This window comes from Pseudomonas sp., from assembly GCF_030698175.1.
GTDB lineage: Bacteria > Pseudomonadota > Gammaproteobacteria > Pseudomonadales > Pseudomonadaceae > Aquipseudomonas.
Map to the genome: position 1 here is coordinate 1 of NZ_JAUYNT010000003.1, position 57,193 is coordinate 57,193.

Consider the following 57,193-nt stretch of genomic DNA (forward strand, 5'->3'; position numbering starts at 1 on the left):
AGCCCACCCTTGTATGTTGAGGTCATCGTTAAACAGTAGGCTCAAACACGCTGTTGACGATAATCAGTAAGGTTCCGGGGAGGCCGTCCCACCCTAGAGACGCATTGCGATCTCGTTTGTAGAGAGGCCCCCCGCCTCATTGCTGACCACGTGGAGTATCCGGAAGCCAGCTCAAAGAGATGGACTTCGCATCACAAGGTTGTGGCAGCAAAAAGTGCGAGGTCGGGGAACCGGTAACCATTGTTGCTTAATTTACCAAGCAGGTGAACCGCATGAGCATGTACGTTGGGCTGGATATCGGCGCCAAAACGGTCGCAATGGCTTGGCGCCAAGGCGGCCGCACCCTTGGCCAGGAAGAGATCAAGCAAACCCCAGAGGGCCACCGTAAGGCCGTCAAACAGATCCGCGGCCTCAAGCCGGCGCTGGTGGTATTGGAGGCCACCGGCATTTATTACCTAGACTTGGCCATGGCTCTGAGCAAGGCCGGTGTTCCGGTAGCGGTGATCAACGGCAAGAGTTTCCACCACTTCGCCAAGCTCAAGCTGACCCAGAGCAAAACTGACGCTTTGGATGCAGCCCTGCTGGCCGAGTACGCCGAACGCATGCAGCCCACTCGCTGGATCGCCCCCGACGAACGTTTACTTGGCTTGCGTGATGTAGGTCGGCAGATCAATCGGTTGACCGCCTCGCGCACCCAGGCGAAGAACCGTCTGCATGCCCTGAGCGCCAAGCGCTGCACCTTGCCATTGCTGATCGAGGATGAGCAGGACGGCATCGAGCGCTTGAATCAGCGCATCGAGCGGCTGAGCGCAGCAGCCAAGCAACTGATCAAGGAGCAGCCGGAATTTCAGGCGCAATTTCAGAACATCCAAGCGGCCAAAGGCATCGGTGCGGCCAGTGCAATCGCCTTGATGGCCGAGCTGTGCATCTTGCCCAAGCAACTTAAATCACCGCAGGTGAGCCGCTACGCCGGGCTGGACGTGCGCCTGTGTCAGTCAGGTACCAGCGTGAACAAGCCGGCGCGCCTGAGCAAGGCCGGCAATGCGTATCTGCGCGCAGCGCTGTATATGCCCGCGCTATCGGCCGTGCGACACGACCCCAACGTAAAGGCGTTCTACGAAGCCCTGCAACGCCGTGGCAAGAAGAAAATCCAAGCCTTGTGCGCAGTGATGCGCAAGTATCTGACCGGCGTTTGGGCCTGCATCCAGCAGGGCGAGCGCTTTGATTCCAGCAAACTGTTCAGCAGCATTCACCAAGTGAAAGCTTGACCTCCAACAGAGTATCTACGAATTACCGCGCACCTGGCATCGCCTAACCGACCCGCACGCTTCAACACATAACGGGCACAAAGCCTTTTATTGCCTGCCGATCAGCGTCGCCCCCAGCGCTTGCACCACCTGGCGCAACACAAGCGTCGGTTGCGTTGCGCGCACCTGCAAGCCATCGGTTTCGCGTCTATGGGGATAATGTTTGCGCAAGGCATCGAAGGCCGCGCGGCGCTCGGCAGGCGCGCCAACCAGGCTGCGGCGAAAATCGGCGTCATCCCGGCGCGGGTCGTACACCGCTCGACACAGGGTGGCCAGCGCCCAAGCGGGGCTGCACTGCCCATCCAGCTCCAGCGTACTCAGCCAAGGCTTGGGCAGTAAATCCGCCAGTTCAATAGTCACGGCTTGCTTGCGCCAGGCGCAGTAGGCTTGATAGATCTGCGCCGTGCCACGTAATTTGCCGTCCAGGCTGTAACCGGCGATATGCGGGGTCGCGATCTGGCACAGACCGGCCAACGGCACGTCAACCAACGGCTCACCTTCCCAAACATCCAGCACCACCTGCAGATCCGGGCGCTGCAACAGCACTTGGTAGAGCGCGGCGTTGTCCAGCACCGCGCCGCGGCTGGCATTGATCAGCCAGGCGCCTGGGCGCAAGCGCTGCAATTGCTCGGCGGCCAACAGATGCCGGGTGGCCAGGGGGCCGTCGTTGCTCAGTGGGGTATGCAGGCTCAGCACATCGCACTGGCTAAGCAGCGCATCGAGACTGTGATAGTCGCCGCCTTCTCGGTCCGCGCGCGGCGGATCACAGACCAGCACGCGCCAACCCAGCTCACGCATGACCTTGACCAAGCGCCCGCCGACTTCGCCCGCGCCAACCACGCCATAGGTACGCTGGCTTAAATCGGCACCCTCACGCTCGGCCAAGGCCAGTAAGCTGCCGAGGATGTAGTCGACCACGCCGCGAGCATTGCAGCCCGGCGCACTGGCCCAGTGGATGCCGGCCTGGGCGAAGTAATCGAGATCGAGATGATCGGTGCCGATGGTGCAAGTGCCGACAAAGCGCACCGCACTGCCGGCCAGCAAGGGCAGATCAACCTTAGTCACCGAACGCACCAGCAGCACGTCAGCGCCCTGTACATCGGCGGCGCTAATGGCGCGGCCCGGCAAGCGGGTGATGCTGGCATCCTGGGCAAAAAACTCATCGAGCAGCGGGATATTTTCGTCGGCGACAATACGCATAATGGCCTCGGCTAAGCAGGCGAGCATTCTATGGCAGAGCGGCCTTGTTCGTCCTGCCTGGCTGCACCTTAGCGCGTCGCATTAGTAACCCAAGCGGTCAGTTTTTTGATTCCCCGGTGCGGCCCCGACGCGTAGACTGCTCGGTTTGCTGAACAGCCCGGATTGACTGATGCTCGCCCCCACTCGCGCCGCTCGCCTGCGCACCGAACTACGCAGCCTACTGACCCTTGCCGCCCCGATCATGATCGCCCAGCTGGCGAACACGGCGATGGGCTTTGTCGATACCGTGATGGCCGGCCGCGTCAGCCCCCGCGACTTGGCCGCTGTGGCCCTGGGCAACTCGTTATGGGTGCCAGTGTATTTGCTGATGAGCGGTATTTTGCTGGCCACCACGCCCAAGGTCGCCCAGCGCTTTGGCGGTGGTTTGCATAACGAAATTGGCCCACTGGTGCGGCAAGCCTTATGGCTGGCATTGCTGGTGGGCTGTGGCGCCGGCATGCTGCTATGGCACGCGCAGGTTGTGTTGCACATCATGGATGTCGAGCCACAACTGATCGAGCCGTCAATGGGTTATCTGCGCGCGGTGGCGTGCGGCTTCCCGGCGGTGGCGCTCTACCACGTGCTGCGCTGTTACAGCGACGGCCTGGGCCACACGCGACCGAGCATGATGCTGGGGATTTTTGGTCTGTTGCTGAACATTCCACTCAACTACATCTTCATTTACGGCAAGTTCGGCGTGCCGGCCATGGGCGGCGTCGGCTGCGGCTGGGCCACCGGTATCGTCATGTGGGGCATGCTGCTGGGCATGCTCTGGTGGGTTAGCTGGGCGCCCTACTACCAAGCCAGCCAATTATTCAAACGCTTCGAGTGGCCAAACTGGGCGATTCTCAAGCGCTTGCTATCGGTCGGCGTGCCGATTGGCGTGTCGATTTTCGCCGAGGCTAGCATCTTCTCGGTGATCGCCCTGCTCATCGGCGCCATGGGCGCCACAGTGGTGGCCGGCCATCAAATTGCGCTGAACTTCAGCTCGATGGTGTTCATGATCCCCTACGCCCTCGGCATGGCCGTAACGGTCCGGGTTGGTCAGGCGCTCGGCCGTGGCGACCCACGTCAAGCGCGCTATGCGGCCGGTGTCGGGATGCTGGTGGCGCTGGCCTATGCCTGCATCTCGGCCAGTTCCATGCTGCTTAGCCGCGAGTACATTGCCCGGATGTACACCAACGACCTGGCGGTGATTGCGGTGGCCAGTAGCCTGATCATCTTCTCCGCCTTGTTTCAGTTTTCCGATGCCATTCAGGTGACTGCCGCCGGCGCGCTGCGCGGCTATCAAGACACCCGCGTGACCATGCTACTGACCCTGTTCGCTTATTGGGGCATCGGGCTGCCGGTGGGTTACAGCTTGGGGTTAAGCGACTTCTGGGGCCCGGCCTCAGGGCCGCGCGGCTTGTGGCAAGGGCTAATAGTGGGTCTCACCTGTGCGGCGCTGATGCTCGGCTACCGGCTGATGCGCAGCGCCAAACGGCGGATTCGCCAGGAAGCTTAGGCTGCCTTAGACGCCTCCACCCGACGCGCACCACTCCCAACTTTCCACTCCCAACTTTCCACTCCCAACTCCCAACTTAACTAATCAGTCGAGTTTCTTCTTGATCCAGTACAGGTAGCTGCCAGCCTCTACCTGCTGTTCAAGTAACTCGTGACCGAGAAACATGCAGAACTTGGGAATATCGCGGCGCGTCGAAGGATCGGTGGCTATCACTTTCAGCACGCCACCGGCGGCCAGATCACGGACTTTGTTGTGCAGCATCATCACCGGCTCAGGACAATTGAGACCGCTGGCATCGAGAATCGCATCGGCGTGCAAGGGCATAACAGGCTCCAAAAACAGGCGCTTATTGTCGCCCAAAGCGCCGCTGCGGTCACCCACCAGCAGCGCCCAAGGCAAACTCGGGCACTGGCGAATAGCGAGTCAAAGGCGTCGCTGTTAATTCCCGCGCTTATCCAGCCGGCGCAGGTGACAGGTGACCTCTTCACGGTCGTGATAGAGCTGCTTGCAGGCGATCGAGACCCGGATGCCACGGGCGACAAAACCCTCTTCGATGCGCGCCAACAAGCGTTTCACTTCGGCGTAGCGCTGCTTCATCGGCAACTTCAGATTGACCACCGCCTCGCGGCACAAACCCTCGCCCAACCAGGTTTCCAGCAGGGCGGCGTTGCGCGCCGGTTTCTCGACGATGTCGCAGACCATCCAATCCACCGGCTTGCGCGGTTTGAAGGTAAAACCGTCGGCCTGCAGATGCTCAACCAAGCCAGATTCCATCAGGCTTTCCGCCATCGGGCCGTTATCGATGGCGGTCACCAGCATATGCCGGTTCACCAGTTGCCAGGTCCAGCCACCGGGGGCGGCGCCCAGATCGACGGCGGTCATGGCCGGGGCCAAACGTTCATCCCACTGATCGCGGGGAATGAACTGATGCCAGGCCTCTTCCAACTTCAAGGTCGAGCGACTGGGCGCACTGCGGGGGAATTTCAACCGTGGAATACCCATCGGCCAGAAAGCCGAATTATCGGGTTCCGCCAGGCCGAGAAACACCTCGCGGCCACTCTTAAAGGTCAGCAGCAGACGCGGCTTGCTCGGGTCATCGACCAGACGCCCGGCTTTGCGTAAAGCCTTAAGCAACGGCGCTTCGAACTTCTTGCAGAAATTCGACAGCTCCTTGCCATCGTTGGTATCCAGCACTTCCAGCCAGAGACTGCCGCAGACCGGATAAGCGGCCAGGTGCTCGAGCAAGACGCTGATGCGGTCGGTCTCCGGCAATTGCACATAGTCGCCCCGCGCCCACTGCCTGGGGAAAATCAGCTGGCTAAACCGCACACCACGCATCAACGCCTGCGCGCCGCCCTCCTCAGTGCAAACGAATTCGGCACAGGCGCTGCTGGCCTTGCCCTTGGCATAACCGGCCACCTGCAAAGACGCTGCGTGTTCGGCAATTTCAGCGCACACCTCCCCCTCAAAACCGGGGCGGCAGTGCAACAACAACGTATTCATGGCGATCTCCTCAGGGCCGCCATGATAACGGAGTAAGCCCATCAAGGACGCACCAGCGAAACAACTCCTTAGGCTGGCAAAGCAATGGTCACGGTCAATTCGTCAATTTTACAGCGTCAAATAACAGACGACCGGCTATTGCTGCCCCGCCGCCATGCCCTATAAATACGCTTGCGAGCCCCGCACGCGCACTCACAACCGCCGCGCCGGACGTCTTACCCATTAAAACAACGCGAAATTCGACTTATTCCGTGACTTGCAGGCGCGCAGCAAGCATTAACCGCTGTCACGACCTGCAACTCACCGCCCGGAGTTATGGCCATGATCGATCTCACCACCTGGAATCTAACCATTGCCACTGGCGTTCCAGCCGTCACTATTGATACGCCCCTTCTGGCTGGGGGCTATCAAGACGACTACTTCAAGTCGGACAGCGGGCAGATTTTTTTCTGGGCGCCCGTTGATGGCACCACAACCAGCAACGCCATATACCCTCGCAGTGAGCTACGCGAAACCCACGCCAATGGTGACCTGCGTAATTGGACATACCCACAAGCGGACAACTACCTGAGTGCGACCCTGAAGGTCACGCAAGTACCGTCCACGGGCAAGGTGGTCATTGGCCAGATTCATAGCTACAAAAGCACTTGGCCACTGCTAAAGCTGCAATTTGAAATGCAAAGCAGCGGGCTGGCGAAGTTAACCGCGAAAATTCGCAATAAGCCCACCGACGAGCTATCGGTAAGTCAAACGCTGTTGACCAATGTGCCGATCAACCAGAGCTTCACCTATGTCGTGCACCTATCACCAACGGGGGCGATGAGCATTGCCTTCAACGGGGTAAAAATCTTCACCAGGCTTGACTCGGCCTGGGCGATTAAACCGCTGTATTTCAAAGCAGGTGCCTACACCCAAGACAATACGGGCTACGTCTCTGAGGCCGGGGCGGCAATTTTCAGCAAACTGAAGATTGAACATCGAGCGCTTGCACCAGTAAGCCCGCCATAACCTCCACCCTTTGCGGATGGAGGCATGGCCTGTTAAGACAGAGGCAAACCGGCAATCGCCCATAAACAGCTAGCTGGTGACGGCTCTTGGGGTGCGGCCATAGATATCGTCAAAACGTTCGATGTCGTCCTCCCCCAGGTAGCCACCCGACTGCACCTCGATGATCTCCAGCGGGATCTTGCCGGGGTTGGCCAGGCGATGCACAGAGGCGATCGGGATGTAGGTCGACTGATTTTCGGTGAGCAGGAACACCTTGTCGTCGCAGGTTACTTGCGCGGTACCAGACACCACAATCCAGTGCTCGGCACGGTGATGGTGCATTTGCAGCGACAGTTGCGCGCCGGGTTTTACCGTGATGCGCTTGACCTGATGACGAGTACCGCTGTCTACCGAGTCGTAGTTGCCCCAGGGACGGTAGACCTCGCAGTGGTTTTGCGTCTCCTGGCGGCCGACGGCATCCAGGTGGTTGACCATCTTCTTCACGTCTTGCACCGCATCCTTGTGCACGACCATCACCGCGTCTTTCGTCTCAACCACCACCAGGTCATTAACCCCGATCAGGGTCACCAGCTTGGAGGTCGCGTGCACGAAGTTGTTGTGGCTGGTTTGGGTGATCACATCGCCGACCAGGGCATTGCCATCACTGTTCTTTTCGCTCACATCCCACAATGAGGTCCAGCTGCCCACATCGTTCCAGCCGGCAGCCAAGGGCACCACGCAAGCGTGCGCGGTTTTTTCCATCACGGCGTAGTCGATTGAGTTATCCGGGCAGCACTCGAAAGTGTCGGCATCGATACTCAGGACGTGACCGTCCAGCTTGCTGCGCTTGAGTGTCAGCACACAGGTGTCGTAAATATCCGGCTCATGGGCGCGCAACTCATCCAGAAAACGGCTGGCGCGAAACAGGAACATACCGCTGTTCCAGTAGTAGCCGCCGCTGCGGACAAACTCGCTGGCGCGTTGCTGATCCGGCTTTTCGATGAACTGCTTGACCCGGTAAGCGCCCTCCACCAAATCGCCTTCAACATCGTCAGCGCGAGCGGCTTTAATGTAACCGAAGCCGGTTTCCGGGCGATCCGCCGGAATCCCGAACAACACCATTTCACCCTGTTCAGCGGCCACTCGGGCAATCTGCAGGGCGCTGCGCAAGGCCACCTCGTTGCTAATCACATGATCGGCGGGCAACACCAGCATCAGTTCATCCCGGCCTTGATCGAGCAGGCGCAACGCCGCCATGGCTACCGCCGGCGCGGTGTTACGACCGAAAGGCTCGAGCAGCAGACCCTGGGCCGTGATGCCGATGGCCTCAAGTTGCTCGTTGACGATGAAACGATGCTCTTGGTTGCTCACCACCAACGGCTTTTCCATGCCGTCGAAACTCAGGCGTTGCAGCGTCTGCTGGAATAGCGATTGATCGCCGGTCAAAGCAATAAATTGCTTGGGCGATTGCTTGCGGGACAAGGGCCAGAGGCGCGAACCAGTACCACCAGAAAGAATTACCGGAATCATCAGAGAAATCTCCATTAAAGTTCCATTTCAAATTGACCCTCGAACTCGCCAGGAACTCAGTCCTGAGCCGCGCCCTGGGTCAGATTCAAGGCTGTTGATTGCTAAATAACTGGGTTAAATCACCCCCCAGCCGGTACGTGCTCAAGGGCTCCAGGGAACGGCGCCAAGCAGTGGTTTTGACCGAACAGCGGTACAGCGCGCAGTAAGGCTCCAACCAGGAAAAACGACTATTGCTGTGCAAATCCTCAAGTGTTTGCCCATAGCCGGTCTTATTTTTAAAGCTTTGTGGATCTTCGATGCCGCGCTCCACGCGCTCAGCCAAACGTTGCAGGGCGCCGTGATTGTCATCGCGCAAATCCAGGCCATTGGCCTGGGCGAACGCAGCGATCATCAGCAAGGGCCCCAGGCTGTAATTGTGATAAGCCAGGGCGCGGGTCTGGCGCGCCAACTCCAGCGGCAGATATCCCTCGGTATCCACTTCCTGCATGCCATGCCGGTACTGGGCAACCGACCAATCGAACAGATCCTGACGATTGAGCGCTACGGCGCTGCTCATCACCGCCCACGCCGCCCAATACTGGTGATTGTTGCGTTTATTCAGCGGTTGCCCATCCCAATCGAGCACCACCTGATCGGCCAACTTACCCAGCCATTGCTCAATCTTGCGCACCTGTTCGCCATGCCCGGCGAGGGGCTGCGAGCGGGAAAACTTCAAGCGCAAATAGGCTGACGAGACGGTCGCTAACGCCCACTTACGCGCCGATTTACCGGTATGGGTGTACTCCTGGCTTAACAGCGCATCGGCCTCAGCCCAGGTCGACAACCAGGCCAGCGCACACTCGGCATAGGCAGGATTGCCCTTTTTCAGGTACCGGCTTACCAGCTTGCTAAGGCCACTTTCCAGCGTGCGCACTTGCGCCGTCAGCTCCAGGTACTGGCCATAAGCGTCCGTGCTGAGCTTGTCGCGAGCCGCATCGGAGCCGGCATATTTGCTCGGGAACATCAGCGCGCCGGTATAGGGCGCAGGCGCATCCGGGCAATCCTGAGCCTTGCCTTTGGCGGGTGGCGCGGCCAGGTAGAAACCCGCCGGCGCGACCAACCCGGAGGCGCCCTGCGCGAACGCCACACTGCCCGCCCCCAAGAGGCTCAGGAGCCAAGCGGCGCAGCAAACAATCCCAGTAGCCTTCATCACGCGCCTCAGTCAGCCGCTAGCGGGCGCTTGACCCAGACGGGCGAGAACTTGCCGGCCGAACCTGTGACGTACAGGCAGACCACCTCACCGCGCTCCAGCGCCAGCGGCTCCAGATCGCTGACTTTCTGCTCGCCGGCAAACAGCGCCAAACGCACCTTGACCGGATTGATTTCCCGCTCATCACGGGCCTGGGCGGCAACCGGCTTGATCACCTCGGTTTTGCCATCGGCGGTTTTCAGGGTCAGCGCCGTGTCAGACAGATTTTGTAGACGCAACAGGGATTTTTGTTTGTTCTTGAATGCCGGCTCAGCGACCAGGCTCAAGGCTCCCGCCGGCAAGCGCACCAGGGTGTAATACTGGTCCGCATCCAGCTTGACCGGCAGGCTCTGCCCGCCGCCGCTGGCGCTGTAGCTGCCGGCTGGCAGGAACTTGAAATCGCTGCTGCCCTTGGCGGCAATGTCTTTAAAACTCAGGCTGCCCAGGCTCAGATCAAGGTTTTCGCTGCCGGCGTTGTAACTGCGCACAAAGGCTGAGCCTTTCGGCGCCGTTGGGCCGTAGAGCGCCGCCTCATCGGCGAGCGCAGCGGCGCTGACCAGGCTCAATAACAACCCGCACAGGGCGCTGACGCGTTTAGCAAACTGACTGATTAACATGGTGCTCTCCTTAATTTTCGGGCGCTTTATGGCGCGTTAACAGGGTTGACTGCAGTGAGGGCCAGACGCTCGCTCAGCCCTTCCCCGGCTTTGAGCTGGGCGAGCCAGGCCGGGTCGAATTCGGACAAGTCACTGGGCATATTCAGGTAGCGCTCTGGCACCTCCCAGATCAGCAAGCGCAGTCCGGCCACTTCATCCGCCGGGCGCTGCAGAAAGCGCAGCATGGGCACCAATGGGCCATGGCCGTCTTCGGCGTAGCTAATCAAGTCAGTGCCCAAGGCCTGCTTCAGTGCCCCGGCGAAATTCCACTTGGGATTGGCGCTGTAACTGGTGCCGACCAGGGCAATGGGGGTCTCTTGGCTGGCGAACAGATCGCCTTGCGATGCTTCATCGGCCGCAGTGCTGCGCAATTGCACAGGCTCGGCGGGAGGTTGCAGCTGGGTGAAGTACGGCTCCAGCGGCAAAAAGCTGAGCAAGTCGCCCTTATGGGTCTGACTGCTGCCGGTGGCGGTGACAAAGTTCGCGCCGCCGTGCTGCCAGTGCCCGGTCTGGCGCAGGTAGGCCGCCAAACTGTCGGCTACCACCTGGGCGCCAAAGGGACTCCAGTGGGTATCGGTGCGCATAAATACTTGTTGCTCGGCCTTGGCCTGTTGCAGCGCGCTGAGCAGTTCTGGCCCGGCAATCTTGGCCTGTTGCATCCTGGCCAGCGCCTCTGGATAGAGCCGCAGTTGCTCGACGACTGGCAGGTTTTGCCCCAGGTGTTCGGGGTACAAGCGGGCCTTGGCCGGCAGTAGCGCCAGTACCAAGGTCACGCCGCGGCGCTTGAATTCCGCTTGCACCGCACTGACCAAGGCCCAGTTATCCTGAAACTGCTCAGGCTTGCTGGCCGGTTTGAACTCCTCATCGGTGAACAGCCAGTTGTTGCGCCCCACCACTACCCCCGGGCGACCCTCACCAAACAGACTGTAATCAATGGCGGCCCAGAGGTTGGTACCGAACTCCTTGAACGGGAAATTTTTGTCGTAGTGCTTCTCAAAAGCCTGGGCCAGCTTGCCATTCAATACCGGCGTTTGCGTCGCAGTCGAAAAGCTCCTGACATCCGGCAACGAACACACCGCCACCACCACTACCAGTCCCATAAACATCAGGCTGTAGATAAAATCGGAAATCCGCTTCATGCCCACGCCCCTCAAAATTGAAAGTAAAGGAAGGGTGAAAAACTCTGCGCCGAGAGTTTCAAGATCGACGCACAGAACAACAGCAGCAACATCACGCGAATGGCCAACAGGCGGTAGCCCGCACTGCTGCTGACGGCCGTGACAGCCCCGCTAACCGCCACTTGTGGCAACTCGGCCGACGCCTTGGGTGCTTGCTGTGTTGGCGGTTGGTTGTAGAGCTGGCGCAAGCCAAACCACGCCATCACCAGGTAAGCCAGCAGCAACGTGGCGATCTGTAGACTGGTCAGCTGGGCGCTGTTGAGTTCCGACAAATGCCAGTCGGCAAAACTGAACATGGCAACGTACAGGCGCCAAGCCACATCGAGGTTTTCCGCTCGGAAAATCACCCAACCGAGCACCACCAATAAAAAGGTCAAGGCCCAGCGCAATGGATGCAGACGGCGCGGCGCGGCATCCACATTCAGAGCGCGCTCAATCGCCAGCCAGATACCGTGCCAAGCGCCCCAAATCACATAGGTGATGTTGGCCCCATGCCAGAGGCCGCCGAGCAACATAGTCAGAAACAGATTGCGATAGGTCTGGAAAGTGCTGCCGCGATTACCGCCCAGGCTGATGTACAGATAATCACGCAACCAGGTGGACAGGCTGATGTGCCAGCGTCGCCAGAATTCGGTGATCGACTGGCTGATGTAGGGCTGCTTGAAGTTCTCCATAAAACGAAAGCCCATCATCAGCCCCAAACCTATGGCCATGTCGCTGTAACCGGAGAAATCGAAATACAACTGGGCGGTGTAAGCCAGGGCCCCCAGCCAGGCATCGCCGGTGGTCGGGTTAGCCAAGGCAAAACAATGGTCGGCGATCGGCGCCAAGGAGTCGGCGATAAATACCTTCTTGATAAAACCCTGCATAAAGCGCGTGCAGCCTTCGGCGAACTTGTCCACCGTATGGGTGCGATGGTTGAACTGCTCGGCAAGGTCCCGGAAACGCAGCACCGGGCCGGCGATCAGGTGCGGAAAGATCGCCACAAAGGCCGCGAAATCGATCAGGTTATGGGTCGCGGGCGTGTCGCCACGGTACACGTCGATGATGTAGCTGATCGACTCGAAGATATAAAACGAAATACCGATCGGCAGCAAAATATGCGTGACGATAAAGGGTTCAAAGCCGAAACCGCTGATCAGCGCATTAAAGCTATCCACACCAAAGTTGGCGTATTTGAAATAGCCCAACACGCCGAGATCCACCACCACACCGAGTATTAGCCAGCGTTGCGCCCTTGTACTCCTGACCCCGGCGGCACCGACTCGCAAGCCGATCCAGTAGTTAAATAAGGTAACTACCACAAACAGCGCCAGAAAATCGATCCGCCACCAGGCATAGAACAGGTAGCTGGCCACCAACAACAATAGGTTGCGATAACGATTACCACTCAGGTAATACAAGCCGAGAAATATCGGCAAGAATAAAAACAGAAACACATTTGATGAAAAAACCATACCGCAATCCCCAGTTAATGGCCAAACGACTCCTGATCCCTCAGGGCCTTACACCAGGTTCACCTGGCGCAAATACACATACATCAGTGCGCCGCTGCTTGCAGCTCACTGTTGATTTTATCGGTCCGTGGGCAAATTCTTGTGACCACCTCTAGCCCGGCCGGCAGCTGTTGCGGCATTTCAACTTCCAGCGATAACAGCGTGCGCCCCTTTGCGGTAATCCCATCATTCAAACGAAAGACGAAACGACCGTCCGCTTCAACTTCTCGGGAACGGGTAATACGCAAGTTCTCTTTCGAACCGTTCATGTACCAAAACGTGCTTTGCAGCTCTTTGATCTCGGGATTGCTGAACTGAATATCGGCAATGTAGTGATCATTAAGGATCTCTTTAACTTCAGCATTGACCAGTATTTGATTAGTGCCGGGATGCAGCGCAACCTTCTGGCTGAGCGTCACCGCTGTATTATCGCAACCGTTAGCCAGGATCGGCAGCAGCTGGCGATACAATACCGGCATGGCCAGGTCGTAATAACTTTGCACTTCCCAGATTAATATTTTCGGCGGATGGGTTTTAAAGTCCTGACTGCTCAGGTATTGCACTATCGCCCCCGGCATACCACCGCCACTGACCGAGCGGTTGTCCACATCGACATTGGCATACTGCTCAATGAAACCGTCAAAGTTATACTGTGGCGAACCAAAACTAGTGCCGCCCAAGACCACGGCTGGCGCTTCAACCTCACCAAATAAATCGGTACTTTCCTCTTTGGGCTCGGTGCTGAACCGCGGTAAATACTGGCTGGCGTAACGGTAACCACAGATCTTGTTTAATGCCCCATTGAGGGTGCCCAACTTCATGCCCATACCCTTGCTCTGGGTGACAAACTCCTTGCGCGGAATCGTCTTAAACACCTCGAACTTGCGCAACTCTTCGGCCACCAACCGCGCCGTAAACTCGGCGCCATAGGCTGTCCAATGGTGATCCCGCTTGAAGAACAAGGGCTTCTCCGCGCTGGCCGGTTGCGCCAACAACGGCGTCAGGTCGGGCACCCGAATCCCCTGTTTGCGCAGGTTTTCGACCACCTCGAGGTAATTACGTTTGGCCAGTTCAACATCAAAGCTTTGGCGCACCGCTGGCGTGAGCATTTGCGCGTTCACCATGCCTCGTGTCGGGACATAGACCACCATCAGCTCAACGCCTTTCGCCTGCAGTGCATCGCGTAACTGCCGCAGTTGCGCATAACCCTCAGGGCTGCTGCGCATCTGCGTCAGCAGTTCGGTTTTACTGCGAAACAACCAACCGTCTTGGCCGGCTATCAGCTTATTGAATTCGCCCAAACCGCCCGCGTAAGTACTCTCCAGTTGCGTCTCTGGGCAAAGCTCACAGCAGGGCTCAATTTCATAGTGCGGCGCCTCTGCCGCAAACGCCAGTTGCCCGCTGGCAAACTCGAGTAGCGCAGCGAAGCACAACCAGTAATGGGCGCGAACTTTTCCTAAACTCCCTTTCATCATCTATTCCTTATTGCCCTGACTGGGCTAGCTGATCAACCGGCAGAATTTCCACCGCCTTCTTCTGACGCACCAGCAGGTCAATGATTTGATTCTTATGACTGGATAAAGCGCCAAACATGCCAATACCACTGGGTTGATTGGGCAGCAATATTTCGAGCCGATAGAGTTTCACGCTACGCGGCGCCACCACCGAAATATCACCGGTGCGATTAGCAATCAGCCGACCACCGACCACGGTCAGCGACATATCAGCAGAGTACGGATCTTGTTTTAAATTACGCCCGACATTATTCAAATCTTTGGTATGCCCATAAATACCCAGCAAGCCATTGGCCACCGCTAAATTCTCGTAGAGCCGGACGTTCATGCTGTTACGCACCCGAATACCATGCCGCGCATTCTCAAAGGACTTATTCGCCCACAACAGGTTATTGCCGCTTTCATACAAAGTGATGCCATCGGATTTATTCCGGTACAACTCATTGTCGGCCACCACATTATTGATACTTAAGCGATCCAGCACCAACCCAGACAAATTATTATCGAAGGAGCGATTATTGAAGATCCAACTATCATTAACATCTCGCGAAATAATAATTCCGTGTTTTTTTTGCGTGCCGTACACCGTATTCCCAGCAATGATCAAGCGCCGCGAACGGTCATGCGGGTCAATGCCATAGACAATATTATTTTTATAGGTATTGCCCTTCAACACGACATCATCAGCTTCATAGCAATAGAAGCCGTACCACATATCATCGAATACCGAGTCAATTAGCCAGCCCGTTGGGTGGCCACGGCCCATGGTCGGTGCAATACCGGGACTGTACTGGGATATCGACACGCCATAGGACTTTGTCCCGCTATAACCAAGGCTCGCTATATGGCTATTAACGATATAGGTCTCAGTGCCTCCCCAGGCATTCAAAAACGGACGAAACTCGCCTTTGGTTTTAAACCAGTCTTGCTGGTTGCCTGTCTCGCGCCAGGCGGTCAAACGGCTATCGGTGATAAACAACTTGCCGTCATTGATCAGAAAAGCTCCGCGCTCACTGGACAGGCGAAAGTCCTTGGTTTGCTTGCCAATATGCAGAGTCGCCCGCTGGCTGACCACTATCGGCAAGCGTGCCAGATAGACGCCAGGGGCGGTCTCACGGAAGTATTTTTCCGGCAAGCTGCGCGCCAGATCGGCAGGAGTGACGTAACCGCCATCGATGAAAATCGCCTGCGGCGTTTCCCCTTGCCGCTTGACCCACTCGCGCAGTCGCTCATCCCCGCCGGTGAACTCGGCCAGGGCGTTTTCCTTGAGCATCCCGCGGACCACTACAGTGCCCGCCGGTTTAGGCTTGATCTTGGCGTACACCGCCTCGGCGCTGTACGGCTTAAGGTCGGGCAGTTGCGGCGCGGCCAGCAACAGTGAATCAACCGCAATGCTGTTAACTGCATAGAGCGGTGGATTGGTCGGCGCCACCACAGCCGAGGTCGCGCCGGCCATGGTCGTCGTGAGCCATAACAACCCAGTGCCCAGTAGCCGAGCAGTGCTGCGGCGCGCTATGTATAAAGTCATCCTAACAATCTCCACGGCTGGCCCGCTCAGTAGCGCCAAGCAAAATCAATAGAGGCGCGGTGCATGCGCGAGTCGGTGTCACTGGCGAACGCATTGCCAGGCAAGAACAGGCCGGCGCGCAGGCGCAGCAGCGCCGAAGACGTATTTAGCCAGCCGAGTTGCGCGGGCAGTTGGCCTTGGTTGAAATAGCGCGTCAGCACCAGATCCAACTCTTGGCCGAGGTCTTTCTCGCCATCCACCAATGACACTTGCAGACCACTGGCACTGCTCTGCTGGGCATCCACCCGCCAGAAACGGTCATAAACCAGGCTGGCATCGTAGTCATTACCCAGCACCAATCCGGCAAACACACTGGCGGCCTGCAGGTTGTTGAGCTCGCCTTTATAGGCTTCACCAAAGCGATTGATGCCCGAGTTAGTACCGGTAAAGTTGGAGCGGTTACTCTGCAAACCGGTCTGCACAAACTGCGCTGAATCGCTGCCGCCGCTGGTGCGGCTGTAGCTGGAGCCAAGCCGCCAGTGGTCATCGATGTTCCAGCGCAAACCCAGATCGACCGCCCAGGCATGAACATCCTGGCGCTGCTCGCCAGTAGCAATGCGGGTGCCTGAGCTTGTGCTGGCGCGCAGGTTATCGGTGGCGCCAGCCAGCCAAGTGGCACTGCCCCAGTAACTGACGGGTAAGGCGCTGCGATAGTTATAAAAATCGCCATTGAGCTCGGCACCCAGCCAGGTCAAATTACCAGTCATGGTCTTGCTCAATTGATCCACGCTGCTGCCCACCGCCGGCAAGCTGCCCGAATCATCGCTGTGGTGCAGTTTCAGCCCGGCCCAGTGGCCTGGCTGCCATTGCGTCGAGATGTCCGCCAGCAAGTGCAGGCGATCCTTATCCTCGGGGGCCAACTCGTCCAGATCACTGCGGTAATCGCTAAAGCGCTCGGCAATGCCAACATGGGCATTCAGTAAGGTGGTGTCGAAATTCCAGCGCAAGGCTTCGATGCTGGTGTCCCACCACAAGCCATCGACACTGCGCACTTTTTGCCGGCCCGCCCGCAAAGACTCGCCGGGATAGGCGCTCAAGCCGCCGTAATCAACCCAGAACTCCTGCAGCGCGAGAAAATTGGCATCTTTCTGCCGCGGATCAGTCGAGGTGACGGTGTTGTCTGCCTCATTGCTTCCCGTCTCAAGGACATCGGTGGCGGCAAAGGCTTCGCCCTGCACAAAAGTGCTCCAATCGCCTTGCCGCTGGGAGATCCATGGTCGCAAACTCAGACCGGCACCCTTGAAGTCGCCACCCGATTGAGTGCCCAGATCCTGATCGGCGGTTGCTTGGCCGGTTAAGCGCAGATTGGCACCGTAGGCCCAACCCGGCTGCAACTCTGCGGCCAGCAGCCATGGGCTACCCAGTAATACTGCCGTGCCGATGAGCAGAGCAACCGCTGATTTACTTGAGCTCATAGCATTCCCTGCATTTGATCCGCTTGATGATGCACGGTGAGCTGCGGCCCACTGCGGGCCTGCAGCTCTTGGCTGAACAAGCTCTCCACCTTGGGATAGTCGTGCGGCTGCAGCCGTGGGGCGATGCGTTCCATCAGCACCTGGCCCTGGGGCAGCCCCTGATGCAGGGCCAGCTTGGCAAAGGAATAGGCGTAGATTGGGTTGATCTTGATACCCTGGCCATCACCGAACAGTTGCGCCAGAGCCAGATCGGCGTTCGGGTCACCCGCCCGGGCGGCAGCCAAGAAATGCACCAGCGCCTTGTCTGGATCAATCTCGCCCAGCTGACCTTCGCTATACAGTTTGCCGAGCAACAGGTGCGCCTTCGGCTCCGCTGGCAGGGCTTGCAGCAGATACTTCTCCGCCGTCTGAAAATTGACCGGCACGTACTGATCAACCAAATACAGCTGACCGAGCATCAAGGCTGAACGCGCAGAGCCGGCGGCGATACCTTGCTGCAAAGCACCGAGCATCTCATCGGTGCCGCCTTGCTCTGGATAGGTTTTCAGTAACGCGGCGAGGCTGAACCAGGCGTCCGGGTAGGAGCCGGTGATCGCCGTCAGTAAACGCTTGGCGGCTGACGGATCGGCCTGACCATTTGCGTTATTACCAAGCAATTTGGCCACTGGCAACACGCTGGCGGCTGGCAACACACCGGCCTGATAAGACCCCAGCAAGCGCTCAAGCAACTGTTGTTGTTTGGCTGCATCACCCCGCCCCTGGTACAAGGCAGCCAGCTCGGCGTAGCACTCGCTGATTGTCGCCAGCCATTGCTCACACGTCTGTTCGACCTCAACCAAGTGTTGGTTGTAGTCGCCCCGCGCCCGGTACAGCATGACCTTGCCATACTGGGCCTCGCCCATTCCGGCCGCCTGCCATTGCCCTAGCTGCTGAGCGATTTCACCGCTGGCAATCCGCTGCGGGTCGCGCACTAACAACGCGGTCAAGGGGATCAAGGTGGTCCGATTACCGGCGGCCAAGCCTTGGCGCAACAGCTGCTCGGCTTCCTTGCGTTCGACAGCGCTCGGCGCCGGCTTGCTCGCCAGCCATTTGCCCAACCCGACAGCGGCCGCCGGCGAACGGCCCAGCGCCTGGCGGTAATAACCTTCAGCTTGCGCCTGTTGCGCGGGCAAGGGGCTGCGCACCAACAGATCGGCCATGCCCATCTGCGCATCCACATAGCCCTGCTCGGCCAGCGGGCGAAAGTTTTCTTCAGCTGTGGCCAGATCACCCTGGGCTTTGGCTTGCCGGGCCAATTGCAGATCCGGCAGCGCCGTGCACCCGGACAGCAGACTCAGGCCGATAGCGCCCAGCAGCCCACCCGCAAGGGAGAAAGACTTATTCATTTAGCGACCGTCACGCTGGCACCCGACCACAGGCCACCCAGCGGGCGGATCCGCACATCCACCGGACGCTTGGCCAGCTCGGTGCTGAGCGGTTGCTGCGGTTGAATCAGCACGCGGATATCGGACGCCAAACCGCCTTCTTGCAACACCATGCTGCTGATCACGCCATCGCGCCGCGTCTGCTCGCCACCCACCTGGAAGGTGACCGGGCTGCCCGGTTGCAACTTATCGAAGGCGCGGTAATGAAAACGCGCCTCAACCGTGGCGACGCTGTCGACCGGCGTCAGCATAAATACCGGCACGCCCTTGAGCGCCAACTGACCATCACCCACCAACTGCGCCACCACACGGCAATCGCAAGGGCTGGTCAGGGTGCCTTGAAAACGCTTGCTAAACAGCCGCTCGAGGTTCTCTGGAGACATTTCTGCCTCTGGCAATGCACCCTTGAGCACATCCAGCATGCTTGAGCTGAAGGTGGCGATGGGCGCGCCCTTGGCAACCTGAGTGCCTACCGCCACCAGGCTCTGCACCGTGCCTTCGCGCGGCATCGCCACCTGCTGACTAGGCACGCTGACCTGGGCAGAATCGGCATGGGTGACAAAATAAATGTCATACAGTTGATAGAGCACGTAGCCGAACGCACTGAGCCCGACCAAAAAGATCGCCAAACTAAAACCTACCGCACGCATGCGACCGAGGAAACTGTTGCCGTCCCCGCCCTTGTTATTGCGCGCCTTGGTGAAGTTCTCGCGCTGCAGGGTGTTGATCAGATCGCCGACATTGACCAGCTCACCGCCGAGAAAAGAGCTGATCAGATAACGCAACGCCGCCATTTCACGCGGGCGCAGGTTGTGAAATTCGCAACCGGCACGCTCGCCGGCAATGATCGAACGAACCTGAAACTCAATATCCATGGCAAAGCCAATGCCATCGATCTCAAACATCAGCTTGCCGCGAAAATGCTGACCCTCGCGGACATGCACACTGACCGGCTCGAAACTGAAGCCACCCGCAGAAAGATCAAGCACCTGAGCCTCAAGTTCCTGGCCGTTCGCGGTGCTGTAACGGATCTTCGCCGGCAGTTTTAAACGGGCAAACTGGCGCTGGGCTTCCGACTCATGGACGACGTTGCTGTTAGTGCCCTGGCTCATTACTGCGCTCATATTCTTTCCTTGTAAAATAAAGACTTAATGGGGTTTCAAGCGGCCTGAACGGCCAGCCATTAGCGATCAAACCACGCGCATTAAGGCAGCCACGAAGACACTCACCGCGGTAAAAGTCATGGACCTCGACGACCAGGTGTTAAACCACTGCTGGAAGGTTGCGAGGTTGCGATTGAGCTTGGTTTTCTGTCGGGTCCAGGATTGCTGATCGAGGCGAAAGAACACGTAGACCTTCACCATCGCCCCGAGAATCTGGTTGTAATACAGCAACACCGGGTAGGCCGGACCAATCTCATGCCCGGAACCCAGCAACAGCAGGGTCAATACCAAGCGGGTAAAGCCAATCCAAAACAGATAGATCAACAAATAGGCAAAGCCGTATTTGATACAGGCGATGATCGCAACCGTAGGCCCGAGCAAACTGGTCCACATGGCCACCCGCTGATCCAGCAACACCACACTGGTAAATAGCCCGAGACGGCTCGGCCCCAAGCCAACGGCCCTAGAGTTCTGCCGCAGATTGTTGCCGTACCAACGAAACATCAGCTTGCGACTGGACTTGATAAAGCTTTTCTCGGGCGGATGCTCAACCGTATTGATTGCCGCATCGGGCACATAAAAAGTGTCGTAGCCCAGACGCATCAAGCTGAACCAGCTGGATTTGTCATCGCCAGTAAGAAACTGAAAACGCCCCAGCCGCCAGTGATCGAGGTGATCACTCTCGACGTCGGCGATAAAACCAGGGTCGGTAATGACTTGCGCTTTAAAGACCGACATCCGCCCCGTCAGGGTCAGCACCCGCTTGGACAGCGCCATCGAACACATATTGATGTGCCGCTGGGCGAACCGTAACTTGTGCCACTCGGCCATCATGTAGCCACCGCGAACCTCGCAAAATTCGTTAGTGGTCAACCCGCCAAGGTTGTCGAACAACTGGAAAAACGGCACGGTTTTGCGCACCACACCCGCCGCCAGAACGGTATCGCCATCGACCACCGCAACCACCGCTCGGTCATCCGGCAGGTGCCGCGAAATCGCCCGAAAACCATAGGCCAGGCCATCGCGCTTACCGGTGCCGGGAATACGCACGAAATCGAGCTTCACATGCGCAGGTGGGCTCATGCGGAACCAGAGGTTCTTGACCAGCAACTCATCGGACAACTCGACGATCGAGCAAACCACGGTGGTTTTGTAGCCACAGTCAATGGCTTCCTGAATCACCGAGCGATAGACCTCGGCAGTGGTCAGCGCATCAATACGAAAGCTGGTGACCATCAAAAAAACTTCCGACGGATCAGCCGCCGCGCCGAGTTTGCGCACTTTACGTCGGTAATAGGGGAACACCAGATAAAGGAAAATCATTCCTCTAACGAAGTGAATCGCGCCCATGGAGTAACGCCAGATGCCCACGACACCCAGTATTAATAAGAAATCTTTGGACTCTGCATCAAACAGGCTACGCGGCAACAGCAACGCCATGCCCATTAACAGCGCGAGATAAAACAACCACCCCGCACCTGTGTGCAAGCGGCTTTTAAAACTGTCCATGTTTACTGCCCCGGCCGAATATTCATAACTGCAACGGGGGCGTTATAGTTATTTTTGTTACGCCCTTGCATCTATTAATCAGATTATTACTACCAGCCGATACCAATCTGACTTTCGGTACTAACACCGGGCATAAAACCAATCAGATCAAGCATCTTCTTATCCGCCGGCAAATGCTTGACGATATCAACGAAGAGCTCATCGCCATTACCCAGCACGATAATTTCGGCATCATCGACAACCTGTTGCAGGTCATCACGCAGCAGCGAAGAAATATGTGGGATTTTCGATTCAATGTATTCGCGGTTGGCGCCATGCACCCGCGCATATTCGACATTACGGTCGTAAATACGCAGCTCATAGCCCTTACCGATTAATAGCTCGGCAAGTTCAACCAGCGGACTTTCACGCAGATCATCGGTACCGGCCTTAAAACTCAAGCCGAGCAAGGCAACTTTGCGCAGACCAAAAGCCGCGATAATATCGAAAGCCTTCTGTACCTGGCTGGAATTGCTGCGCATCAAAGAACTGATCAGCGGCGTTTCAACATCCAGTTGACCGGCGCGATAGCTCAAGGCACGAACATCTTTCGGCAGGCAAGAGCCACCAAAAGCAAAACCCGGGCGCATGTAGTAGCTGGACAAGTTGAGCTTGTGATCCTTGCAAATCACATCCATCACTTCGCGACCGTCAACCCCAACCGCCATGGAGATATTGCCGATCTCATTGGCGAAGGTAACCTTGGCGGCGTGCCAAACGTTGCAGGTGTACTTGATCATTTCCGCGACTTCGATGCTCTTGCGGATAATCGGCGCATCCAGTTCGCTGTAGATCTCTTCGAGCAGGTCACCCGAGGTTTTGTCCAACTCACCGATCACCGTCATCGCCGGGAAATCGTAGTCTTTGATGGCGGTACTTTCGCGCAAGAACTCAGGGTTTACGGCCACGCCGAAATCAACCCCAGCCTTGAGCCCCGAGGCTTTCTCCAGGGTTGGGATCACCACATTATTAAGCGTACCTGGCAGCACGGTACTGCGCACCACGATGGTATGGCGGGTGTTTTTGAGCGGCAAAATCTTACCGATTTGCTCGCAAACTTCGATGATGTAGGAAACATCCAGATCGCCATTGCGCTTGCTTGGCGTCGGTGGCGCAAGGAACGAAATATCCGTTGCCAAGATCGCTTCACGCACATCCAGAGTGCCGCGCAATTTACCAGTGCGTACGCCTTGCAACAGCAACGCCTCAAGCCCTGGCTCAACGATTGGCGCCTTGCCGCTGTTGATCATGTCGATTTTGACTGCCGAGATATCGACACCGACGATTTCGTGCCCACGCGCAGACAGACAACCTGCACAGACAGCACCCACATAGCCCAGACCAAAAATACTGATTCGCATATAACCAAGCTCCTTGCAGTTACCAAGCATGCGCCACCCAATGACAGCGCACGTTTATTACCAAACCAGCCAACACATTCAACAAACCAAGCAACTAGTAGCCCAACGACTAGCAAACTAAAAATTCATTACTAATGCGCCACACTGCAAAAGGTGCAAAACCAATGCCAGGCTACTAGACAGCAAAATCATTAAGGAAAAATTACACAAGCCTTTACCACTGACAACTAAGCCGCACGGTCAAAATCCAACACCCGAACCAATGAAGTGGAACTGACGTACAAGCACCAATAGCGAGCGATAATGTTTTTTCTGCACCGACAGAACGCACAAGCAAAATTACGGATCACCACGAAGTTCGTTAATCACATGGCCAGTGGCCAGCAATTTATTACACGACGATGAACCTAGCGCTCTGCCAGACACAGCGAAAACTTCGTGAAGTAGAAGTTTTGAAAATTATCAAGCCGATCTTTCGGGTGGCGCATTTAAGAACAGCCAACCGCTTAAATCAACCAATACCATTGACATAAAAGTGAACTTGGCGCACAAAAAATAACAGCCAAAAACATGGCGCCTTAAAATCGCCACAGCAGAAATCAATGCTTACATCAAAGTCTCACGAATAAACCGGACCGAGATCTCAATCAAACAATCATCAGTGCATTAATTATTTTGTAATCGCCTACAAATTAAGCCGGATTATTGGCGCCAAAAATATTATTACAAACGCACCGCTGAGGCGGCCCGCGCCGGCGAGATGGGCCGTGGCTTTGCAGCGGTGGCGGACGAAGTTCGCGCCTTGGCGTAGCGCACGGGCGAGTCCACCGGGCAGACTCATCAGCTGATCGCCAAGCTACAAAAAACCACCAAAGAAGCCGTGCATGCCATGCAATAGAGCGCGCACAAGCCTATCGGGGCGCTGAGTGACATCTGCACCGCAACGGGGCTGCGTAGCACACCGAACAGCTGAGCACCGAGCCGACGGCCACCGCCAATCAGCAGTGCGCGCTGATTGAACGTTTCAATCACTAAGGCTTGAGCACAAAGGTGGCAATCGCATCGGCCGCCGTTTCTAGATGCTGAGAATGACTGAAGCCCGAGATTTTTAAGGGTTTCAGATCATGATCGGCGGCCGTTAGCCAGAGCAGCTCGATGGCGCTCGATAACCGATAGCCCGCCACCGTGGGCCTATTGCCCAGCGCATCGCGCTCACCCTGCACAATCAAACTACGAGTCTTTAACTCGGCCAGGTGCGCCACCCTCGGCTTTTCGGGCTTGCCGACGGCATAAAATGGATAGCCCAGACAAACCAGCGCATCGGCGCCCAGCTCATCGGCCACCATACTGGCCATTCGCCCGCCCATCGACTTACCGCCGATGGCCAATGGCCCCGTGACTTGCTGTCGCACCTGCCGGTAAACCCCACGCCAACAATCGAGCAATTGCGCTTGCGGATTTGGCGGGCGCTTGCCGCCATTAAGCCGGCGCTGTGCCATATAGGGAAACTCAAACCGCAGCAACCCCAGGCCCCGCGCGGTCAATAGCTCGGCCATGGTCTGCATAAATGGGCTGTCCATGGGTGCGCCGGCGCCGTGAGCCAAAATCAAATGCCCCTGCACGGGCCCGCAGGGCAGGTCGTACAGCCACTGTGCCGGCCAGGGCTGACTCGGACGGTATTGATCCTGATCAATATCGGTAACAGAACGTTTCAGCATGCTTACCCCGCTTTTAAAAGAATCTGCCCATAACCGTGGATGCGAACTCAGAAATGAACACAACCATCAGTACTGCCTATAACTACAAGGTGGTTCGCCAATTCGCCATTATGACGGTGATTTGGGGGATCGTCGGCATGGGGATCGGGGTGCTTATCGCCTCACAGCTGGTCTGGCCCGATCTTAACTTCGGCCTGCCATGGACCAGCTTCGGCCGCCTGCGACCACTGCACACCAACGCGGTAGTTTTCGCCTTTGGCGGTTGCGCACTAATGGCCACCTCCCTGTACGTGGTGCAACGCACCTCGCAAGCCCGACTAATCTCCGACACGCTCGCTTCCATCGTTTTTTGGGGCTGGCAAGCGGTGATAGTGCTGGCGGCCATCACCCTGCCGCTGGGCCTGACTTCGTCCAAAGAGTATGCCGAGCTGGAATGGCCGATCGACATCCTCATCACCCTTGTCTGGGTCTGCTACGCCGTGCTGTTTTTCGGCACGATAATGAAGCGCAAGATGAAGCATATCTATGTCGGCAACTGGTTCTTCGGCGGTTTTATCCTCACCGTGGCGCTGCTGCATATCGTCAACAACCTTGAGTTGCCGGTTAGCGCCTTCAAGTCCTACTCGCTGTATGCCGGTGCGACCGATGCAATGATCCAGTGGTGGTACGGCCACAACGCGGTGGGATTCTTCCTGACCGCAGGCTTTCTGGGGATGATGTACTACTTCGTGCCCAAGCAAGCCGGTCGGCCGATCTACTCCTATCGCCTGTCGATCGTGCACTTCTGGGCACTGATCACCGTGTACATCTGGGCCGGTCCGCACCACTTGCACTACACCGCATTGCCGGATTGGGCGCAGTCGCTCGGTATGGCCATGTCACTGATTCTGCTGGCGCCAAGCTGGGGCGGCATGATCAACGGCATGATGACCCTCTCGGGCGCCTGGCATAAGCTGCGCAGCGACCCGATTCTGCGCTTTATGGTGGTGTCGCTGGCGTTCTACGGCATGTCGACCTTTGAAGGTCCGATGATGGCAATCAAAACCGTCAACGCCCTGTCGCACTACACCGACTGGACCATCGGCCACGTACACGCCGGTGCCTTGGGCTGGGTCGCGATGATTTCAATCGGCTCGCTCTATCACCTGATCCCAAAAGTGTACGGCCGCGAACAGATGTACAGCGTTGCGTTGATCAACACGCACTTCTGGCTGGCCACTATCGGCACCGTGTTGTACATCGCCTCGCTGTGGGTCAACGGCATTACTCAAGGCCTGATGTGGCGCGCAGTCAACGAAGACGGCACCCTCACCTACTCCTTCGTTGAAGCCTTGCAAGCCAGTCATCCGGGCTTCTTGGTGCGCACCATTGGTGGTGCCTTCTTCTTCGCCGGCATGCTGCTGATGGCCTACAACGCCTGGCGCACCGTGCGTGACGCCGTTCCGGCCGAATCCGAAGCCGCCGCGCAGATGACCGCAGGAGCACACGTATGAATCACGAAACGATTGAGAAAAACGTCGGCCTGATGGCGGTTCTGATGGTGCTGGCCGTGAGCATTGGCGGTCTGGTGCAAATAGTCCCACTGTTCTTCCAGGACGTTACCAACACCCCGATTGAAGGGATGCTGCCGCGCACCGCCTTGCAACATGAAGGCCGCGATATTTTCATCCGTGAAGGCTGCGTGGGCTGCCACTCGCAGATGATTCGCCCATTCCGCGCCGAGACCGAACGTTACGGTCACTACTCGGTGGCCGGTGAAAGCGTCTGGGACCACCCCTTCCTGTGGGGCTCCAAGCGCACAGGTCCGGACCTGGCCCGGGTTGGCGGTCGCTACTCGGATGACTGGCACCGTGCCCACCTCTACAACCCGCGCAACGTAGTGCCTGAGTCGATCATGCCGGCCTACCCATGGCTGGTTGAGAACAAGCTCGATGGCGTGAATACCGCCACCAAGTTGCAGGCCATGCGCACCCTGGGCGTGCCGTACAGCGATGCCGACATTGCCGGCGCCAAAGACGCGGTCAAGGGCAAAACTGAAATGGAAGCCCTGGTGGCCTACTTGCAGTCCCTTGGCACTGCCATCAAGAACAAGAGGTAAGGCTGATGCCCTCTTCTTTTATTAACGGTGCAATTGACGTCGGAACGTTGCGCGGCCTGGGCACCTTGCTGGTGGTGATCGCGTTTACCTGCGTGACCCTCTGGGCTTACAGCGGCAAGCGCAAAAACAGTTTCGCCGCAGCGGCCAACCTGCCCTTTGCCGACGATACCGAAGCTGAAAAACGCGAAGAACGAGCTTCTAGGAGTAACAACACATGAGCACTTTCTGGAGTTGGTACATCACTCTACTGACCGTCGGCACCTTACTGGCACTGCTCTGGTTAGTTTTTGCAACGCGCTAAAGCGAGACACAAAAAGGCGCCACCGAGCAAACCATGGGGCACTCCTTCGATGGCATCGAGGAGTATGACAACCCACTGCCAAAGTGGTGGTTTATGCTGTTTGTCGGCACCATTATTTTTGCCGTTGGCTACTTGGCGCTCTATCCGGGCCTGGGCAACTGGAAAGGCATACTGCCGGGCTATGACGGCGGCTGGACACAGGTCAAACAATGGCAAAAAGAAGTCGATAAAGCCGAGCAACAATACGGCCCGATTTACGCCAAATTTGCCGCTATGCCGATCAGTGAAGTGGCCAAAGACCAGCAAGCCCTGAAAATGGGCGGTCGCTTGTTTGCCAGCAACTGCTCGGTCTGTCACGGCTCGGATGCCAAAGGCGCTTTCGGCTTCCCTAACCTGGCCGATCAACAATGGCGCTGGGGCGGCGCACCGGACAGCATCAAAACCAGTGTTTTGGCCGGGCGTCACGCCGTAATGCCGGCCTGGGGAGAAGCGCTCGGCGAAACCGGCGTGCAGAATGTCGCGGCCTTTGTGCTCGAAGGCATTGCCGGGCGCAAATTACCCGACGGCGCCAAGGCTGACGCTGCCGCTGGCAAGGCATTGTTTGCCAGCAATTGCATGGCCTGCCATGGCCCAGACGGGCATGGCGTGCAAGCCATGGGCGCCCCCGACCTGAGTAAACCTGCTGCTTTTATCTACGGCACCAGTTTTAGCCAGCTGCAACAGACCATTCGTTATGGTCGCCAAGGGGTAATGCCAAACCAGCAAGACTTCCTCGGCAACGACAAAGTCCACTTGCTGGCGGCTTATGTGTTCAGCCTGGGGCAGTCCGCCGTAGAGAAACCACGCGCCGAGTAACACCGCTCAACGCGACCTCTGTGAGTGCCGGCGATGCCATTAACTGTCTGGCACTAGCAGAGCCAAGATTCAAGCAAGACTTACTGACACAAGGAGGTGCCTTGTAAGGATTTGTTTCCCCGCCACGCTGCGACAGAGTGTCGCAGCGATATTCTCGCGTCCTAGCAAGCACACTGAGTTCAGCTAAGCTCTGCGCAGTCGCCATTCATCAGGACTGTGCGGCAATTGCCTTCCCTTTAGCGGGATACCGGCAATGCTCGAAGCCTCGGTGAGGACTATCAATCGATACTTAAAATCGCTTACAGCAAGCCTGTAAAGCCCGATTTTGCTGGCCTTGCTCATTGCAATGGGCACCTGCTTTGCCCATACTTGCCGCCGATTTTTAGTCCCCAGAAAACTCCATTAACCGTGGAACAAAACGCATGAGCTCAGCAATAAGTCCGACTGCTTATAACTATAAGGTGGTCCGCCAATTCGCCATTATGACGGTGATTTGGGGGATTGTAGGGATGGGTCTAGGCGTTCTAATCGCCTCACAACTCGTCTGGCCAGAACTTAACTTCGGCCTGCCGTGGACCAGCTTCGGCCGTCTACGTCCACTGCACACCAACGCAGTAATTTTTGCCTTTGGTGGTTGCGCACTGATGGCGACCTCCTTGTACGTGGTGCAACGCACCTCGCAAGTCAGAATAATCTCCGACACCCTGGCCGCCTTTGTGTTCTGGGGCTGGCAAGCGGTCATCGTCCTGGCAGCTATCACCCTGCCACTGGGCCTGACCTCTTCCAAAGAGTATGCCGAGCTGGAATGGCCGATCGATATTTTGATCGCAATTGTCTGGGTCAGCTACGCGATCGTGTTCTTCGGCACCATCGTTAAGCGCAAGGTTAAGCACATCTATGTAGGCAACTGGTTCTTCGGTGGTTTCATCCTCACCGTGGCACTGCTGCACATAGTCAACAACCTTGAGTTGCCGGTTAGCGCCTTCAAGTCCTACTCGATCTACGCCGGTGCTACCGATGCGATGATCCAGTGGTGGTACGGCCACAACGCCGTGGGCTTCTTCCTGACCGCCGGTTTCCTGGGGATGATGTACTACTTCGTTCCCAAGCAGGCTGCGCGTCCGATCTACTCGTATCGCCTGTCGATCGTGCACTTCTGGGCACTGATCACCGTGTACATCTGGGCCGGCCCGCACCACCTGCATTACACCGCGCTGCCGGATTGGGCGCAGTCGCTCGGCATGGCCATGTCACTGATTCTGCTGGCACCAAGCTGGGGCGGCATGATCAACGGCATGATGACCCTCTCGGGCGCCTGGCATAAGCTGCGCAGCGATCCGATTCTGCGCTTCCTGGTCGTCTCATTGGCGTTCTACGGCATGTCGACCTTTGAAGGTCCGATGATGGCGATCAAGACCGTCAACGCCCTGTCGCACTACACCGACTGGACCATCGGCCACGTACACGCCGGCGCTTTGGGCTGGGTGGCAATGATCTCGATCGGCGCGCTCTATCACCTGATCCCGAAAGTGTATGGCCGTGAGCAGATGCACAGCGTCGCCCTGATCAACGCACACTTTTGGCTGGCCACTATCGGCACCGTGCTGTACATCGCTGCACTTTGGGTCAACGGCATCACTCAGGGCCTGATGTGGCGCGCAGTCAACGAAGACGGCACCCTCACCTACTCCTTCGTTGAAGCCCTGCAAGCCAGTCACCCTGGCTTCTTGGTACGGGCAATCGGCGGTGCCTTCTTCTTTAGCGGCATGTTGCTGATGGCTTACAACACTTGGCGCACCGTACGTTCTGCAGTGCCTGCAGAGTACGAAGCCGCGGCGCAAATGGCCGTTGGAGACCACGCATGAATCACGAAACGGTAGAAAAAAATATCGGCCTGATGGCCGTGCTGATGGTCCTGGCTGTGAGCATCGGCGGTCTGGTGCAAATCGTCCCGCTGTTTTTCCAAGACGTCACTAATAAACCCGTTGAAGGCATGGTGCCACGCACCGCCTTGCAACACGAAGGGCGCGACATCTTCATCCGTGAGGGCTGCGTTGGTTGCCACTCGCAGATGATTCGCCCATTCCGCGCCGAGACCGAACGTTACGGTCACTACTCGGTAGCCGGTGAAAGCGTCTGGGATCACCCCTTCCTGTGGGGCTCCAAGCGCACCGGCCCGGACCTGGCTCGGGTTGGCGGTCGTTACTCGGATGACTGGCACCGTGCTCACCTCTATAACCCGCGTAACGTGGTGCCTGAGTCGATCATGCCGGCCTACCCATGGCTGGTTGAGAACAAGCTCGATGGCGTGAATACCGCCACCAAGTTGCAGGCCATGCGCACCCTGGGCGTGCCATACACCGACGCCGACATTGCCGGCGCCAAAGACGCGGTCAAGGGCAAGACTGAAATGGAAGCCCTGGTGGCTTACCTGCAGTCCCTTGGCACTGCCATCAAGAACAAACGGTAAGGCACATGGATATCGGAACTTTACGCGGCCTGGGCACCTTGCTGGTGGTGGTCGCGTTTACCTGTGTGGTCCTCTGGGCTTACAACAGCAAGCGCAAAGGCAGCTTCGATGAAGCCGCCAACTTGCCTTTTGCCGACGATACCGAAGCTGAAAAACGCGAAGAACAAGCTTCCAGGAGTAAGAGCGAATGACCACTTTTTGGAGTTGGTACGTCACAATTTTGACCAGCGGCACCATCATCGGGCTGATCTGGTTAGTGCTTTCCACCCGCAAAGGGCAACGTCCGGAAACCACCGAAGAAACCGTTGGCCACGTTTTCGATGGCATTGCAGAGTTAGACAACCCACTGCCCAAGTGGTGGTTTATGTTGTTTATCCTCACCATTATCTTTGCCGTGGGTTATCTGGTGCTCTACCCAGGCATGGGTAACTGGAAAGGTATTTTCCCAGGCTACGAAGGTGGCTGGACTGCCGTTAAGCAGTACGAGCGGGAAATGACCAAGGGCGATGAGCAATACGGCCCGCTGTATGCCAAATACGCGGCCATGCCGATCAGCGAAGTAGCCAATGACCCACAGGCGCTGAAAATGGGCGGCCGCCTGTTTGCCAGCAACTGCTCGGTTTGCCATGGCTCCGACGGCAAAGGTGTCTACGGTTTCCCTAACCTAGCCGACAGTGAATGGCGCTGGGGCGGTGAACCAGACACCATTCAAACCACCATTCTGGCGGGCCGTCATGCGGTGATGCCGGGCTGGGGTGAAGTGCTCGGTGAAGCTGGCGTGCGCAATGTCTCAGCCTATGTGCTGACTGAGATCGCCGGCCGCAAGCTGCCAGAAAACAGCAAAGTTGACATCGATGCGGGCAAAAAACTCTTCGCTGGCAACTGCGTTGCCTGTCACGGCCCACAAGGTCACGGTACCCCGGCGATGGGCGCACCCAACTTGAGCAACCCTGCGGCCTTTATCTACGGCACCAGCTTTGCCCAACTGCAACAGACCATTCGCTACGGTCGCCAAGGCGTGATGCCGACCCAACAGGCTTTTCTCGGCGAAGACAAAGTCCACTTGCTAGCGGCTTACGTCTACAGCCTCTCGCATACCGAGACAGACGCTAAAGTCGAGAAAGACGCTAAATAAGGGTTTTATGCACTGAAGTATTGAGCGGCGTCAGGCAACCCCTGACGCCGTTTTGCTTTAATGAGCAGGAAAGCACAGAGCGATGGGTGACCATAGGTCGCACCCTTGCCAATTTGTCGCAGGCGTATCATCGCCTATAAGCAAGTGCTCACGACCCCAACCGCATCGAGCTGGGGCATTTATCCGCTACCGTGGTATGCCGCGATGAATCAACAGATTCCGATCAAAGATGTCACCCCGGCGCCGGCCAAAGGCTCGACCACCGTTGACCTGTACGCCAGTCGCGCAACCACTTACACCCGCGCCTTTACCGGTCTATTCCGGAACATTCGGATGGCCGGGGGGGCTTGGTTGTTTCTGCTGTATTTCGGCACCCTGTGGCTCAACTGGGGCGATAGACAAGCCATCTGGTGGGACTTACCGGGACGCAAATTTTATATTTTTGGCGCGACTTTCTGGCCGCAAGACTTCGTGCTGCTGTCATGGCTGCTGATCATCTGCGCATTTGGCCTGTTTTTTATTACCGTGTTTGCCGGCCGGGTTTGGTGTGGTTACACCTGCCCGCAAAGTGTCTGGACCTGGATCTACATGTGGTGCGAGAAAGTCACCGAGGGTGATCGCAACCAACGGATCAAGCTCGACAAAGCGCCAATGAGCGGGCAAAAACTGCTGCGCAAAACCGCTAAGCACAGCCTTTGGCTGCTGATTGGTTTGGCCACGGGGGTGACTTTCGTCGGCTACTTTGCCCCGATTCGTGACCTACTCGGCCAGCTACTGGATGGCAGCGCCGATGGCTGGGCGTATTTCTGGATAGGCTTCTTCACCCTCGCCACCTACGGCAATGCCGGTTGGCTGCGCGAACAGGTGTGCATTTACATGTGCCCCTATGCGCGCTTCCAGAGCGTGATGTTCGACAAAGACACCCTGATCGTCTCCTACGATCCACGCCGTGGCGAACACCGTGGGCCGCGCAAAAAAACCACCGACTACAAGGCCGAAGGCCTCGGTGACTGCATCGACTGCACCATGTGCGTCCAGGTGTGCCCGACCGGCATCGACATCCGCGATGGCCTGCAGATCGAATGCATCGGCTGCGCGGCCTGTATCGATGCCTGCGACAGCATCATGGAGAAAATGGATTACCCCAAGGGCCTGATCAGTTACACCACCGAGCACAACCTCTCCGGGCAAAAAACCCAGTTAATGCGGCCACGCCTGATTGCTTATGCCATTGCGCTGCTGGTGATGATGGGCTTCTTCGCCTATGCCGTAAGCATTCGACCACTGGTGCAACTGGACGTCATCAAGGACCGGGTACTGTTTCGTGAAAACCAGAATGGTGACATCGAGAACGTCTACACCCTGAAAATCATGAACAAAGACCAGCTCGATCATGTGTTCAAAATACAAGCCGAAGGCCTGGATGATCTGGACTTTGCCGGTAAAGATGAAGTCGAAGTGGCCGCTGGCGAGATCCTCTCGATTCCGATTGAGCTGTCAATTGAGCCGGCAAAGCTGCCCTCGAGCGCCAACGAAATCAGCTTCAGCGTTCGCGCTGTCGATGCACCGGGCATTAAAAACGACGCTGACAGCCGCTTTATCGGCCCCAGCGTGCGTTAACCCTATAAACCTTTAAACGCGGACCCCCACATGCAATTGCAAACGCCTATCGAGCCCTGGTACAAGCAATTTTGGCCCTGGTTTATTATTTCCTTGCTGGCGTTGTCCGTCGTCTTGGGCCTGTCGCTGCTCACCATATCGATCCTCAAAGGCGACAGCCTGGTGGTCGACAATTACTACGATGCCGGCAAAGGCATCAATACCGCGCTGGACCGGGAAACCCTGGCCAAGCAGTTACAGATGAGCGCCCGAGTCAGCTTTAACGACGAAACCGGCACCGCCGAAATTGAACTGAGTGGCATTAGCCGTCCGCAACAACTGACCTTGAATCTGATCTCGCCGACTCAGCCGGAAAAGGACCGCCGCATTGTCCTGCAGCCGGCCGAAGGCAAGTTCTACCGCGGCATAATGCAAGACAGCGTGCAGGGCCGCCGCTTTATTGAACTGCTGGGCCAGGAAGGTGGCAAAGACTGGCGGCTGTTCGAGGAAGAAACCCTGGCCTCCGGCACGCCACTGCAACTGGGTCAATGACTGCGCGTTAGATGGCTAACCCAACCCCCTGCTACCACTGCGGCTTGCCGGTACTCACCGGCAGCCGCTTTCAAACCCGCGTACTCGGTGAGTTGCGCGTTATGTGCTGCCCCGGTTGCACCGCCGTAGCCGAGGCCATAGTCGCGGCAGGGCTGGAGAGTTATTACCAGCACCGCAGCGAAACCTCCGCCAATCCCGATGCCTTCCCCAAAGAGCTTGCCGATGAACTGGCGCTCTATGATCGCGACGATGTGCAACAGGCGTTTGTCCAGCACGATGGCGAACAAAGCAGCACTTGCCTATTGATCGAGGGTATCAGTTGCGCCGCCTGTGGCTGGCTGATCGAAAAACACCTGCGCAAGCTCGCAGGCGTCTCAGAGGCCAACCTCAACCTGTCCAACCACCGCCTGTATCTGAGCTGGAACGCCGAGCAACTACCCCTGAGCCAGTTACTCAAGGCGCTGCGCAGCATCGGCTATGCCGCCCATCCCTATCAGCCCGACCTGGCCGTGGCCCAGCTGGCCGAAGAGAACCGCCGGGCCCTGCGCCAGTTGGGTGTGGCCGGCATGCTGTGGATGCAGGTGATGATGGCCAGCATGGCCACGTGGCCGGAGTTCAGCCTCGATCTGAGCCGTGAAATGGATCAAATCCTGCGCTGGGTCAGCTTGTTTTTAACCACGCCGATTGTTTTTTACTGCTGTGGCGATTTTTTCAAAGGCGCGCTGCGCGACCTGCGCACCCGCCACTTGACCATGGACGTGTCGGTATCCCTGGCGATTGGTGGCGCCTACGGGGCCGGTATCTGGTCAACCCTGTTTCAGCACGGCGAGCTGTATTTTGATGCGGTGGGCATGTTCGCCTTGTTTTTGCTGGCCGGCCGCTACCTTGAACGCCGCGCCCGCGAGCGTACCGCCGCCGCCACCGCACAGCTGGTTAACCTGTTGCCCGCCTCCTGCTTACGGCTGGACGCGCAGGGCCAGAGCACGCGGATTTTGCTCAGCGAACTGCAGCTTGGAGAGCAGATCCTGGTGCCGCCCGGTGCCTTGCTGGCTGCCGACGGGCTGATCATCAGCGGCCAGTCGAGCCTGGATGAATCACTGCTCACCGGCGAATACCTGCCGCTGCCGCGGGTTGTTGGCGACCATGTCAGTGCCGGCACTTTGAATGTCGAAGGCCCGCTCACCGTCCAAGTGCAAGCCCTCGGCAGCGCCACCCGGCTGTCGGCGATCGTGCGCTTGCTGGAGCGCGCCCAGGCAGAAAAACCGCGTCTGGCCCAACTGGCCGACCGCGTGGCGCAATGGTTCCTGCTGATCGTGCTGGTTACGGCGGCCATAGTCGGCCTGTTCTGGTGGCAGCTTGATCCACAGCGGGCGTTCTGGATTGTGCTGGCCCTGCTGGTCGCCACCTGCCCTTGCGCCCTGTCACTGGCCACACCGACAGCGCTGACCGCCGCCACCGGCAGCCTGCATAAACTCGGCCTGTTACTGACCCGTGGCCATGTGCTCGACGGTTTGAATCAAATCGACACGGTGATTTTCGACAAGACCGGCACCCTCACCGAGGGGCGCCTGACCCTGCGTGAAATCCACCCCCTGGGCGCCGCGGACGCAGAACACTGTCTGGCCCTGGCCGCCGCCCTGGAAAACCGCTCCGAACACCCCATAGCGCGCGCCTTTGGTCAGTCGCCACTGGCCGCAACCGAGGTTCGCAGCGAGCCTGGCGTCGGCCTGGAAGGCTGGGTCAATGGCCAACAATTGCGCATCGGCCAGCCGGCGTTTGTCAGCGCCCTCAGTGACGCCAGCCCGCCCAGCATCGCCGCCGAACAAGGCCAGTGGTTGCTGCTTGGCGACTGCCAAGGACCGCTGGCCTGGCTGGTGCTCGATGATCGCTTGCGCAGCGATGCGCAAGCCTTGCTCGACGCCTGCCGCGCCCAGGGCTGGCAAACCCTGTTGTTGTCGGGCGACAGCTCACCGATGGTCGCCCAGGTGGCGGCCGAGCTGGGTATCGACGACGCCCGTGGCGGCCTGACCCCGGCCGACAAACTTGCAGTGCTGCAGCAATTGCATGCTCAAGGCCGGCGGGTGCTGATGCTCGGCGATGGGGTCAACGACGTGCCGGTGCTGGCGGCGGCCGACATCAGCGTGGCCATGGGTTCGGCTACCGATCTTGCAAAAACCAGCGCCGATGCCGTGCTCTTGTCCAATCGCCTCGACAGCCTGATTCAAGCCTTCGCCCTGGCGCGGCGGACCCGGCGGATTATCAGCGAGAATCTGGCCTGGGCCTGCCTGTACAATGGCCTGGTGCTGCCCTTCGCCGCCCTCGGCTGGGTCACCCCATTGTGGGCCGCCTTGGGCATGTCGCTGAGTTCCCTGCTGGTGGTACTCAACGCCTTACGCCTGACCCGCTAGCCAATCAACCACGGAGCTGTGATGGACGCGCTGTACGTAATGATTCCCATCGCCATAGTGATTGTCGCCCTGGCCATTCGCCTGTTGTTTTGGGCGGTCGATAGCGGCCAGTACGACGACATGGACGGCCCGGCCCACAGCATCCTGTTTGACGACGAAGACCCCGCGCATCGCGCCGGCGTGCAAGAGGCGCAAGACAAAAACAACCCGCAGGACCCACCCCGTGCTTGAACTGCTGCCCTTATTGATTTCCGCCGTGGTGCTCGGCCTGCTCGGTGGCGGTCATTGCCTGGGTATGTGCGGCGGTTTGATGGGCGCCCTGACCATGGCCATTCCCGCCGAACAACGCAGCCGTCGCCTGCAACTGCTGCTGGCCTATAACCTCGGCCGGGTACTCAGCTATGGTTGCGCGGGCCTGCTGCTCGGTCTCGGCGGCTGGGCGCTGGCCAATAGCCCGGCAGCCATGGGCATGCGCATAGCCGCCGGTTTGCTGCTGGTGTGCATGGGCTTGTATCTGGGTGGCTGGTGGAGCGGACTGACCCGTATCGAGGCGCTGGGGCGCGGGCTCTGGCGGCATATTCAGCCGTTTTCCAAACGCCTGCTACCAGTCACCAGCCTGCCCCGGGCGCTGCTGCTGGGCGCGCTCTGGGGCTGGCTGCCGTGCGGCCTGGTCTACAGCACCCTGCTCTGGGCTGCCAGCCAAGGCAGCGCCGTCGACAGCGCGCTGCTGATGCTGGCTTTTGGGCTGGGCACCTGGCCAGTGTTGCTGGCCAGCGGCCTGGCGGCGGAGCGAGTGAATCGCTTGTTGCGCAAACGCAACATCCGCATGGCCGGCGGCCTGCTGGTCATCCTCTTTGGCCTGTGGACCCTGCCCGGCCCCCACCAAGCCTGGCTGATGGGCCACGGCGCGCATGGCGCGGCGAGCGCCGGCCAGTCCGGTTGATACAGGTCAAGATCAGCTGCGCCAAGTCTATTTAAACTCCCCGGCATGCCTCCTGAACTCAGGCCAGCCAACCGGGGACTGCCCGCATGCTCGACGCCATTCGCTGGGACACCGATCTGATCCGTCGCTACGATCAAGCCGGCCCACGCTACACCTCATACCCAACTGCCGTGCAATTTCATGACGGCATCGGTTCATTTGAACTGCTGCACGCCTTACGGGACAGTCGCAAAGCCCAACGCCCGTTGTCGGTGTATGTACACCTGCCGTTTTGCGCCAACATTTGCTACTACTGCGGTTGCAACAAAGTCATCAGCAAAGACCGTGGCCGGGCGCTGCCGTACCTGGAGCGGCTGGAAAAAGAAATCGACCTGATCAGCTGCCACCTCGCGCCTAATCAGCAGGTCGAGCAGCTGCATCTGGGTGGCGGTACGCCGACTTTTCTCAGCCACGATGAACTGCGCCGGCTGATGGCCAAACTGCGCAGCAAATTCAACTTACTGGACGACGACTGCGGCGATTACGGCATCGAGATCGATCCGCGCGAAGCCGACTGGTCCACCATGGGTTTGCTCCGTGAACTGGGTTTTAATCGCGTCAGTCTTGGCGTCCAGGACCTCGACCCCGAGGTGCAGCGGGCGGTGAATCGCCTCCAGAGCCTGGAGGAAACCCGCGCCATCGTTGACGCGGCGCGCACCCTGCAGTTTCGTTCGATCAATATTGACCTGATCTACGGCTTGCCCAAGCAGACCCCAGCAAGCTTTGCCCGCACGGTCGATGCCATCATCGCCCTGCAACCTGATCGGCTCTCGGTGTTCAACTACGCCCATTTGCCCGAGCGCTTCTTGCCGCAACGGCGGATCAACAGTGAAGACCTGCCGGCACCCGCCGACAAACTTGCGATGCTGCAAAACAGCATCGAGCAACTGACCGCCGCCGGCTACCGCTACATCGGCATGGACCACTTTGCCTTGCCCGATGACGAGCTGGCCAGCGCCCAGGAAGACGGCACCCTGCAACGCAACTTTCAGGGCTACACCACCCATGGCCATTGCGACCTGATCGGTCTTGGGGTGTCTTCGATCAGCCAGATTGGCGATCTTTATTGCCAAAACAACAGCGATATCGCCCTCTACCAACAAAGCCTCGACAGCGACCAACTGGCCACCTGCCGCGGCCTTTTGTGCAACGAAGATGACCGGCTGCGCCGCGCAGTGATTCAGCAATTGATCTGTGAGTTCCGCCTAGACTTTGCCGCTATCGAAACCCGCTTCAAGATTGATTTCGCTGATTATTTCGCCGCTGTCTGGCCGCAACTCGAGCAAATGGCCAAAGACGGGCTGCTCGACTTGGATGCCCACAGCATCGATATTCGCCCCGCCGGACGCTTGCTGGCACGCTCGGTTTGCATGCTGTTTGACGGCTACCTCAGCGCCCTGACCACGCAACGCTTCTCCCGGGTGATTTAACCCCCCAACCAGACGCGGCCAGCCCTAGCCTGGCGCTTCTAACCTGGTAAAAACCTGAATGCCCGAACAGTTTTCACAGCCGCCTATCTCTAGCTGAGCGGCTGCGTTACCCTTAGCGGCATTGTTTGCGCCCCTAAGGAAATCCTCATGTCAGAGATCAACAAGGCTCGCCCAGCACCGCAAGCGCACTGTAAAGACTGCAGCTTGTCTTCATTGTGCTTGCCGTTATCACTGAACATGGAAGACATGGATTCGCTCGACGAAATCGTCAAACGCGGCCGCCCGTTGAAAAAAGGTGATTTCTTGTTTCGCCAAGGCGACACCTTCAACTCGGTGTTTGCCGTGCGCGCCGGCGCCTTAAAGACCTTCAGCGTCACCGATGCCGGTGAAGAGCAAATCACCGGTTTCCACCTGCCCAGCGAGCTGGTCGGCATGTCCGGCATGGACAGCGAAACTTATCCTGTTTCGGCCCAGGCTCTGGAAACCACTTCGGTGTGCGAAATCCCCTTTGAGCGCCTGGATGAACTGGCCCTGCAGCTGCCACAGCTACGCCGCCAGCTGATGCGCATCATGAGCCGCGAGATTCGTGATGATCAGCAAATGATGTTGCTGCTGTCGAAAAAAACCGCCGACGAACGCATCGCCACCTTTTTGGTCAACCTGTCGGCACGTTTCCGTGCCCGGGGGTTTTCCGCCAATCAGTTTCGCCTGTCCATGTCGCGTAACGAAATCGGCAACTACCTGGGCCTGGCGGTCGAAACCGTCTCGCGGGTGTTCACCCGTTTTCAGCAGAGCGGCCTGCTGGCAGCTGAAGGCAAGGAAGTGGATATCACCAATCCCATCGAGCTGTGCGCCTTGGCGGGCGGCAACCTGGAGAACTGATCAACGCGCGGGCCTGTGCAATGCAGGCCCGGCGTTTGCGTGCTTTAACGCGACTCAGGTGACAACGCTATATCCGCCGCAGCGCCTCGCTGACACCACCAAGCAAACCCACCTTTTCGCCACCGTCCTGCTTGCCCGTCAAAAGTTGGCTTAAAGCCCGCCGCTCTGGCCGGATTCGACCTCGTCTTGCACGTTAAAAAACCCAATAGTGACGCACCTGCTTTGCGTGCTGTAACTGCTCTGCAGTCCAACACAATCAAGGCCGCAACGTGCCTGCGGCCCACGCCAGAGGACTTCATTATGTCGACCAGTGCAACCGCAGCACCGTTGCCTAAAGCCAATTTCCCGGTGCGCCGGATGGATTTCAGTTTCACTGAGACCCGCAAATACTGGTGGAGTGGCAACCCCTTTATGACCCACTTTATGAACAACCTGTCGTCGCTGTTCCCTTACGGCGAGAAATTTTTCGTCGACAGCGTGCGGGCCGTGCGCGAGCAAATCGAAGACCCGCAACTGCAAAAAGACATCAGTGCCTTTATCGGCCAGGAGGCCATGCACTCCAAGGAGCACGCGACCTACAACCAATACGCCGAGGCCCATGGCATTGACCTGCGCACCCTGGAATTGCGCATCAAGGTGCTACTGGAATGGGTGACCAAGTTCACCACCAAGAAGCAACGCCTGGCCGCTACCTGCGCCCTCGAACATTTCACCGCGACCATGGCCGAGCAACTGCTTGCGCGCGAAGACATCAATATGCAGATGACCGATCCGCTCATGTACAAGCTCTGGCTCTGGCATGCCATCGAGGAAAACGAGCACAAGTCGGTGGCCTATGATGCCTACCTGGCGGTCGGCGGCGGCTACTGGCTGCGCACCCTGACCATGGCCAGCACCAGCCTGATGTTTATCGGGGTGATCGCCTGGTTCCAGCTCGACTTGCTGCGCAAGGACGGCCAGTTGCTCAACTGGTCCAGCTGGAAATATGGCCTCAAGACCCTATTTGGCCCACGTAACGGCTATATCACCGCCCTCATCCGCCCCTATCTGCAGTATTACCAGCCGGGCTTTCACCCCTCCCAACAAGACACCCGCGCCCTGGAAAACCGCTGGCGCACCCGCCTGGGTTTCGACGGCTAACACGCCCGTAAAACCCACTGCGCGCCATCCCGGCCGCTTGAGCAGTACCCGTGCGACATCGGGTCACTGCCCAAGCGGCCTTTTTTATTGCTTTATATCAAGGCATAAACCCATCGGAACTGAACGACCATGGCTGCTGTAAGGCTGCATCGCCCCGCTTCCCCCTGGCGCATTCCGTTGGTGCGCGAACTTGCCGTGATTTTGCTGATCAAGCTGGCGTTGCTGCTGGCCATCAAAGCCATCTGGTTCAGCGCACCGACAGTGCCGCTGGAAGGCACCGCACAGGTCGCCGCCCACCTGCTCGCCGCGCCGCCTACCAAGCCTTTGCCTGCCCTTGAGGAGACCCCGAGATGATCTCGGAAACCGTCGTCGACCTATCCCGTCTGCAGTTTGCCATGACGGCCATGTACCACTTCCTGTTCGTGCCCCTGACTCTGGGCCTTGCGTTTATTCTGGCGATTATGGAGTCGGTGTATGTGATCACCGGCAAACAGGTCTACCAGGACATGGTCAAGTTCTGGGGCAAGTTGTTCGGCATCAACTTTGCGCTGGGCGTCACCACCGGGCTGACCATGGAGTTCCAGTTCGGCACCAACTGGGCCTACTACAGCCACTATGTCGGCGACATTTTCGGCGCACCGCTGGCCATCGAAGGGCTGATGGCGTTCTTTCTGGAGTCGACCTTTATCGGCCTGTTCTTCTTCGGCTGGGAGCGCCTGAGTAAGGTGCAACACTTGGCGGTGACCTGGCTGGTGGCGATTGGCTCGAATATGTCGGCGCTGTGGATTCTGATCGCCAACGGCTGGATGCAGAACCCGGTGGGCGCCGAGTTCAACTTCGAAACCATGCGCATGGAGCTGACCAGTTTCAGTGCCCTGTTGTTTAACCCGGTGGCCCAGGTCAAGTTCGTGCATACCGTGGCGGCCGGTTACGTAACCGGCGCCGTGTTTGTGCTGGCGATTTCCAGCTGGTACCTGCTCAAGGGTCGCGACCTGGGTTTTGCCCGCCGCTCGTTTGCCATCGCCTCGGCGTTCGGCATGGCCTCGATTCTCTCGGTGATCATCCTCGGCGATGAATCCGGCTATGAGATCGGGGACGTGCAAAAGACCAAGCTGGCCGCCATCGAAGCCGAATGGGAAACCGAACCGGCCCCGGCCGCCTTCACCCTGTTCGGCCTGCCCAACCAGGCCGAGCAACGCACCGATTACGCGGTGAAAATCCCCTATGTAATGGGCATCATCGCCACCCGCTCGCTGGACACCCAGGTCACCGGCATCAAGGATTTGATAGTTCAGCATGAGGTGCGCATCCGTAACGGCATCCAGGCTTATGCCCTGCTGGAAAAACTGCGTAACGGCGAGAAAACCCCGGAGAACATCGCCGCCTTCAACCGGCACAAGCAAGACCTCGGCTACGGCCTGCTGCTGAAAAAGTACAACCCCGCGGTGGTCGACTCCAGCGAGGCGCAGATCAAACAAGCGGCCCTGGACACCATCCCCAATGTGGCCACGGTGTTCTGGAGTTTCCGCCTGATGGTGGCCTCGGGCTTTCTAATGCTCGGCCTGTTTATCTGCGCTTTCTGGGCCTCGGCGCGTAAAAACGAGGAGCAGAAACGCTGGTTACTCAAGTGGGCGCTGGTCAGCCTGCCGCTGCCCTGGATTGCCGCGCAAACCGGCTGGATTGTGGCCGAACACGGTCGCCAGCCGTGGTCGATTGCCGAAGTGCTACCGGTACATCTGTCCGCGTCGAGCATCAGCGCCGGCGACGTCTGGGGTTCACTGCTGGCCTTGCTGGCCTTCTACAGCGTGCTGCTGGTGATCGAGATGTACCTGATGATCAAGTTCGCCCGCCTCGGCCCCAGCAGCCTGCACACCGGCCGTTATCACTTCGAAAAAATCGCCGCCTGAGGACATGACCATGTTGGATTACGAAAGCCTCAAGCTGATTTGGTGGGTGCTGGTCGGCGTCTTGCTGATTGGCTTTGCACTGACCGATGGTTTTGATCTGGGCGCCGCCGCCCTGATGCCCTTCGTCGGCAAGACCGACAGCGAACGGCGAGTGGTGATCAACACCATAGCGCCGCACTGGGAGGGTAATCAGGTCTGGCTGGTGACCGCCGGCGCCGGGCTGTTCGCCGCCTGGCCGCTGGTGTATGCCACGGCCTTCTCGGGTTTCTACTGGGCCATGCTGCTGGTGCTGTTTGCCTTATTCACCCGCCCGGTGGGCTTTGACTACCGCAGCAAAGTGGCCGACCCGCGCTGGCGTCTGGCCTGGGACTGGGCGCTGTTTGTCGGCGGCTTCGTGCCGGCCCTGGTGTTCGGCGTGGCCTTCGGCAACCTGTTGCTGGGCGTGCCTTTTACCCTGGATAACAGCTTGCGCAGCAGCTACCAGGGCAACTTCTGGCAACTGCTCAGCCCTTTCGGCCTGCTGGCCGGGCTGGTCAGCCTGAGCATGTTGCTGCTGCACGGCGGCACCTGGCTGATGCTGCGCACCGATGGCGATGTGGCGCGCCGCAGTCGCCGTGCCGCGCAGCTATTTGCCGTGCTGTTTCTGCTCTGCTTTAGCGGCGCCGGGATCTGGCTGTGGCTGGGCAATATCCAGGGTTGGGTGATCAGCTCCAGCTTCGAGGCCAGTGCTGCCCTCAACCCGCTGGCCAAGACCGTGACCCAGAGCAACCCCGGCTGGCTGGCCAATTACGCCCGCTACCCACTGAGCCAACTGGCGCCGCTGGGCGGCATTCTCGGTGCCCTACTGGCCTTGGCTGCCGCCTCGGGCCGGCGTGCCGGTCTGGCCTTTCTCGGCTCCAGCCTGGCGATTATCGGCACCCTGTGTACCGCAGGTTTTGCCCTATTCCCGTTCATCCTGCCGTCCAGCATCGACGCGGCTTCGAGCCTGACCATCTGGGACGCGGTCTCCAGCCAGAAGACCCTGGGCATCATGCTGATCGTGGCCGGCATTTTTATCCCCCTGATCCTCTGCTACACCCTGTGGGGCTACGTGAAGATGTGGGGCAAGGTCACCACCGCGCACATTGAAAGCAATAATCACGGACTGTATTGAGTCAGAGCCCCGCGCCGCCGCAACGGCGCGGCCCAAACAGCAACCAATAGGTACCTTATGGGCAAGCTTCCCAGCAAAGCAGCGCGGCCAACTGCCCCTCACCCGACCATTGACAGCCCGCAAGAGCACTGGCAACCGCTAAGCACTGCGGCCCTGACCGGCGTATTAGTCTTTGCCGTGGCGGCGCTGTGGTTCGGTAACAGTGGCGAACGCTGGTTCCCGCTGCTGGATGGCGCCAACCTGCTGTTCCATGAATTTGGCCATCCGTTCTTCGGGCTGTTTTCCGCATCGCTGATGGTTTACGGCGGCACGCTGGCGCAGCTGATCTTCCCGGTTGCGACAGCGGTCAGTTTTTACCGCACGGGGGCTACCGGCTCTTTTGCCATCTGCGTCATCTGGGGGCTGCAAAACTGCTTCAACATTGCCCGCTACATGGCCGATGCACGCGCCCAGCTCTTGCCGCTGGTCGGTGGTGGCGAGCATGACTGGATGGAAATCCTCTCCCGCTGGGGCTGGCTGCAAGCCGACACACGACTGGCCGCCTGGCTCACCGCGCTCGGTTGGCTGGGCATAGGTTACTGCTGCACCTGGCTGATCCGACGCTGGCGACAAGAGCGGCGGCAGCCCTGAACAATGTCATCTCATACCATCGAACAGTCGGCCCAACTTACGGGTAATTAAGGAGTTCACAGATGTGGTATTTCACCTGGATTCTCGGCGTGCTGCTGGCCTGCAGCTTCGGCATCATCAATGCCTTGTGGCTGGAAACCACCCAAGACCTCGACGAGGACGGCGCCAGTGGCGACTGAGCCGCGCCCGTTACTGCAGCGCCCCTGGACTCGGGCGCTGTCGCTGCTATTGGCCAGCCCGCTGGCCTTGCTGCTGCTGATTCATCCGGCAGCCATGCTCGATGCCCAAGGCCACTACAGCCATAACCTACTGATGCTGGTGATGCTTGGCGTGGCGGGAGGCTTTGTGCATGGCGTCGGTTTCGATCCCTACCTGCGTCTCTGGCGCCTGCTGTTTGGGCCGCTGCTGGCCTGGCCGTTACTCGCCCTGGGTTATTGGCTATTGTTCCTGGGAGTCAGCCACCCTTTTTAACCTCATGGTCTAACCTCAAGAGCATCGCGATCGTAGCAATACGCCCTTTTCCACCAGCAAGGCGCTTGGCCTGTAACTGCGTAGCGCACCGAGGTCGAACCGCTTAACTCGGGGCTAAACGAAAAATTGACCAATGAGGCAGGCATGGCCGATTACAGCCCAAACGAACGCAAGCTGACCCTCAAGGTGGTCTATTACGGCCCCGCACTCAGTGGCAAAACCAGCAACCTGATGCAGTTGCACACCCAGCTCAATCCGCAACGCAAGGGTGAACTTATGGTGTTGGAAACCCGCGATGATCGAACCCTGTTCTTTGACCTGCTGCCCATCGGCCTGCGCAGCCAAAGCGGCCTGGATCTGCGCCTGAAGCTCTACACCGTACCCGGTCAGGTGCAGCACGACAGCACCCGCAAGGCCGTGCTGTCGCGGGTCGACGGGGTGATTTTCGTCGCCGATTCGCAATTGAGCCAGCAGGATAATAACGCCAGCGCCTTCGGCAACCTGGCCGAAAATCTGCAAAAACTCGGTCTGGATATCGAACAGCTGCCCTTGGTGGTGCAATTCAACAAACGCGACCTGCCGGATGTGATCGACGAAGCCACCCTGCGAGCACGCTGGGCCAATACCCCTTGGGCGCCTTTGACCCTGGCCAGTGCGCTGCATGGCCAGGGGGTAGTGGAAAGCTTTCAACAACTGTTGCGCCGCCTCTACCCGGTGGTCGATCAAGAGTTCGCCTTAGCCAGTGAACATGCCATCAGCGCCCAGGCCTTCGTCCGCCAATTGAGTGCGGCCCAGGAGACGACGCCCCATGCGTAGCGTCCAGGCTGTCCCCAAGGTCATTGATCTGCTGCCGAGCGAGCAGCAGGTCAGAGTGTTGCAGCTGCTGAGCGCTCTCGGCGACGGCGCCGTGCGTAGCGTGCGACATGCGTAACTTCGAGGATGACCCCAAGCTCGTTGACCTGCTGCCCGGTGAGCAGCAGGTCAGGCTGTTGCAGCTGCTGAGCGCCCTGGGCGGCGGCGCCATCGAGCTGACTGAAAGCCCCAGCGACGGCAGCGAGCCCCTCGAGTTCAATCTGGAAACCCTCGGTTGGCTGCGCAGCGAGCTGCCGGCGGCGCAACGCCAGGCGGCGGTGCGGCTGTACGAACTGATCCTGCGCTACGTCGGCAAATACCGTTTGGCGGCCAGCTTGCACCTGGACACCACCGAGGCCAGCTTCGCCGAGCTGCAACGTCAACACGCGGCCTTACAGGCCTCGGAGGAGCGCTACCGGATACTCTCCGAGCAGTTGCAACAACGGGTCAATGCTCAGGTCGGGGTGATCGAAAAGACCCAGCGCCAGCTTTACGAGGGCGCTCACCTGCGCGCGGTCGGCCAGTTGGCGGCGGGCATCGCCCATGAATTCAACAACCCCATCGGCTTTATCACCAGCAACCTGCGGGTCGCCGCCGACTATGTCGACGAGCTCGCCACCAAGCTGGTCGGGGATACAGCCAGCGCACCGTTGCTGACGGACTTTCGCACGCTGCTCAAGGAATCCGCCAGCGGCACCCAGCGCATCGCCCGCATAGTCGTCGACCTCAAGACCTTCGCCAATATCAACCAGGCCGAGTTCGCCCCCTGCGACCTCAATGCCCTACTCAGCACCAGCTGCCACCTGCTGGAGACCGAGGGCCGCCAGGGTTTGCAGCTGCGCTTACGTCTGGGTGAACTGCCGAAACTGGCGGGTTACCCGGCGAAACTATCCCAGGCCTTCTACAACGTGCTGGATAACGCGGCCAAGGCCTTGCCTGCCAGCGGCGGCATGGTCGGGGTGAAAAGCCGGGTGCGCAATGGCGCGGTGGAAGTCTGCATCACCGACAACGGCTGCGGCATCGCCAAAGAGGCGCTGGGGCAGGTTTTCGAGCCGTTTTTCACCACCCGCGAGGTCGGCGCCGGCACTGGTCTGGGTCTGTGCGTGACGCGCGATATTCTTGCCGCCCATCAGGGCCAGATTCTGCTCAAGAGCAAGCTAGGCACTGGCACCCAAGTGACCCTGCGCTTCGTCAGGGAAGAACAGCCATGAGCAGCAACTACGCCTCGCTGTTCGTCGGCGGCACTGCCCAAGATGAACCCACCGCCAGCGCGCCGACAGCCCCCTACCGCCGGCTCGTGATGCAGGGCCAGATTCTGCTCAAGAGCAAGCTAGACACTGGCACCCAGGTGATCCTGCGCTTCGCCAGGGAAAATCCAACATGAGCAACTACGCCTCGCTGTTCGTCGGCGGCACTGCGCCGGATGAACCCACCGCCAGCACGCCGACAGCCCCCTACCGGCTGCTCCTGGTGGATGATGAACCGGGCATTCTGGCGGCCCTGCGGCGAGTGTTCCAGCGCGAGAACTATGAGCTGCTGTTTGCCCATAACGCCCACGAGGCGCTGCAGCTGCTGGAAGCCAAACCGGTCGAGCTGATCATCAGCGACTTCCAGATGCCCGGCATGAACGGCAGTGAACTGCTGCGCCAGGTGCGCGAACGCTGGCCAGATACCATCCGCATCATGCTTACCGGCCAGGCCAGCACCGAGGCGGTGATGGGCTCGGTGAAGGACGGCGCGGTCTACCGTTTCATCCTCAAACCGTGGAACGACGACGATCTGCGCCTGACCATCGCCCTGGCTCTGGAGCAGTACGAGCTGATGCGGCGCAACCGCGCGCTGGAGCAGGAAAACCGCACGCAGCATCGCGATATCGCCACCCTGGCCAAGCTCGGGGTGACCAACCGCAGTCAACTGGCCATCCTCCTGCATAAAAAAGGCCTGCTCAACGCCCAGCAGATCCAGCAGTTGCACAAGGAAATGCAAATCCACAAGACCCCGGTGCTGCGCCAACTGCTGCAGCACGAGTGGATCGAGCCGGAGCGTATCTACCAGCTGCTGCGCCAGGACCTGATGTTCGAAGAAATCGACCTGCGCGAATTCCAGCTCGACCCCAGCCTGCTGGCCTTGATTCCCCAAGCCCTGTGTATCCGACAGCTGGTGCTGCCACTGCGGGTGATGGGCAAACGCCTGCGCCTGGCCATGGCCGACCCGATGGACATGGGTCTGATCGAGGAGCTGGGCTTCATGTCCGGCCTGAGCATCCATCCGCTGCTCTGCGCGGCCGGGCAGATGCAGGCCAAGCTGGTGGAGCTGTTCGGCGAACCTGGCAACCAATTGGAAGACCTGACCACAGTAGTGGGCAGCAGCGACCCCTACGAAGGCATCGAAATAGTCCTCGAGGACGAAGACAACGAGAGCCTGGAGCAATTACTCGGCAGCTCGGAAGACCCGCCAGCCATCCGCCTGGTCAATGCCATCATCCTTGAGGCCCTGCGCCTGCGCGCCAGCGATATTCATATCCATCCGCGCACCAAGCAGGTGGTGGTGCGCTACCGCATCGACGGCGTGCTGCAGGACAAAATCCAGATTCCCAGCAGCCTGCTGATGGCGCTGGTATCGCGAATCAAGGTGATGGCCGAGCTGGACATCACCGAGCGCCGTCGCCCCCAGGACGGGCGGATCACGGTGAAGACACCGATGCGCATCGTCGACCTGCGCATCTCCACCCTGCCCACCATCAATGGCGAGAAAATCGTCATGCGCGTGCTGGAGCGCCAATCGGCAGCACAGTCCCTGGAGGACATGGGCTTCTCCCCCAACAATCTCAAGCGCCTGCTGCATGTGGTCAGCAAGCCCCAGGGCATCATCCTCGCCACCGGCCCCACCGGCAGCGGCAAGACCACCACCCTCTACGCGTTACTGCAGCACGAGGCCAGCTCGGAGAAGAACTACGTCACCATCGAAGACCCGGTGGAAATCCAAGTCGACCTGGCCGGCCAGGTACCGGTACGCGAGCGCATCGGCCTGAGCTTCGCCAGCATCCTGCGCGCCATCCTGCGCCAGGACCCGGACGTGATCCTGCTCGGCGAGATCCGCGATGAGGAGACCGCCGATGTGGCCTTCCATGCCGCCCTCACCGGCCATATGGTGTTCTCCACCCTGCACACCAGTTCCGCCACCGCCACCATCGCCCGCCTGCTGGACCTCGGCCTCAAGCCCTATGTGCTGGCCTCGGCCCTGGAGGCCATCATCGCCCAGCGCCTGGTGCGGCGGATTTGTCTGAACTGCCGCGAGCCAGCCGCGCCTAGCAGCGAACTGCTGGCGCGCCTGGGTCCGGATTTTCTCGAGCCCGGCTTGCAGTTCTTCCACGGCCGCGGCTGTGAGCAGTGCCACCAGGGTTTCAAGGGGCGGGTGGCGATCCATGAGGTATTGACCATGAATAACGCCCTGCGCGATGCCATCACCCAGGGCGTCAGTGCCACCCAACTGCAGGCCCTGGCCACGGCGCAAGGCATGACCAGCCTGCTGGATGATGCCCGCGACAAATTGCAGCAAGGCATGACCAGTGTCGAAGAAGTCCTGCGTTTACTCGGCCCGCAAGACCTATAAGACGCCAAGATTCATCGCCGGCGGACACAAGCTGCGCCATCAGGCCGCCGGTTCGAACAGCTGCACGCTGGCAATCTCGCTAACCAACAAGCGCGCCTGCAGTTGCCGGCCCTGCTCACGGGCCTTGACCACGCTCTGCTCCTTCACATGACCGTAGCCACGGATCTGCTGCGGCAACTCGGCGATGGCCAGCGCGGTGCGGTAGTTAGTGGCGTTCAGCTGGGTGAGCAGCGCGGCGATGCTCTGCTCGTAGTCGTCGATCAGCTCCAGTTCAAGCTTGCGCTCGGCGCTATGGCCGAACGGGTCGAGGGCGCTGCCACGCAGGAACTTGAGTTTGGCCAGCAGGCCGAAGGCCTTGAACATCCAAGGCCCGAACTGGCGTTTACGCGGCTCGCCATTGGTGCCTGACAGGTTGCTCAGCCAGGACGGCGCCAGGTGAAACTGCAGGCGGTAATCGCCTTCAAACTGCTCGGCCAACTGCTGAATAAAAGCGCCATCGGTATACAGCCGCGCCACCTCGTATTCGTCCTTGTAGGCCAGCAGTTTGAAGTAGTTGCGTGCCACTGCGCCGCTCAGCGCCTGCTCGCTGTCCGTGTCGGCCTGTTGCACCCGCGCCACCAACTGGCGATAGCGCTCGGCGTAGGCGGCGTTCTGGTAAGCGGTGAGGAAATCGAGCCGAAACTGCACTATCTCCGCCAAGGTTTCGCAGCGCGGGGCGGCCGCCACGGTCGGGGCGGCCAGTCTCTCCACGGCGGCAGCATCGTAGGCGGCGCGGCGGCCCCAGAGAAATGCCTGCTGATTAAGTTGTATGCCGATGCCATTGAGCTCGATGGCCTTATCGATAGCCATCGCCGACACCGGCACCAAGCCCTTCTGATAGGCAAAGCCGAGCATAAACAGGTTGGTGGCGATGCTGTCGCCGAGCAACCGAGTGGCCAACCGCGAGGCATCGACGAAGTGGGTCTTGCTGGCGCCCACCGCCTCGATCAGCGCCTCGCGCATGGCCGCCCCCGGCACTTGGGCATCGGGGTTACGGGTGAACTCGGCGGTAGCCGCCTCATGGCTGTTGATCACTGCATGGGCGATTTTGTCGTTGAGCTTGGCCAAGGCTTCTTCACTGGCCGCCACCACCAGATCGCAGCCCAACAGTAAGTCGGTTTCACCGGCGGCGATGCGCACGGCGAAGATCTCATCCTGCTTGGCGGCGATGCGGATATGGGTGATCACCGGGCCGAATTTCTGCGCCAAACCGGCCTGATCGAGCACGCTGCAGCCCTTGCCTTCCAGGTGCGCGGCCATGCCCAATAAGGCGCCAACGGTGGTCACGCCGCTGCCGCCGACACCCGGCAAGAGGATATTCCACGGCCGCGCTAGGCTCGGTTGCTGCGGTTCCGGCAAGGCGATAAACAAACTGCTGGCCGAAACCCCTTGGGGTTTGCGCAACCGGCCGCCGTGCACGGTGACGAAGCTTGGGCAAAAGCCATCGACGCAGCTGAAATCCTTGTTGCAGGAGTTCTGGTCGATTTCGCGCTTGCGCCCCAGCTCGGTTTCCAACGGTAGCACCGACAGGCAGTTGGACTTGACGCCGCAGTCGCCACAGCCCTCGCACACCGCCGCATTGATAAAGGCCCGCTTCTGCGGATCAACCAGCTTGCCGCGCTTGCGCCGGCGGCGCTTCTCGGTGGCGCAGGTCTGATCAAAAATGAGCACCGAGCAACCTTGGAACTCGCGCAGTTCGCGCTGCACCGCGTCCAGATCGTTGCGGTGATGGAAAGTCACTATGGTGGCAAAGCCGGCGCGGCTCGGGTACTTGTCCGGCTCATCGCTGACCAGCGCAATGCGTTTGACCCCTTCGGCGAACAGCTGCTGGCTGAGTTGATCGACCCGCAGTTCGCCGTCGATCGGCTGGCCACCGGTCATGGCCACCGCATCGTTGTAGAGGATTTTGTAGGTGATATTCACCCCCGCCGCCACGGCCGCACGCACGGCCAGGTGGCCGGAGTGAAAGTAGGTACCGTCGCCCAGATTCTGAAAAATGTGCGGGGTGTCGGTGAACGGCGCCTGGCCGATCCAGGTCGCACCTTCGCCGCCCATCTGGGTGAAGGTGTCGGTGTTGCGATCCATCCATTGGGTCATGTAGTGGCAACCGATGCCGCCTTGGGCGCGGCTGCCTTCCGGCAGTTTGGTCGAGGTATTGTGCGGGCAGCCGGAGCAGAAATGCGGGGTGCGCACTGTGCTGTGCTTGGGCGCCGCCAGGGCTTGCTCTTTGGCGGCGAGAAAGGCCAGCCGCGCCTCGATCTGCTCGCTGCTGTAGATCGGCGCCAGGCGCTTGGCTATGACTCGGGCGATCATCGCCGGGGTCAACTCGCTGAGGTTGGGCAGCAGGGAAACACCCTGCTCGTCGAACTCACCAACCACCCGTGGGCGTTTGCCCACCGGCCAGTTGTAGAGCTGACCGGTGAGTTGGTCCTCGATGATGCTGCGTTTTTCTTCCACCACCAGGATTTCGTCCAGGCCTTCGGCGAACTCATGCACCGACACCGGCTCCAGCGGCCAGCTCATGCCGATTTTTAGCACCCGCAGGCCCACCTGGGCGCACAGTTGCTCGTCCAGGCCGAGGTCGTCCAGGGCTTGGCGCACATCCAGATAAGACTTGCCGGTGGTGATAATGCCCAGCCGTGGGTTGGGCGAGTCGAGCATCAAGGGGTTGAGGTTGTTGGCGCGGGCGAAGGCCCGTGCGGCATAAATTTTGTAGATATTCAGCCGTTCTTCCTGCACCAGCGGCGGGTCTGGCCAGCGAATATGCACACCGCCCGCCGGCAGTTGGAAATCATCCGGGAGCTTGATTTTCACCCGCAGCGGATCGACTTCCACCACCGCCGAGGAGTCGACATTTTCGGCGATGGTTTTCAGCGCCACCCAGCAACCGCTGTAGCGCGACAGCTCCCAGCCGAGGATGCCGTAGTCGAGCAACTCTTGGATATTGGCCGGATTGAGCACCGGAATCGAGGCGGCAATAAAGGCGTGTTCACTCTGATTGGCGATGCTCGACGACTTGCAGCCATGGTCGTCACCGGCCAGCAGCAGCACGCCGCCATGGGGCGCGACGCCTGCCGAATTGCCATGCTTGAACACATCGCCGCAGCGGTCGACGCCCGGACCTTTGCCGTACCAAAGGGCGAAGACGCCGTCGTAACGGGCGCCGGGAAACAGGTGAGTCTGCTGGCTGCCCCACACGGCGGTGGCGGCTAACTCTTCGTTGACGCCGGGCTGAAAGTGAATGGCGCTGGCCTGCAAAAACTCTTTGGCCTCCCACAGACTCTTGTCCAGATTGCCCAGAGGGGAGCCGCGATAGCCGGAAATAAACCCGGCGGTATTTAACCCCTGAGCGCAGTCGCGTTGCTGTTGCAGCATCGGCAAACGGGTCAGGGCTTGGGTACCGGTCAGGTACAGATGGCCAGTGGCAAGGCGGTATTTATCATCGAGGCGAATCTCGGCCAGAGACATGCGGGCGCTCCTATTGTTTTTTTGGCGACCTACTTTGCTGGTAACTCTAGATGCCAGCACTCCCACCGCAAATAACTAGCGCGGCGACTGGTTAAAATATGACTGGCCGGTACTGGTTTTTTCTTTCTAAATTCGGGTTTAAACCGTAATACTGCGCATGATTGATCTAATAAAAACAAATAATTTGGAGTGTCTATGCAAGGGCCGCTAAACCCCATCGACCGCAAGATTTTGCGCCTGCTGCAGCACAACGCCGACCTGTCCGCCGCGCAGATTGCCGAGAAGGTTGAATTGTCCCAATCGCCCTGCTGGCGGCGGATCCATCGCATGCAAGAAGAAGGCTTGATTGAACGCACCGTCGCGCTGCTCAATCCCAAGCTGCTGGGGTTGACCATGACGGTGTTCGTCAACATCAAACTCTCTGCCCACGGGCGCAGTAACCTGCAAGAGTTCGAGCGCGCCATAGTCGGCTACCCCGAGGTGCTGGAGTGCTACGCCATGGCCGGCAGCTCGGATTTTTTGCTCAAGGTGGTGTGCAAAGACATCGGCAGTTACGAGCGTTTCCTGCGCGACCAACTGTTGCAGCGGCCCCACGTGCTGGAGGCCCACTCCAATATCGCCATGAGCGAGGTCAAGCGCACCACCGAACTGCCGTTGGATTAACCGGCCGGCAACTGCAATTGCCCCAGACTCTGCAGCACCGCGGCGCCGGCGAACAACATAAGGATTTTCTCCTCGGCCAGAGCGCGGATGCTCGTTTGCCTCGCAGGCTGAGCTAAATAATCGAGCACTTGGCCGAACAGGTTGTGACTGACCATATAAGAGATCTGCCGCACCTGCGTCGCGTCAAGGTTGGCCGGCAGCAGCTTGAAGTTGCCGATGTCCTCGGTCATATCCTCGGCAAACTCATCCATCACGCTGATCAAGGCCTGGCGCAAACGTGGCGAGGCGCCGTGCAACTCGCGCACGCCAATAAGGAATGCCGTGGGATGCTGGTCGACGAAATCAAAAAACAATTGCACCGTCTCATGGGTCACCCGGCGGCCGCGCTGCATGTCGATGCCAAACAACATCGGTTGTTTCTCTAGATCGCAACAGGCCGCCCGCGCCGCCGCCTCACGCCGTAGCTCGCGCAAGGGCTGACGCAACTGAGTGGAAATATCCTCAATCAGCGCCATGCCCAGATCATCGACATCGCGAAAATGCCGGTAGAAGGTATTCGGGTTCAGCCCCGCCTCGCGCGCCAGTTCGCGCAAGCCGATGCTGCTCAGGCTGCGGCTGGTGGAACTCAGGCGCAGCGCCGCCGCCATCAACTGACGTTTGCCCGGTGCCTCGCGCGACGTTTGCTCATCAGCTGTTTGCACGTCCATATCCCTACCTAAAGTTGGCTTGTAGTGCCGGGGCTTGCCGGCAAGTATACACTCGTCTACATTGGTAGACACTTGTATACACCAACCATAACAACAATAGGAGTCTGGTCATGAACGCGCCCGTATCCCCCCTCACTACCCGGCATTGCAAAATTGCCATCATCGGCACCGGCTTCTCCGGGCTGGGCATGGCCATTCGCCTGAAACAACAGGGCGAAAACGATTTTCTGCTGTTTGAAAAAGAGCCTGGGGTCGGCGGTACTTGGCGGGTGAACAACTATCCAGGCTGCGCCTGCGATGTGCAGTCGCACCTGTATTCCTTCTCGTTCGAACCCAACCCCAACTGGACGCGGATGTTCGCCCCGCAACCAGAAATCAAAGGCTACCTCGAAGGCTGCTGGAGCAAGTATCGGCTGCAGGATAAAACCTTACTCAATAGCGAAATCAACAGCCTGCGCAGGGATGAAGCCCGCGAGTTGTGGCTGATTGAAACTGCCAATGGCCAGCACTACAGCGCGCAATTTGTGGTCTCCGGGATGGGCGCCCTCTCCACCGCCGCCATTCCGACCATGCCCGGCATCGAGAGTTTCCAAGGGCCGATGTTTCACTCCCAGCAGTGGAACCACGACTACGACCTCAAAGGTAAACGCGTAGCGGTGATCGGCACTGGCGCTTCGGCGATTCAGTTTGTGCCGCAGATCCAGCCCCAGGTGGCGCAACTCGATCTGTATCAGCGCACCGCGCCGTGGATCATGCCCAAACCCGACCGGCAGATCAGCGCCCAGGAACAGCAGCGCTTCCAGCGTTTTCCCTTGGTCCAAAAGCTCTGGCGCGGGTTGATTTACGGCGTATTGGAGAGCCGGGTAATAGGTTTTGCCTGGGCACCGAAAATCATGAAGCTGGCCGAGTTGCTGAGCAAAGGCCATATCAAAAAATCCATCCAAGACCCGGTGCTGCGCGCCACTGTGACGCCGCACTACCGCATGGGTTGCAAGCGGGTGCTGATCTCCAACGACTACTACCCGGCGCTGGCGCAGGCCAATGTGAAGGTCATCAGCGATGGCATTCGCGAGATTCGCGCCAACAGCATAGTGACCAGCGATGGCCAGGAGCGCGTGGTCGACGCGATCATCTTCGGCACCGGCTTCACCGCCAGTGATCCGTTGCCGCGCAACGTGTTGTTTGGCCGTGACGGCATTGACCTGCTCGACAGCTGGCCCGAAGGCCCGCAAGCCTATAAAGGCACCATGACCGCCGGGTTCCCTAATCTGTTCTTCCTGATGGGGCCCAACACCGGTCTTGGGCATAACTCGATGATCTATATGATCGAGTCGCAGATTCACTACATCCTTGGCGCCCTCAGCCTGCTCAAAGAGCGCAATCTGGACAGCCTGGAACCCAAGCGCGAGGTGCAGGAAGCTTTTAACCGCAAACTGCAAAGTGGCCTGGCCGATACGGTGTGGAACGCCGGCGGCTGCACCAGCTGGTACCTGCACCCGGTGAGTGGCCGCAACAACCTGTTATGGCCGGATTTCACCTGGCGCTATCGGATGCTGACGCGTAACTTCGATCCGGCCGCCTATCATTTCAGCCGGATCAACCCTAACCATCCGGCGCAAAAATTTGCCTTCCAGCCCACCAGCCAATCCGCCAGCCAACCTGCCGAGGTCAGTCTATGAAGTCGTTCGAAAACAAAGTTGCCGCCATCACCGGCGCAGGTTCCGGCATCGGCCGGGCGTTGGCCTTGGGGTTAGCGCGTCAGGGTTGCCACTTGGCACTCTCGGATGTGAATAGCGCAGGCCTGAAAGAAACCGCCGAGCTGGCCCGCGCCCTTGGGGTCAAAGCCTCGGCAAGCCAAGTCAACGTCGCCGACCGCGCGGCGGTGCAGGCCTGGGCCGAACAGGTGATGGCCGAATATGGCCGTGTCAATGCGATTTTCAATAACGCCGGCGTGGCCCAGGGCGGCACCGTGGAAGGCAATGATTACGCCGACTACGAGTGGGTGATGAGTATCAACTTCTGGGGCGTGGTGAATGGCACCAAGGCGTTTTTGCCGCACCTCAAAGCCAGCGGCGAAGGCCATATAGTCAACACCTCAAGCATCTTCGGGCTGTTTGCCCAGCCAGGCATGAGCGCCTACAACGCCAGCAAGTTTGCCGTGCGCGGTTTTACCGAATCGCTGCGCCAAGAGCTGGACATGGCCGCCTGCGGCGTCTCCGCCAGCTGCGTGCATCCGGGCGGAATCAAGACCAATATCGCCCTGACCGCCCGTATGAACGACAGCTTGAGCCAGGTCACCGGCCAAGGGGTCGATGAGGGTCGGCAACAGTTTAACGACCAGTTGCTGCGCACCACCCCAGAACAAGCGGCCAAGGTGATTATCAATGGCGTCCTGGCCAATAAACGGCGGATATTGATCGGTGGCGACGCCGTGGCCCTGGACGCCATGCAGCGCCTGCTGCCGGCGCTCTACCAGCGCTTAGTGGTCGGTTCGATGCGCCTGGCCGCGCGCTTTGCGCCCAAAGCCAAGCAGCCGCTCAGCCCTAAGGAGACCGCTGAGTGAGCGGCACCCAGCACCGCGGCAGATAAGGATAAGGGCGGTTCTATAAGCTGGCGCCCCCAGCAGCCTGTCTTAGCGAGGTCCTAACAGGACACTGCTTTGCTGCCGTTTAGCGCACCACCAGAACGGGCGCTTTGCTCAGGTGTAGCACCTGGTAGGCGACCGAACCGAGCAGTAAGGCCTCGGTCGCACCCAGCCCATTACTGCCGATAACGATGACGCCGCCCAGGCGGCTGGCCAGCGCCACTATGCACTCGGCGGCGTCCCCCATGAGCACATGCAAACGCCAAGGGCTGCCGCTGGCATCGAGCAGCCCACGCGCGGCGGCCGTTGCCGCCCAACCCCGGCGTAGCAGTTCGCTTTGCGCCGCTTCCTTGCCAAGCCAGGGTTGCACATTGAGCAGATGGATCACGCCGCTTTTTATCAGGCCAGCCAAGCGCGCAGCTTCTGCAGTGGCGCGAAGCGAATGCGCGGAACCATCGATGGCCACCAGCCAGGCATTGTCCGCCGCCGCCGGCAAGGGCTGGGGGCAATCGACGACTACGCCGATCAGGCGACCGTCACTGTCGCGTTCAGTTAGCGTCGGTTCTGGCAGCGCCGGTTCTGCTGTCTGCTTCATCATTACTCTCCCGTAACCGGTGTTTTGCTCTTGCTCAATCTCAGGCTCAGCAGCACCGCAATCAAGATGATGCTGCCGACGGTGGCCAGCGACCATTGGATCGGCATGTGCCACCAGGGCGCGACCAGCATCTTGGTGCCGATAAACACCAACACTATGGCCAGACCGTATTTGAGCAGATGAAAGCGGTCGGCCATGTCAGCGAGCAGAAAATACAGTGCGCGCAGGCCCATGATGGCGAAGATATTGGAAGTGAACACGATAAAGGGGTCGGTGGTGACGGCGAAGATGGCCGGGATGCTGTCGACCGCAAACACCAGGT

At 59.0% G+C, this 57,193-nt stretch carries 52 protein-coding genes and 2 pseudogenes (1 of these 54 cut by a window edge); 34 read left to right on the forward strand and 20 right to left on the reverse strand.

The window, feature by feature from the left end; genetic code table 11:
- Window positions 1-272: 272 nt before the first annotated feature.
- Complete coding sequence (locus Q8R10_RS01075) at window positions 273-1,268, forward strand: IS110 family transposase (protein ID WP_305650224.1); 996 nt, start codon at window positions 273-275, stop codon at window positions 1,266-1,268.
- An 87-nt stretch (window positions 1,269-1,355) separates the two neighbouring features.
- Here Q8R10_RS01075 and pdxB read toward each other — a convergent pair whose 3' ends face one another.
- Window positions 1,356-2,507: a 4-phosphoerythronate dehydrogenase PdxB gene (gene pdxB / locus Q8R10_RS01080; RefSeq protein ID WP_305650226.1), complete on the reverse strand. Its 1,152-nt coding sequence runs from the start codon at window positions 2,505-2,507 to the stop codon at window positions 1,356-1,358.
- 169 nt (window positions 2,508-2,676) lie between these two features.
- On the opposite strand from pdxB, the gene Q8R10_RS01085 reads away from it, so the two are divergent.
- The gene (locus Q8R10_RS01085; RefSeq protein ID WP_305650227.1) at window positions 2,677-4,050 is read left to right on the forward strand and encodes an MATE family efflux transporter; all 1,374 of its coding nucleotides are present in this window, start codon (window positions 2,677-2,679) and stop codon (window positions 4,048-4,050) included.
- Window positions 4,051-4,134: 84 nt separating this feature from the next.
- Here Q8R10_RS01085 and tusA read toward each other — a convergent pair whose 3' ends face one another.
- Window positions 4,135-4,374, reverse strand: a complete 240-nt coding sequence (gene tusA / locus Q8R10_RS01090) for a sulfurtransferase TusA (protein WP_305650229.1) — start codon at window positions 4,372-4,374, stop codon at window positions 4,135-4,137.
- Window positions 4,375-4,488: 114 nt separating this feature from the next.
- Entirely contained in the window at window positions 4,489-5,553 is a 1,065-nt protein-coding gene (rlmM, locus tag Q8R10_RS01095; RefSeq protein WP_305650231.1) for a 23S rRNA (cytidine(2498)-2'-O)-methyltransferase RlmM, read from the reverse strand.
- A gap of 321 nt (window positions 5,554-5,874) precedes the next feature.
- On the opposite strand from rlmM, the gene Q8R10_RS01100 reads away from it, so the two are divergent.
- Window positions 5,875-6,561: a polysaccharide lyase family 7 protein gene (locus tag Q8R10_RS01100; protein ID WP_305650233.1), complete on the forward strand. Its 687-nt coding sequence runs from the start codon at window positions 5,875-5,877 to the stop codon at window positions 6,559-6,561.
- A 69-nt stretch (window positions 6,562-6,630) separates the two neighbouring features.
- Here the strand turns inward: Q8R10_RS01100 and Q8R10_RS01105 are convergent, their stop codons facing one another.
- The 12 genes from Q8R10_RS01105 to Q8R10_RS01160 all read right to left on the reverse strand — a co-directional run bounded on the left by Q8R10_RS01105 (window position 6,631) and on the right by Q8R10_RS01160 (window position 22,620).
- Window positions 6,631-8,070 (reverse strand): mannose-1-phosphate guanylyltransferase/mannose-6-phosphate isomerase, encoded by a 1,440-nt coding sequence (locus Q8R10_RS01105; protein ID WP_305650450.1) that lies wholly within the window; start codon window positions 8,068-8,070, stop codon window positions 6,631-6,633.
- An 85-nt stretch (window positions 8,071-8,155) separates the two neighbouring features.
- Entirely contained in the window at window positions 8,156-9,259 is a 1,104-nt protein-coding gene (locus tag Q8R10_RS01110; RefSeq protein ID WP_305650235.1) for a mannuronate-specific alginate lyase, read from the reverse strand.
- Window positions 9,260-9,267: 8 nt separating this feature from the next.
- Complete coding sequence (locus Q8R10_RS01115) at window positions 9,268-9,915, reverse strand: alginate O-acetyltransferase AlgF (protein ID WP_305650237.1); 648 nt, start codon at window positions 9,913-9,915, stop codon at window positions 9,268-9,270.
- A gap of 26 nt (window positions 9,916-9,941) precedes the next feature.
- Window positions 9,942-11,093, reverse strand: coding sequence for an alginate O-acetyltransferase (locus Q8R10_RS01120; RefSeq protein ID WP_305650239.1), 1,152 nt, complete (start codon window positions 11,091-11,093; stop codon window positions 9,942-9,944).
- Window positions 11,094-11,104: 11 nt separating this feature from the next.
- Window positions 11,105-12,589, reverse strand: a complete 1,485-nt coding sequence (locus tag Q8R10_RS01125; protein ID WP_305650241.1) for an MBOAT family protein — start codon at window positions 12,587-12,589, stop codon at window positions 11,105-11,107.
- A gap of 83 nt (window positions 12,590-12,672) precedes the next feature.
- Window positions 12,673-14,100, reverse strand: a complete 1,428-nt coding sequence (locus Q8R10_RS01130) for an alginate biosynthesis protein AlgX (RefSeq protein ID WP_305650242.1) — start codon at window positions 14,098-14,100, stop codon at window positions 12,673-12,675.
- Window positions 14,101-14,110: 10 nt separating this feature from the next.
- The gene (algG, locus tag Q8R10_RS01135; RefSeq protein ID WP_371133277.1) at window positions 14,111-15,670 is read right to left on the reverse strand and encodes a mannuronan 5-epimerase AlgG; all 1,560 of its coding nucleotides are present in this window, start codon (window positions 15,668-15,670) and stop codon (window positions 14,111-14,113) included.
- 26 nt (window positions 15,671-15,696) lie between these two features.
- Complete coding sequence (locus tag Q8R10_RS01140; protein ID WP_305650243.1) at window positions 15,697-17,124, reverse strand: alginate export family protein; 1,428 nt, start codon at window positions 17,122-17,124, stop codon at window positions 15,697-15,699.
- Window positions 17,121-18,509, reverse strand: coding sequence for an alginate biosynthesis protein AlgK (locus Q8R10_RS01145; RefSeq protein ID WP_305650244.1), 1,389 nt, complete (start codon window positions 18,507-18,509; stop codon window positions 17,121-17,123). The genes Q8R10_RS01140 and Q8R10_RS01145 overlap by 4 nt, the downstream gene beginning before the upstream one ends.
- Window positions 18,506-19,660, reverse strand: coding sequence for a PilZ domain-containing protein (locus Q8R10_RS01150; RefSeq protein ID WP_305650453.1), 1,155 nt, complete (start codon window positions 19,658-19,660; stop codon window positions 18,506-18,508). The genes Q8R10_RS01145 and Q8R10_RS01150 overlap by 4 nt, the downstream gene beginning before the upstream one ends.
- Before the next feature lie 78 nt (window positions 19,661-19,738).
- Window positions 19,739-21,220 (reverse strand): glycosyltransferase family 2 protein, encoded by a 1,482-nt coding sequence (locus tag Q8R10_RS01155; protein ID WP_305650245.1) that lies wholly within the window; start codon window positions 21,218-21,220, stop codon window positions 19,739-19,741.
- Between the two features lie 89 nt (window positions 21,221-21,309).
- Complete coding sequence (locus Q8R10_RS01160; protein ID WP_305650247.1) at window positions 21,310-22,620, reverse strand: nucleotide sugar dehydrogenase; 1,311 nt, start codon at window positions 22,618-22,620, stop codon at window positions 21,310-21,312.
- A 739-nt stretch (window positions 22,621-23,359) separates the two neighbouring features.
- On the opposite strand from Q8R10_RS01160, the pseudogene Q8R10_RS01165 reads away from it, so the two are divergent.
- Window positions 23,360-23,428: pseudogene (locus Q8R10_RS01165) on the forward strand (methyl-accepting chemotaxis protein); the annotation flags it as partial.
- A gap of 223 nt (window positions 23,429-23,651) precedes the next feature.
- On the opposite strand, the gene Q8R10_RS01170 reads toward Q8R10_RS01165, so the two are convergent.
- Window positions 23,652-24,338, reverse strand: a complete 687-nt coding sequence (locus tag Q8R10_RS01170; protein WP_305650249.1) for an alpha/beta family hydrolase — start codon at window positions 24,336-24,338, stop codon at window positions 23,652-23,654.
- 53 nt (window positions 24,339-24,391) lie between these two features.
- Between Q8R10_RS01170 and ccoN (Q8R10_RS01175) the strand changes: the two genes are divergently transcribed.
- The 27 genes and pseudogenes from ccoN (Q8R10_RS01175) to Q8R10_RS01305 all read left to right on the forward strand — a co-directional run bounded on the left by ccoN (Q8R10_RS01175) (window position 24,392) and on the right by Q8R10_RS01305 (window position 48,815).
- Complete coding sequence (ccoN, locus tag Q8R10_RS01175; RefSeq protein ID WP_305650251.1) at window positions 24,392-25,831, forward strand: cytochrome-c oxidase, cbb3-type subunit I; 1,440 nt, start codon at window positions 24,392-24,394, stop codon at window positions 25,829-25,831.
- Entirely contained in the window at window positions 25,828-26,436 is a 609-nt protein-coding gene (ccoO, locus tag Q8R10_RS01180) for a cytochrome-c oxidase, cbb3-type subunit II (protein WP_305650253.1), read from the forward strand. The genes ccoN (Q8R10_RS01175) and ccoO (Q8R10_RS01180) overlap by 4 nt, the downstream gene beginning before the upstream one ends.
- Before the next feature lie 32 nt (window positions 26,437-26,468).
- Window positions 26,469-26,654 carry a cbb3-type cytochrome c oxidase subunit 3 gene (locus tag Q8R10_RS01185; protein WP_305650455.1) on the forward strand — a complete coding sequence of 62 codons (186 nt, stop codon included), beginning with the start codon at window positions 26,469-26,471 and terminating at the stop codon, window positions 26,652-26,654.
- Window positions 26,651-27,592, forward strand: a pseudogene (gene ccoP, locus Q8R10_RS01190) (cytochrome-c oxidase, cbb3-type subunit III). Before Q8R10_RS01185 ends, ccoP (Q8R10_RS01190) begins: the two are co-directional and overlap by 4 nt.
- Before the next feature lie 422 nt (window positions 27,593-28,014).
- Complete coding sequence (ccoN, locus tag Q8R10_RS01195) at window positions 28,015-29,457, forward strand: cytochrome-c oxidase, cbb3-type subunit I (protein ID WP_305650255.1); 1,443 nt, start codon at window positions 28,015-28,017, stop codon at window positions 29,455-29,457.
- Entirely contained in the window at window positions 29,454-30,062 is a 609-nt protein-coding gene (gene ccoO, locus Q8R10_RS01200; RefSeq protein WP_305650257.1) for a cytochrome-c oxidase, cbb3-type subunit II, read from the forward strand. The genes ccoN (Q8R10_RS01195) and ccoO (Q8R10_RS01200) overlap by 4 nt, the downstream gene beginning before the upstream one ends.
- 5 nt (window positions 30,063-30,067) lie before the next feature.
- A complete protein-coding gene (locus tag Q8R10_RS01205) occupies window positions 30,068-30,253 on the forward strand; it encodes a cbb3-type cytochrome c oxidase subunit 3 (RefSeq protein WP_305650259.1) in 186 nt (61 codons plus the stop codon).
- Window positions 30,250-31,197, forward strand: a complete 948-nt coding sequence (gene ccoP, locus Q8R10_RS01210) for a cytochrome-c oxidase, cbb3-type subunit III (RefSeq protein ID WP_305650261.1) — start codon at window positions 30,250-30,252, stop codon at window positions 31,195-31,197. Before Q8R10_RS01205 ends, ccoP (Q8R10_RS01210) begins: the two co-directional genes overlap by 4 nt.
- Before the next feature lie 204 nt (window positions 31,198-31,401).
- A complete protein-coding gene (gene ccoG / locus Q8R10_RS01215) occupies window positions 31,402-32,817 on the forward strand; it encodes a cytochrome c oxidase accessory protein CcoG (RefSeq protein ID WP_305650263.1) in 1,416 nt (471 codons plus the stop codon).
- A gap of 30 nt (window positions 32,818-32,847) precedes the next feature.
- Window positions 32,848-33,348 (forward strand): FixH family protein, encoded by a 501-nt coding sequence (locus tag Q8R10_RS01220; protein ID WP_305650265.1) that lies wholly within the window; start codon window positions 32,848-32,850, stop codon window positions 33,346-33,348.
- 11 nt (window positions 33,349-33,359) lie between these two features.
- On the forward strand, window positions 33,360-35,756 hold the full coding sequence (locus tag Q8R10_RS01225; RefSeq protein ID WP_305650267.1) for a heavy metal translocating P-type ATPase: 2,397 nt from the start codon (window positions 33,360-33,362) through the stop codon (window positions 35,754-35,756).
- Between the two features lie 21 nt (window positions 35,757-35,777).
- Complete coding sequence (ccoS, locus tag Q8R10_RS01230; protein WP_305650270.1) at window positions 35,778-35,987, forward strand: cbb3-type cytochrome oxidase assembly protein CcoS; 210 nt, start codon at window positions 35,778-35,780, stop codon at window positions 35,985-35,987.
- Window positions 35,980-36,699 (forward strand): sulfite exporter TauE/SafE family protein, encoded by a 720-nt coding sequence (locus Q8R10_RS01235; protein WP_305650272.1) that lies wholly within the window; start codon window positions 35,980-35,982, stop codon window positions 36,697-36,699. Before ccoS ends, Q8R10_RS01235 begins: the two co-directional genes overlap by 8 nt.
- Before the next feature lie 86 nt (window positions 36,700-36,785).
- Window positions 36,786-38,168: an oxygen-independent coproporphyrinogen III oxidase gene (hemN, locus tag Q8R10_RS01240; protein ID WP_305650274.1), complete on the forward strand. Its 1,383-nt coding sequence runs from the start codon at window positions 36,786-36,788 to the stop codon at window positions 38,166-38,168.
- Window positions 38,169-38,315: 147 nt separating this feature from the next.
- On the forward strand, window positions 38,316-39,050 hold the full coding sequence (gene fnr / locus Q8R10_RS01245) for a fumarate/nitrate reduction transcriptional regulator Fnr (RefSeq protein WP_305650276.1): 735 nt from the start codon (window positions 38,316-38,318) through the stop codon (window positions 39,048-39,050).
- 300 nt (window positions 39,051-39,350) lie between these two features.
- Complete coding sequence (locus Q8R10_RS01250; RefSeq protein ID WP_305650278.1) at window positions 39,351-40,190, forward strand: metal-dependent hydrolase; 840 nt, start codon at window positions 39,351-39,353, stop codon at window positions 40,188-40,190.
- A gap of 129 nt (window positions 40,191-40,319) precedes the next feature.
- Window positions 40,320-40,544, forward strand: coding sequence for a cytochrome oxidase putative small subunit CydP (gene cydP / locus Q8R10_RS01255; protein ID WP_305650279.1), 225 nt, complete (start codon window positions 40,320-40,322; stop codon window positions 40,542-40,544).
- Complete coding sequence (locus tag Q8R10_RS01260; protein WP_305650281.1) at window positions 40,541-42,097, forward strand: cytochrome ubiquinol oxidase subunit I; 1,557 nt, start codon at window positions 40,541-40,543, stop codon at window positions 42,095-42,097. The genes cydP and Q8R10_RS01260 overlap by 4 nt, the downstream gene beginning before the upstream one ends.
- Window positions 42,098-42,107: 10 nt before the next feature.
- Complete coding sequence (gene cydB, locus Q8R10_RS01265; RefSeq protein ID WP_305650283.1) at window positions 42,108-43,250, forward strand: cytochrome d ubiquinol oxidase subunit II; 1,143 nt, start codon at window positions 42,108-42,110, stop codon at window positions 43,248-43,250.
- 57 nt (window positions 43,251-43,307) lie between these two features.
- Complete coding sequence (locus Q8R10_RS01270; RefSeq protein WP_305650285.1) at window positions 43,308-43,880, forward strand: hypothetical protein; 573 nt, start codon at window positions 43,308-43,310, stop codon at window positions 43,878-43,880.
- Between the two features lie 62 nt (window positions 43,881-43,942).
- Entirely contained in the window at window positions 43,943-44,059 is a 117-nt protein-coding gene (gene cydX, locus Q8R10_RS01275) for a cytochrome bd-I oxidase subunit CydX (RefSeq protein ID WP_305650287.1), read from the forward strand.
- The gene (locus Q8R10_RS01280) at window positions 44,049-44,351 is read left to right on the forward strand and encodes a cyd operon YbgE family protein (RefSeq protein ID WP_305650289.1); all 303 of its coding nucleotides are present in this window, start codon (window positions 44,049-44,051) and stop codon (window positions 44,349-44,351) included. The genes cydX and Q8R10_RS01280 overlap by 11 nt, the downstream gene beginning before the upstream one ends.
- A gap of 144 nt (window positions 44,352-44,495) precedes the next feature.
- On the forward strand, window positions 44,496-45,167 hold the full coding sequence (locus Q8R10_RS01285; protein ID WP_305650291.1) for an ATP/GTP-binding protein: 672 nt from the start codon (window positions 44,496-44,498) through the stop codon (window positions 45,165-45,167).
- Window positions 45,160-45,282: a hypothetical protein gene (locus tag Q8R10_RS01290; RefSeq protein WP_305650293.1), complete on the forward strand. Its 123-nt coding sequence runs from the start codon at window positions 45,160-45,162 to the stop codon at window positions 45,280-45,282. Before Q8R10_RS01285 ends, Q8R10_RS01290 begins: the two co-directional genes overlap by 8 nt.
- Entirely contained in the window at window positions 45,275-46,414 is a 1,140-nt protein-coding gene (locus Q8R10_RS01295) for a sensor histidine kinase (protein WP_305650295.1), read from the forward strand. The genes Q8R10_RS01290 and Q8R10_RS01295 overlap by 8 nt, the downstream gene beginning before the upstream one ends.
- On the forward strand, window positions 46,411-46,587 hold the full coding sequence (locus Q8R10_RS01300) for a hypothetical protein (RefSeq protein WP_305650297.1): 177 nt from the start codon (window positions 46,411-46,413) through the stop codon (window positions 46,585-46,587). Before Q8R10_RS01295 ends, Q8R10_RS01300 begins: the two co-directional genes overlap by 4 nt.
- A complete protein-coding gene (locus Q8R10_RS01305) occupies window positions 46,584-48,815 on the forward strand; it encodes an ATPase, T2SS/T4P/T4SS family (protein WP_305650299.1) in 2,232 nt (743 codons plus the stop codon). The genes Q8R10_RS01300 and Q8R10_RS01305 overlap by 4 nt, the downstream gene beginning before the upstream one ends.
- Before the next feature lie 39 nt (window positions 48,816-48,854).
- Here Q8R10_RS01305 and Q8R10_RS01310 read toward each other — a convergent pair whose 3' ends face one another.
- Window positions 48,855-52,322, reverse strand: a complete 3,468-nt coding sequence (locus tag Q8R10_RS01310) for an indolepyruvate ferredoxin oxidoreductase family protein (protein ID WP_305650301.1) — start codon at window positions 52,320-52,322, stop codon at window positions 48,855-48,857.
- A gap of 195 nt (window positions 52,323-52,517) precedes the next feature.
- Here Q8R10_RS01310 and Q8R10_RS01315 point away from each other — a divergent pair, with 195 nt between their 5' ends.
- Window positions 52,518-52,985: an Lrp/AsnC family transcriptional regulator gene (locus Q8R10_RS01315; protein ID WP_305650302.1), complete on the forward strand. Its 468-nt coding sequence runs from the start codon at window positions 52,518-52,520 to the stop codon at window positions 52,983-52,985.
- Here Q8R10_RS01315 and Q8R10_RS01320 read toward each other — a convergent pair.
- Window positions 52,982-53,692 (reverse strand): TetR family transcriptional regulator, encoded by a 711-nt coding sequence (locus Q8R10_RS01320; protein WP_305650303.1) that lies wholly within the window; start codon window positions 53,690-53,692, stop codon window positions 52,982-52,984. The two genes, Q8R10_RS01315 and Q8R10_RS01320, sit on opposite strands and share 4 nt — an antisense overlap.
- Window positions 53,693-53,802: 110 nt before the next feature.
- Here Q8R10_RS01320 and Q8R10_RS01325 point away from each other — a divergent pair, with 110 nt between their 5' ends.
- Together Q8R10_RS01325 and Q8R10_RS01330 are read left to right on the forward strand one after the other, a co-directional pair.
- Entirely contained in the window at window positions 53,803-55,371 is a 1,569-nt protein-coding gene (locus tag Q8R10_RS01325) for an NAD(P)/FAD-dependent oxidoreductase (RefSeq protein ID WP_305650305.1), read from the forward strand.
- On the forward strand, window positions 55,368-56,255 hold the full coding sequence (locus tag Q8R10_RS01330; RefSeq protein ID WP_305650307.1) for an SDR family oxidoreductase: 888 nt from the start codon (window positions 55,368-55,370) through the stop codon (window positions 56,253-56,255). Before Q8R10_RS01325 ends, Q8R10_RS01330 begins: the two co-directional genes overlap by 4 nt.
- Before the next feature lie 106 nt (window positions 56,256-56,361).
- On the opposite strand, the gene Q8R10_RS01335 is transcribed toward Q8R10_RS01330, so the two are convergent.
- The gene (locus tag Q8R10_RS01335; protein WP_305650309.1) at window positions 56,362-56,871 is read right to left on the reverse strand and encodes a universal stress protein; all 510 of its coding nucleotides are present in this window, start codon (window positions 56,869-56,871) and stop codon (window positions 56,362-56,364) included.
- A gap of 2 nt (window positions 56,872-56,873) precedes the next feature.
- Window positions 56,874-57,193, reverse strand: the end of a protein-coding gene (locus tag Q8R10_RS01340; protein WP_305650311.1) for a TerC family protein. Its footprint extends 652 nt past the window's final position; the window shows 320 of its 972 coding nt (coding positions 653-972); its start codon lies beyond the right edge, outside the window; the stop codon is at window positions 56,874-56,876.

Coding starts and splice junctions, on each gene's coding strand:
- fnr (WP_305650276.1), top strand. CDS start 38,316: ATGTCAGAGATCAACAAGGCTCGCCCAGCACCGCAAGCGCACTGTAAA.
- rlmM (WP_305650231.1), bottom strand. CDS start 5,553: ATGAATACGTTGTTGTTGCACTGCCGCCCCGGTTTTGAGGGGGAGGTG.
- ccoP (WP_305650261.1), top strand. CDS start 30,250: ATGACCACTTTTTGGAGTTGGTACGTCACAATTTTGACCAGCGGCACC.
- cydX (WP_305650287.1), top strand. CDS start 43,943: ATGTGGTATTTCACCTGGATTCTCGGCGTGCTGCTGGCCTGCAGCTTC.
- tusA (WP_305650229.1), bottom strand. CDS start 4,374: ATGCCCTTGCACGCCGATGCGATTCTCGATGCCAGCGGTCTCAATTGT.
- Q8R10_RS01205 (WP_305650259.1), top strand. CDS start 30,068: ATGGATATCGGAACTTTACGCGGCCTGGGCACCTTGCTGGTGGTGGTC.
- Q8R10_RS01325 (WP_305650305.1), top strand. CDS start 53,803: ATGAACGCGCCCGTATCCCCCCTCACTACCCGGCATTGCAAAATTGCC.
- Q8R10_RS01220 (WP_305650265.1), top strand. CDS start 32,848: ATGCAATTGCAAACGCCTATCGAGCCCTGGTACAAGCAATTTTGGCCC.
- Q8R10_RS01315 (WP_305650302.1), top strand. CDS start 52,518: ATGCAAGGGCCGCTAAACCCCATCGACCGCAAGATTTTGCGCCTGCTG.
- Q8R10_RS01130 (WP_305650242.1), bottom strand. CDS start 14,100: ATGAAAGGGAGTTTAGGAAAAGTTCGCGCCCATTACTGGTTGTGCTTC.
- Q8R10_RS01160 (WP_305650247.1), bottom strand. CDS start 22,620: ATGCGAATCAGTATTTTTGGTCTGGGCTATGTGGGTGCTGTCTGTGCA.
- Q8R10_RS01270 (WP_305650285.1), top strand. CDS start 43,308: ATGGGCAAGCTTCCCAGCAAAGCAGCGCGGCCAACTGCCCCTCACCCG.
- ccoG (WP_305650263.1), top strand. CDS start 31,402: ATGAATCAACAGATTCCGATCAAAGATGTCACCCCGGCGCCGGCCAAA.
- Q8R10_RS01300 (WP_305650297.1), top strand. CDS start 46,411: ATGAGCAGCAACTACGCCTCGCTGTTCGTCGGCGGCACTGCCCAAGAT.
- Q8R10_RS01260 (WP_305650281.1), top strand. CDS start 40,541: ATGATCTCGGAAACCGTCGTCGACCTATCCCGTCTGCAGTTTGCCATG.
- Q8R10_RS01155 (WP_305650245.1), bottom strand. CDS start 21,220: ATGGACAGTTTTAAAAGCCGCTTGCACACAGGTGCGGGGTGGTTGTTT.
- Q8R10_RS01290 (WP_305650293.1), top strand. CDS start 45,160: ATGCGTAGCGTCCAGGCTGTCCCCAAGGTCATTGATCTGCTGCCGAGC.
- algG (WP_371133277.1), bottom strand. CDS start 15,670: ATGACTTTATACATAGCGCGCCGCAGCACTGCTCGGCTACTGGGCACT.
- Q8R10_RS01115 (WP_305650237.1), bottom strand. CDS start 9,915: ATGTTAATCAGTCAGTTTGCTAAACGCGTCAGCGCCCTGTGCGGGTTG.
- Q8R10_RS01110 (WP_305650235.1), bottom strand. CDS start 9,259: ATGAAGGCTACTGGGATTGTTTGCTGCGCCGCTTGGCTCCTGAGCCTC.
- ccoO (WP_305650257.1), top strand. CDS start 29,454: ATGAATCACGAAACGGTAGAAAAAAATATCGGCCTGATGGCCGTGCTG.
- Q8R10_RS01285 (WP_305650291.1), top strand. CDS start 44,496: ATGGCCGATTACAGCCCAAACGAACGCAAGCTGACCCTCAAGGTGGTC.
- ccoN (WP_305650251.1), top strand. CDS start 24,392: ATGAACACAACCATCAGTACTGCCTATAACTACAAGGTGGTTCGCCAA.
- Q8R10_RS01150 (WP_305650453.1), bottom strand. CDS start 19,660: ATGAGCCAGGGCACTAACAGCAACGTCGTCCATGAGTCGGAAGCCCAG.
- Q8R10_RS01140 (WP_305650243.1), bottom strand. CDS start 17,124: ATGAGCTCAAGTAAATCAGCGGTTGCTCTGCTCATCGGCACGGCAGTA.
- Q8R10_RS01085 (WP_305650227.1), top strand. CDS start 2,677: ATGCTCGCCCCCACTCGCGCCGCTCGCCTGCGCACCGAACTACGCAGC.
- Q8R10_RS01335 (WP_305650309.1), bottom strand. CDS start 56,871: ATGAAGCAGACAGCAGAACCGGCGCTGCCAGAACCGACGCTAACTGAA.
- Q8R10_RS01075 (WP_305650224.1), top strand. CDS start 273: ATGAGCATGTACGTTGGGCTGGATATCGGCGCCAAAACGGTCGCAATG.
- Q8R10_RS01170 (WP_305650249.1), bottom strand. CDS start 24,338: ATGCTGAAACGTTCTGTTACCGATATTGATCAGGATCAATACCGTCCG.
- cydB (WP_305650283.1), top strand. CDS start 42,108: ATGTTGGATTACGAAAGCCTCAAGCTGATTTGGTGGGTGCTGGTCGGC.
- Q8R10_RS01125 (WP_305650241.1), bottom strand. CDS start 12,589: ATGGTTTTTTCATCAAATGTGTTTCTGTTTTTATTCTTGCCGATATTT.
- ccoS (WP_305650270.1), top strand. CDS start 35,778: ATGGACGCGCTGTACGTAATGATTCCCATCGCCATAGTGATTGTCGCC.
- Q8R10_RS01305 (WP_305650299.1), top strand. CDS start 46,584: ATGAGCAACTACGCCTCGCTGTTCGTCGGCGGCACTGCGCCGGATGAA.
- Q8R10_RS01145 (WP_305650244.1), bottom strand. CDS start 18,509: ATGAATAAGTCTTTCTCCCTTGCGGGTGGGCTGCTGGGCGCTATCGGC.
- ccoN (WP_305650255.1), top strand. CDS start 28,015: ATGAGCTCAGCAATAAGTCCGACTGCTTATAACTATAAGGTGGTCCGC.
- Q8R10_RS01120 (WP_305650239.1), bottom strand. CDS start 11,093: ATGAAGCGGATTTCCGATTTTATCTACAGCCTGATGTTTATGGGACTG.
- Q8R10_RS01295 (WP_305650295.1), top strand. CDS start 45,275: ATGCGTAACTTCGAGGATGACCCCAAGCTCGTTGACCTGCTGCCCGGT.
- Q8R10_RS01100 (WP_305650233.1), top strand. CDS start 5,875: ATGATCGATCTCACCACCTGGAATCTAACCATTGCCACTGGCGTTCCA.
- Q8R10_RS01225 (WP_305650267.1), top strand. CDS start 33,360: ATGGCTAACCCAACCCCCTGCTACCACTGCGGCTTGCCGGTACTCACC.
- hemN (WP_305650274.1), top strand. CDS start 36,786: ATGCTCGACGCCATTCGCTGGGACACCGATCTGATCCGTCGCTACGAT.
- Q8R10_RS01320 (WP_305650303.1), bottom strand. CDS start 53,692: ATGGACGTGCAAACAGCTGATGAGCAAACGTCGCGCGAGGCACCGGGC.
- pdxB (WP_305650226.1), bottom strand. CDS start 2,507: ATGCGTATTGTCGCCGACGAAAATATCCCGCTGCTCGATGAGTTTTTT.
- Q8R10_RS01250 (WP_305650278.1), top strand. CDS start 39,351: ATGTCGACCAGTGCAACCGCAGCACCGTTGCCTAAAGCCAATTTCCCG.
- Q8R10_RS01330 (WP_305650307.1), top strand. CDS start 55,368: ATGAAGTCGTTCGAAAACAAAGTTGCCGCCATCACCGGCGCAGGTTCC.
- Q8R10_RS01105 (WP_305650450.1), bottom strand. CDS start 8,070: ATGATTCCGGTAATTCTTTCTGGTGGTACTGGTTCGCGCCTCTGGCCC.
- ccoO (WP_305650253.1), top strand. CDS start 25,828: ATGAATCACGAAACGATTGAGAAAAACGTCGGCCTGATGGCGGTTCTG.
- cydP (WP_305650279.1), top strand. CDS start 40,320: ATGGCTGCTGTAAGGCTGCATCGCCCCGCTTCCCCCTGGCGCATTCCG.
- Q8R10_RS01310 (WP_305650301.1), bottom strand. CDS start 52,322: ATGTCTCTGGCCGAGATTCGCCTCGATGATAAATACCGCCTTGCCACT.